This window comes from Clostridia bacterium (assembly GCA_024685775.1).
GTDB lineage: Bacteria > Bacillota > Clostridia > Christensenellales > CAG-1252 > CAG-1252.
On the sequence record JAIKVL010000038.1, the window covers coordinates 57672 to 103553 of the forward strand.

Below are 45882 nucleotides of genomic sequence, written 5' to 3' on the forward strand. Positions count from 1 at the left end.
GGATATTGACGGATCGGGATGGGAATGGTATACTGAAAATATCAACGAAGGGAGGTAGGATTATGCATTTTATTTTCTTCGGACCGAGCGGCTCGGATGCGGCGGAAAGAGTCAAAAACGCGTATACCGCGGTTCGCAGTACCGAGAATTTCAATTGGACGTTCATCTTTATTTTGGCGGTCGTGTTTTACGTCTATTGGACGGAGATCAAGAACAAGAATTACGACGCCGTCGTCGCGGGAATCGCGCTCTATTCCGTGCATTGGTTCTACGAGATTATGAACGCCGTGATCGGAAAGGCGTCGGGGTATCCTTTGTGGTGCGTGTCAGGCGCGAGCACGACCTTTATTCTGTTGATCGGTGTTTGCTGGGAACTCTCGATGATGTTCTCCATCGCGGGTATCATCTCTTATAAAATGCTCGGCGATAATCCCGATAAAGTCCTTTTCGAGCGCGGCAAATTCAAGATCACGATGCGTTTCGCAGGAGTCCTCGGAATGTCGCTCCTGTTCGCGTTGATCGAATCTTTCCTCGCGGGGACGGAAAACGGCTCCTTTATTTGGGTCTATAAGTGGTGGGGCGTCCTTCCCGTCTGGATCACGACCTACGTTCCGTTCTTTATCGCGGCGAATTACGTCCCGAAGATGAAGCCCAAGGCGAAAAAGATCTTCCTGTTCTCGCTCGTCGGGCTGAATATTCTGTTACTTGCGATTCTGATCCCGCTCGGCGTGATCTGATCGGAACGATCGTTTTTCATCGATCGAAACGGAAAATGCGAGCGGGGGTTTTGGCTTCCGCTCGTTTTCGTAAACCGCGTTTTGCGGAAAAAGTCGGATATTGACTTTTTTTCGCATAGGCTCTATAATTCATTTATGGAGCTGTATTACTTTGATTTGGCAATTTCTTGTATCGCCGCGGTGCTCGCGATCTTGGCATCGCTCAGCATAGCGTTTTTTTCTCGCGCCAAATCGGATGAAAAGGTTAATAAAATCATTATTCTTTTGATGTTTTTGGTAATCTCGATTTTCGGCGGGATTTCTCGGGTTTATATCGCGCAGCCGTATGCCGCCCGCGGACCGATCTTTGCCTTTCGCAGCATAACGATCGCGGCGAGCCTCGGGCTTCTTTGCGCAATCTTTTGGGCGGTCGGTCGTCTCGCTTCCGTCCCGCCCAAGAAATATTTGGTATGGTCGATCGTTATAACCGCTTTATCCGGCGTCGCGGCGATCTTGCTCGTCGTCAACGGGTTTACGCACTTTTTGTTTGACGTCGGCAAAGGAAACCAAATTTTTATCGGAAAGGCGTTTTGGATCCTTCCCGTCTTGGAAGGAGGGCTTTGGCTTGCCGGCGTGGTTTGGGCTGTTTTGAACCGACGCGCGCTGTCGAGGCAGGACGCGATGATGTTCGTGATGCTGTTCGGCTTTTTCGCGGCGGGTACTGCGCTCGATATCGTTTTCCCGCAGATCACCTTTTTCGCGATGCTCGGGATCCTCGGTTTTTTGGCGGCGCTTGCGGTGGAATGCTCGAAAAGCGAGGTTCGTTTAGAAAAGGAAAAAGAAGAAGCGGATCGCCTGCGGAAAGACGTTACCCGCGCGAACGAACAACTTTTGCACAGTCAAGTTTCGCCGCATTTTATTTATAACGCTTTGACGGCGATCCAAGCGCTTCCGAACAATCCGGACACGACGAAAAAAGCGATCGGCGATTTCGCGAGATTCCTGCGCCAAACGCTGACGACGATCAATGAAAACCAGCTGATCCCCTTCGATATGGAGCTCGAAAACGTGCAAACCTATTTTCGCCTGGAAAAGATTCGCTTCGGGGAAAAACTGAAAGTCGATTACGATATCGAAGAAGATAATTTTTACGTTCCCGCGATGAGCGTCCAAATCCTTGCGGAAAACGCGGTCAAGCACGGCGTTTCGGTCAAGCGCGAGGGCGGGACGGTCAAGATCACGACGAAGAAAAGGGGCGATTCGGTCTTTATAACGATCGAGGACGACGGCGTCGGGTTTGACGTCAATAAAGCGCTCGATTCGACGCATATCGGGATCCGAAACGTTAAAAACAGGCTTCATACGCTTTCGGCGGGAGCTTTGTATCTTTTCAGCGAGATCGGGAAAGGGACGACGGCGTCGATCGAGATCTACACTCAGAAAAAATAAAAATTTTCCCTCGTTCGGAGTTTTTCCCCGAAAAAGAGACACGTTTTTTTTGAATGTAAAACGGCGAATGATCTCGCCGTTTTTTTTCTTTCGGATCATCAAACGGAATTTCCGAAAAGGAAAGTTTTGAACGAAATACCCCATTGACGAAAGACGATTGAATGGAGTATAATACAAAAAATGTTATGTTTTGCATTCATTGTTTAGAATCGGAGGGAAAAGACAATGAGCGAAAAGTTGAAACGATTGATTTTGATCACCGCGATTTTTGTCCTCGCGCTGAGCCTTGCGCTCGTCACGGTTGCGTGCGATAAGCCGGGGGCAGACCCAAAACCCGAGCCCGAAAAACAGATCGTGCGGTTGGACGCCGCGCCTTCCGCAGACTCGGACAAGACGGTTTCGGAGGGAAAGTTCGTCCTGCCGGAAGGGCAGGCGGTTTCGTTTTCGGTGAGTGATTTTGCGGTAAAAGCCGTTTATTCGGATGGGAGCGAGGCTTCGATCACGGGCGGCTTTTCCATCGACGCAAGCTCGATCTCGGAAAACGTCACCGCGGGAACGTATTCCGTCACGATAACCTACGGGTCGCACAACGCTTACGTCTCGGTCGAAGTCGTAACTTCGCTGACGCCGCTGCCCGCTCTCGACGATAGCGTCGAAAAGCGTTTTTCGTATGAGGGAACCCCGTTTGACCTTATAACCGAGCTCGACGCGCAGCGCGAACAAGCGGATCGGATCGAGACGCTTCTTTCCGACGGCAAAATTTCGATCTCGACCGAAGAAAATCTCGGCACGCGCAGCGCGACGGACGCGGGGGATTATATGCTTTGCCTCGTCGCCGCGCCCGGGTACGCTTGGGTGGATCAATACGGAGGAAACGTCACGGAAAAAACCTTCCGTTGGTCGATCGCGAAAAAGATCGTTCCGATCCCGTCCGTAGACGGCCCTACGACGTTTGAATACACGGGGCAGGTAATCACGCTCCCCGTCAATTTGCACGGATTCGGCGATCATATCACGCTGTCGAACGGGGTTTCGGAGACGAATCAAGGGATCGACGCGAACGGGGAAGACGGCGGCTATTTCTGCTACGCCTTTATCAGGGACGAAGATCAAAACAATTACGTCTTCGAAGGCGGCATGGTCGGCGCGGACGTCTGCTCTTGGAAGATCACGCCGAAGAAAGTCGCATATCCGACTCTTTCCGGGTATCAGTGGAGCGAGACGCGGAACGGCGTCGAATACTATCACTATCCTTATACGGGAAGCGAGATCGCAGTCGCGACCAATTTGGATAACGATCCTGCTTTCACCGTTCGGAAGAATGCCGGCGGCTTGATCGTGGACGTCTATCCCTTTGAAAACGGATCGTACTTCGTGGAGATCGATCTCGCGGATCAGACGAAATCGGGCAACTATCGTTGGGCGGACGGAACGCGGATTTCCGCCGTTTCGCTTAACGTCGTCGTCGACCCGATCGATTACGTCCTTCCGAGCGCGGTCTCGTCCGCTACCCTGAAAGCGAGCGCCGACTATTCGTCCTCGGGCTCTTTCGAGACCATCGGCGCGAACGCGTTTACCGAGGCAACGCGCGATTTGCTCGCGGATCAAGAGGTCTGGATCGACGGCGTCTCGGACGTGACGTATAACGACGGCGCGACCTACGGCGCGGGCGTACAAACCCTTCAATTCCTGTTTAAGCGCAGCCAAAACTATAAACCGCTTCCGATCGAAATCGAAGTGACGATCAATCGCGCGGTCGTAATCGTTCAGTCGCCCGCGTGGTACGGACCGCAGAACACGACCGATTCGGAGAACGTCTACGACGTCGGAGAAGGGAATTTCCTCTATAACGGTTTGCCGCAGAGAAAAGAACTCGACTTGTACTATTACTCCTACGCTTTGCTTGACGAGTTGCTTTACGCGAAAGTTACCTACGACGTTTATTACGGAACGGAAGAGGGCGTCTACGGAGAAACTCCGATCGCGCACAACGTCGTAACGAGCAACGATTACGGCAGGTATCGCTTCGCGTACGACGGAGAAAACAGCGCTGCCGCCGGCTACTACAAGACGGTCGCGACCCTTTCGATCGACGGCGGGAATTACGTCTTTATAGATGAGAATCAAGCCGAAGTCACTTCGGTCGAGACGACTTGGAAGATCGAAAAGGCGAAATTGGTCCTGTATCCCGCCCTCGGCGGCACCCATTACAGCAATCAAGGCTTCATTTATCAAGCCGGGAGAAACGCGGAAGAACGCCCGTACGGCTACTACACGGGCATAGATAAGACCGTCGTCTTAAACGAAAGCGAAACGGGACTTGAACTTGCGGATCGGTACGGAAACGACGGGACTCCGAAAGCGGTAAGCGTTACGGTCGCCGATTACGTCGAGATCGGAGAGCTGAGTCATTTTGTCTACGACGTTGGCTCGGCGACGTGGATCGCGGCGTTGAATACGTCGGAGACGGGCAAATACAAAACGACCCTCGGCGCATCTTTGAAAGAAGGACTTTCCGCGAATTACGAGCTTACGGTCAAGGAGAGCGAGTGGAGGATTTATTCCGACACGATCGACGCGAGAAGTCTCGCTTGGGTGAACCTCGGGCAATACGCTTACGGCAAGGGCGAACCTTACGTCTTTAACGTCCCGGATGGGCTTTCCGTTTGGACTTCGTTGGACAGTGACGCGACCTATCAGGGCGGAAACGTCGGCTTGAATCGCAAGTATTGCAGGGTCTACGCTTCGGAGTTTGCGGACGGTTACGAAGGCGTTACGATCCTGAAACCCGATAGCTGGATCTATAACGAGCCGAATCACAATATTTCGAGCACGTCGGAGTACACGATCACGAAAAGGGTCTTGACGAAAGACGATTTCTATATGAACGTCGTGATCAACAGACCCGAATCGCCGCTTCCCGAGATCCGCAAAATGACGGATGATTACGAGGTCGGGTTTGAGGACGGCGCGGGGTATTACGGAGATCTCGGATACGACGATATGCGGGATTTCGGAATTATGATCGAGCGCGACGTTTGGGCGGATAATTTGCACGGTTGCATTTCAAACGAATTCGAGCGCGGAGAGTACACGTTCAGCGGATTCGTCTGGATCCAAAACGCGACGAACGGCAACTACGGGTTCGACGAGACGCAGGATTACGTCGAGCTTTTGACCGAGGACTATTACTGGGGAGAGGAGGAGATCGTCGATTACGACAGCTTGTCTTATAAATATATTTTGCGCTTCTCCTTTACTTGGAGTATCGTTTAAGAAGCGTAGCGAACGCTCGGAAAACGGGAGAACCTTCCTTCGATGGAAGGCTCTCCTTTTTTTCGGATGCAATTGACGGTTGACAAAATTTTCGAGGGTATTGACAATTTGGGATATATATACTAAAATATAATTAACTTAATAATCGGCAAAATCGGGGAAACCCGATGACGCAAAGCTATAGGGCCTTTAACCATGGCAGCCAGTTGCACACCTTTTACGATCGAATTCCGTGAATCGTTCAGTCGGATCCGATCGATCGAACCGTGTATGAAACCGTCGCTCTTGCTTTGCGTGTAGCGGCGTTTTTTATTGTAAGCGCCGAATCGACGTAGAAAAAAACGAGAGGATGAAACGTAACGACGGAAAACAAAACAGAAACGAAACGCGAATTCGGAGACCGATCAAAAGGACTTTGCTGATCCTTTCCGTTCTCGTTATCGTCGTCCTTTGCGGGCTGACGACTTTGCTGTCGTATTTATTCGTTTCTTCGATCATTGAAAAAGATAACAGTGAACGCCTTACCGATATCGTTTCTTATATTGAGACGCGGGTCGACGCCGATGATTTGAAGGCTTGCCGCGACACGGGGGTAAAATCCGCGAAATACGTCGAATTGCAAGCCTTTTTGAATGAATTTATCGACGAGTTCGATATTGTCTATCTTTATATCGTCGTTCCGACGAAGACGGAGATGGTCAACGTCATTTCCGCGACCAGCCGAGAAGAGCGCGACGCGGGCGAGGACGATCTCGAACTCGGCGAGATCAGCGACGCATACACCGAAGAGGAACTCAAACCCTATTGCGACCTGTACGGGAAAAAGGAGATCGGATTTTTTGAAGAGTCCTCGGATTGGGGAACGTATTTTACCGCCTGTAAAACCCTTTTCGACAGCAACGGAGAGAAAGTCGCGCTGATCTGCGCGGACAGAGATATCAATGCGATCCGCAGACGCACCGCGATGATGGTCGTTACCGTCGCGGGATCGGTCCTCGCCGCCATCACGATCTTCGCGCTCGTCGTCAGATTCCTGTTCCGAAAGAACGTGACGGGTCCGCTTTTCAATCTTGAAGAGAACGCGCGTTCCTTCGCGAGCGATGTTAAAAACGGTTCCGAGATAACGAAAACGGATTACGTTTCTCCCGAGATCAAGACCGGAAACGAGGTCGAGTCGCTTGCCGATGCGATCGAGTATATGGCGACCAGCTTGAAAGAAAGCGCGCAAAAATCCATCGACGCGGCGCGCGAGTACGCGAAAAATCTGTACGCCGCCCGCGAACAAGCGGACAGCGACGCTTTGACGGGCGTAAAGAACAAGCACGCGTATATCGATCTCGAAGGGCAGATCAATCAAACGATCGAAGAAGGGAATCCGAAACCGTTTGCGGTCGTGATCTTCGATATCAACGGATTGAAGCGCGTAAACGACACCGAAGGTCACGTCGCCGGCGACGACTTTATCCGCTCGGCGTGTAAACTTATCTGCGACGTGTTCAAGCACAGCCCCGTCTTCCGCGTAGGCGGCGACGAATTCGCCGTGATCGCCGAGGGCGAGGATTATGTCGATATCGAAGAACGGGTCGAAGAAGTCGAAAAGAGAAATCAAAAGAATCGCGAGAGCGGGCAGGCGACGGTCGCATGCGGGTTCGCGAGATACGACGGAGAAACCGACGTGATGTCCGTCTTTAAGAAAGCGGATGCGCGGATGTATGAAAACAAGCGAAAAGCCGAGCGATAAAAGCAAGGCTCAATAAGGAGGATCAAAATGGCAAAGGCAGAAAACAAGTATTCGGGAACGCAAACCGAAAAGAATCTCGAAGCGGCGTTCGCGGGCGAATCGCAAGCGCGCAATAAATATACCTATTTCGCGTCCGTCGCGAAAAAGGAAGGTTACGAGCAGATCTCGGCGCTTTTCCTGAAAACCGCGGAAAACGAAAAAGAACACGCGAAACTTTGGATCAAAGAGCTGAAAGGGCTCGGAAGCACGGCGGAGAATCTCGAAGCCGCGGCGGACGGGGAAAATTACGAATGGACGGATATGTACGAGTCCTTCGCCGTCACCGCCGAAAAGGAAGGCTTCCCCGAGCTCGCGAAGAAATTTCGCCTTGTCGGGGCGATCGAAAAGCATCACGAAGAGCGCTATCGCGCGCTTTTGAAAAACATCGAAACGGCGCAGGTCTTCGAAAAAAGCAGCGTCAAAGTCTGGGAATGCCGCAACTGCGGGCATATCGTCGTCGGCGAAAAAGCGCCCGACATCTGCCCGACCTGCGCGCATCCTCAATCGTATTTCGAGATCAATTGCGAGAACTATTGATCCGAAAAGGAGGAGAAAAAGCGATGTAATTTCGGTTTTATGGATCTTCGGGGCGTACTTACCTTTCTTTCTGTATAACGTTTTTTCGGTATGCCGCGGTAAATGCAAAGCGAAAAGGGACAGCGAAGGATTTCGGAGAAGATTCGACCGCTCGTCCTTATTCGGGGAAGCGTACGGAGGCTTTCCCCGGCGATGCGGGCGATTCGCCCTCAATCGGGATTCGACTTTGCGACCGCGTTCGACGTGCCGCTCCATACAACGTTGTTCGGGTGCGTTCCGTCGGTCTTTAAGATCTGATTTCGCCGAGTGCGGATCAGGGGAGAGAAAGATCGGCTGATTGCCGATCTTTTTCTGCCCTTTTTCAAAACTTTGATTATTTTTGTCACATTTTCGGGAAATGGAAGCAACTATAAAGCGGACGGCGCGGATCGCGGGCGTAACTTGACGACTTTTTCCCCGAGGTGATATGATAAAACCGACACGCGGAAGCTCCGCGGGAAGGAGAAAACCTTGAACGAGAGCGAATTCAACAGATTGCTTTTGTCCGTAAAGACGAGCGAACGGGCGCTGACGAAACTGCACGGGTATTATTTCGGCAGGATCGTTTTTCACGTCGCAAAGACCTACGGAAAACCTTTCGCCGAAGACGTCGCCGAGGATTTCTTTCTGTGGCTTCTGAAAGCGGAGCATCTGCCGCACGTCCTGTATCCGACTGCTTGGGTCTATCTCCAATGCGACAGTATCGCCAAGCGAAAGGTGCAAAAAGAAGCTCGTTACGTTCACGGCGAGATCGAATTCGAGCAGGAAGAAAAGCATAAGGAAGAGCTGTTCGGCGATCTGTACGAAGCGATCGGCGGACTCGGCGAGATCGAGAAAAAGATCGTCGAAATGCATTACTGGGAAGGCTATTCTTTAAAGGAGATCGCGCCGATCCTCGGGATCGAGTACGCCGCCGTTCGCCAGCGGCATAAAAGGCTTCTATCGAAACTGAAAGAGACGTTGAAGAAGATCGGGATCTGACGGAGGGAAATATGTCGAAAGAAAAGAAATTGAAACGATATGCCGAAAACAGGCTTTCCTCTTTCGCCGACGGCGAAGATTCGTTGGCGCGCCTCAAAAAAGAGCAGACGTTGAACGCGCCGCGCAAGGAAAAGAAAGAGCGGAGCCCCTTCCTTTTCAAAAAGGCGGCGGTTACTTTTTCCGCGGTCATCGTCATTGCTGCGGTGGCGGTTTGTTTTGCGCGATTCGCGCCTATTATGACTCCGAATAAAGCGATTCCCACCGCGTCGAACAGTTCGGCTTCCGAGTCGAAAGGTTCTTTTTGGCATTGGGGCGCGGACGATGCGTCCGGAAACCACGGATTCCTTCCGTCGCCGAAAGGCGGATCGCAGACGGAAAACGCGGGGGAATCCTCTTCTCCGAGCAATGCCGAGATCCTTGCGGAACTCAACGCTGCAACCGAGTTTTTGAAAGTCACGCTTCCGAGTGGGGCGTCGGCGCGAAAATCGGACTCGGTCGATGGCTACGAAATTACTCTCTATGACGGCGGGAAGTATTTGTTCGGCGCGCTTGTCTCGTTTGAAGAGGCAGATCCGGAGGATGCCGCTTTCGGCAATCATCGGGCGACTGTCGGAGAGCAACCGTTTGTCTACAAGGAAGATAGCGCAGGCGTTTGGCAAGGAATCATTACGACCGAAAAAGAAATCGTCTACGTTGTTTACTGCGTAAGTGAGGGCGAAGAAAACTTCCTCAGGACGGTAGGCTCGTATTTTTCAAAAAAATAATTTTTTCGATTTTTTGTCACATTTTTCCAAAGAAGCGGTAACTGATAAGTGAACGAAGGTTTCGCAAGGGAAACCGAAAGAAAGGAGAAAGAAGATGAAAAGAATTCTTGCGATAATTCTATTGGTCGTTACGGCGTTCGCGCTGGTCGCGTGCAGCGGTAAGTCCGTCAAACCGACGGCGCATCTCGTAAACGATGCGTTTCCCTCCTCGGGCGGATACTATAAGCCCGCTGCCGAGCCTGCGAAAGGCACGGGGGACGGCGGTTACGCTTATAGAGAAAGCGGCGAAGGTTTCGCGGCAGACTTCGGCGAGTACGGGGAAGGCGGACTCCCCGCTTCGGAGAATAAAAATCAGATCCGCGCGGGGCAACTGACCGCGAAGGCGCAAAACGATAACGATGCGTACGAGGATTGGAAAGACCTGTTCGCGCCTTTTACCCAAAACCAAAAGGAAGGACAATTCCATCGCTATTGGGGCGAGGGTGACGATATTTGGATCTGCAATACCGTGAAACGTGTAAAAGTAACCGTTAAAAACGGTGAGATTCCCGCAGTCGGCGCGACCGTTACCTATACCGATTCAAATCAAGTCGAATGGATCTCGAAGACGGATCTCGGCGGCGTGGCGTATCTTTTCCCGACGGCGGACGAAGGCGCGCTTGCGGTCGCTTCGGGCGAGACGAAAAAGAGCGTGAACTTCACTGCGGAGAATCGCGATCTTTCGGTCGATCTCTCGGCAAACGAAGAAAAAGCGAATCTCGTTAAACTGATGTTCGTGATCGACGCGACGGGGTCAATGGGCGACGAAATGGATTATCTCGCCGCCGAACTCTCGGACGTTATCCATCGCGTGGCGGCGCAGGCGAACGGGGTGAAGATCGATCTCGCGCTCCTCTTTTATCGCGACGACGGCGACCAAGAGAAATTCGCCTATTCGGATTTCGAGACGGTTTCCGAAGAAGAAGGACTCAAAAAACAGCTGAAAGTTCTGGATGCTCAATCCGCTACGGGCGGCGGCGACACGCCCGAAGCGGTGGACGAAGCGCTCGTCCTCGCCGCGGAAAAGAATTGGGGAGAGGAGAATTCCACGAAATTGATGTTCTTGGTCCTCGACGCGCCCTCTCACCGTTTGCTTGAAAATCGCAACCGCACGTCGAGCGCGGTGAAAACCGCCGCGGCGAAGGGGATCCGCATTTGCCCCGTGCTTTGCAGCGGCGCGGATCTCTTCTGCGAATACGTAACGAGGACGGCGGCGATCCTGACGGGCGGCACTTCGATTTTCATCACCGACGATTCGGGAATCGGCGGTTCCCATCTCGATCCCGAACTGCCGGACGTTACGGTGGAAAAACTGAACGATCTTCTCGTTCGCCTGATCGTAGGATATCACACGGGCGATTTCGGAGAGGCGAAGGCTTGGAACAAGGGCGAAGAACAAACGCAATTTCCGGAAGGCGAAGCCGATCCCGAGACCTCGGGCGATCCTGCGTCTCCCGTGCCGACGGAAGAGTGATCGAAACGCTCGGAGGGATAATAAATCGAAAAACGGAAAAGGTCGGCAGTCGCCGACCTTTTTTCGTAAAAACAAAAAGAGAGTGGGGCTTCTTTCCGCGTTGACAAATCGCGCCGAGGGGGAGTATACTTTTTTATGAAAAACCGCCGACCGCGCGGCTCAGGGGAGGAAGCTATGGAGTACAGAACCGAACGGGACAGTATGGGCGAAATTAAGGTGCCCGCCGATCGCTATTGGGGCGCGCAGACTCAGCGCAGCTACGAGAACTTCCGAATCGGAGAAGAAAAGATGCCGAAAGGAATCCTTCGCGCGTTCGCCGTCGTCAAAAAGGCTTGCGCGCTGACGAATTATTCGCTCGGACTTTTGGATGAAAAACGCGCGACCTTGATCTCTTCCGTTTGCGACGAGATCCTCGCGGGCAAGCTCGAAGGTCATTTTCCTCTCGCCGTTTGGCAGACGGGCAGCGGCACGCAAAGCAATATGAATTTTAACGAAGTCATCGCGAATCGCGGAAACGAGATCGCAGGGGAAAAGCTCCTTCATCCGAACGATCACGTCAACCGTTCGCAAAGCTCCAACGATACTTTCCCGACCGCGCTGCATATCGCCGCGGTCGTCGCGCTCAAAGAAAAGCTCTGCCCCGCCCTCGAAGAAATGATCGCCGATTTCAATCGTCTCGAAAAGGAGAACGAAGGCGTCGTCACCGTCGGGCGCACGCACTTGCAGGACGCCGTCCCCATCGCGTTTTCTCAGGAGATCAGCGGATGGCGGGCGATGGTCGAGCGTTCGCTTTTTATGATCCGAAACGCTTCGGACGGACTTCTCGATCTCGCGCTCGGCGGCACCGCCGTCGGAACGGGACTGAATTGCCCCGCGGGATTCGCGGAAAAGGTCGCGGAAGAAGTCGCAAAGGAAACGGGCGAACCCTTCCGTACGGCGCCGAATAAATTCCACGCGCTTTCCTCGAAAGATGATATCGCGTTCGCGCACGGCGCTCTGCGCGCTCTCGCCGCCGATTTGATGAAGATCGCGAACGATATTCGCTGGCTTTCTTCGGGCCCCCGCTGCGGACTCGGCGAGATCCGTATTCCCGAGAACGAGCCCGGCTCGTCCATTATGCCCGGGAAGGTGAATCCGACCCAATGCGAAGCGCTGACGATGGTCTCCGCCGAAGTCATGGGGAACGACGTTACGATCGGAATCGCGGCGTCGCAGGGAAATTTTCAGTTAAACGTCTATATGCCCGTGATCGCCTATAACTTTTTGCAATCGGTCGGGCTTCTCGCGGACGCGGTCCGCTCCTTTACGGCGCATTGCCTTTCGGGCTTGACCGCCGATCGGAAAAAAATGAAGGAAAACTTGGATCGGACGCTGATGTCCGTTACGGCGCTATCGCCGCATATCGGCTACGATAACGCCGCGAAGATCGCGAAAGCCGCGCATAAGAACGGGACGTCGCTTCGCGAAGAAGCGATCGCGCTGGGATTTATGACGGGCGAAGAATTCGACCGTCTCGTAAAGCCCGAAGAAATGATTTGATAAAATCGGAAAATCGAAAAAGAAAAGGAAAGGGCGCGGAAGCGCGCTCGCGGTGTGAAAAATGAACTATGCGGAAGAATCCTTAAAGAAGCATTACGAATGGAAGGGAAAGCTCGAAACGGTCCCGAAGATGAAGATCGAGAATCGCGACGACCTCTCTTTGGCATACACGCCCGGCGTCGCCCAAGCGTGTTTGGAGATCAAAGACGATCCCGAAAAATCCTATCTTTTGACCGGGCGCGGAAACCTCGTCGCCGTCGTGACGGACGGGACGGCGGTCCTCGGACTCGGAAATATCGGACCCGAAGCGGGTATGCCCGTTATGGAAGGGAAGTGCGTCCTGTTCAAGGCGTTCGGCGGCGTGGACGCGATCCCGCTTTGCATTCGCAGTAAGGACGTCGACGAAATCGTAAACACCGTGGCGCTCCTCGCGGGAAGTTTCGGCGGGATCAACCTCGAAGATATCGCCGCGCCGCGCTGCTTCGAGATCGAAAGAAAGCTCAAAGAGCGCTGCGACATCCCCGTCTTTCACGACGACCAACACGGCACCGCCGTCGTCGTCCTCGCCGCGGTTCTGAACGCGTTGAAGGCGGTCGGAAAGGAGATCGGGAAGATCAAAGCGGTCATAAACGGCGCGGGCTCCGCCGGGATCGCGATCGCGAAACTCCTCTTGTCCCGCGGTTTGAAAAATTTGACGATGTGCGATAAAAACGGCGTGATCGCGGAAGGACTCGATTGGCTGAATCCCGCGCAATCGGAAATGGCGAAGGTCACGAACCGCGAACGCGTTACGGGAAAACTCGCGGACGTTCTCGCGGGCGCGGATCTCTTTATCGGCGTTTCGGCGGGAAACCTCGTTTCGCCCGAAATGGTGAAGAGCATGGCGAAAGACGCGATCCTTTTCCCGATGGCGAATCCGACCCCCGAGATTATGCCCGACCTCGCGCTCGCTTCGGGCGCCGCCGTTGTCGGAACGGGCAGGAGCGATTTCCCGAATCAGATCAATAACGTTTTGGCGTTCCCCGGGATCTTCCGCGGCGCGCTCGACGTCCGCGCGAAAGAGATCAACGAAGCGATGAAACTCGCCGCGTCGGAAGCGCTCGCGAATCTCGTCTCGCCCGAAGAACTCAAAAAGGACTATATCCTGCCGCGCGCCTTCGATCCGCGCGTCGGTCCCGCCGTCGCGAAAGCCGTCGCGAAAGCCGCGAGAGAAAGCGGCGTCGCGCGCGTGAAAGAATAAATGTTTTACGGATCCGCGTTTCGCAATCGCGAAGCTCTGCGCGTTTTTTTTCGGGGAAGAGCGATTTTTCGCAAAGCTTCGCTGCGATTTATTATCTTGCGTTTCGGAGGTTTTACGGGAATGGCGATGAAATAAAAAAAACGGCGAATTCTTTCGCCGTTTCCCGTCAAGAGCGTTATTATCTTTATTCGCCGAAAACGCCCGTAATGAAATCGATCATTTTTTTTCGCGCGGCGCGCGCGACTTTGTTGTTCAAATTGATCGAAAACGCGTGATTATCCAAAAAATGCGTGCTGTGATATTCTTCGTAAGGAACGCTGTTCTTTTCGAGCTTTTCGATAAATTCTTCCGCTTGTCCCCAAGCGAAAAAGTCCATCTTCGAATAGATCAAAAGGGATTTCGGGAAGGCGGGGGAGACGTGATCGACGGGGCAGGCGAATGGCATATATTCCCAAGTCAGCGCCTCTTTGGGTTTCAGATTCGTGATATCCTTGCAGACGCCCCTCGTAAAGCCCAAAGGAACGGGGTGCTTGATCGAGCGGACGAGATCGAAGATCGCGCAGTTGAAAAGCCCTGCGGTAAAGGTGTGTCGCATTTCGCCGTAGATCTTCTGCAATTCGTCGCTTCCTTGGATCGCGGCGAGCATCGCGGCGTAATACGCGCCCGAGCTGTCGCCCATAACGATGGTTTTGGAGAGGTCGAGACCGAACGCTTCAGCGTTGTCTTCGAGCCAATTCGCCATTCTGACGAGGCATTTTAAGGGGATCGGACCGGGATTTTCGGGGCCGAGCGGGTGATTGACGTTCAGAATCGCGCAGTTCGTCGCGTTCGCGATCCGCGCGCAGTAATAATCGCGGAAACGCTTGTCGCCTGCGGAAAAGCCGCCGCCGTGAATGTAGAAAATGACGGGGACCTTTTCTCCGCTCGCGCGGGGCTTGATCAAAAGATCCATTTTGCAGTCCGAGAATTCTTCCGAAGGAGAAAGATCGCGCGTCACGTTGAGCGAAGAAAGGGCTTCCGCCGTCTTTTTCGGCGGATTCTGCGATTTATAAAAGATTTTGTCCACGAGTCGGAAGATTCGCTTCGTAAAAGTGCTTTTTACCATTTCTCTCCTGCGCTTTCCGTTTTGCTTTTCGGCGCGGTTTTTCGATTTTGTAAAAATATTATAACATATAAGATCGGAAATTCAAAATAAAAAACGCCAATCCGATTTTTCGTTTCGAAAACGTCTTGCGTTACTTTACAAAACGCGCGTTATGCTCTCGAAGCGGCGTCGATTCGCTCCGACAATTTTTCGAAAAGCTCCTGCGTCTTCGCTTTGGTTTTTTGATTGAAGACGATCGCGGAACCGTCCTTTTTTACGCAAACGATATAGTTTTTGTCGTTTTCGGTGTAGGTCAGCCGATAATGGGAACCGAGTTCGTCGTTTCGGTAGACGCCGAATTCCTTTGCCTGTCCGCCGTGTCCGCGCTTGGTTTTGGATTTATACTCTTCCGAAAGGGCGATGCTTCGGACGTCCGCATAAGCGATCGTCTCTTCGTGAAACAGACATTGGATCGAAAAATCGCTCTCGTCGAGAGATACCTTGATCGGCGCTGCGACGAGCGTGATTGCGTAGGCGAGACCCGCCGCCACGGCGATCGATAAAACGCCGAGAACCCAAGCGATAACGGTTTCTTTATGCGGCTTTTTCATTTCACCACCAATCTTTTTCTTTGAATTTGATGTCGTCGTAATACTCGCCGTACTTTTCTTTGAACGCTTTCGGATCTTTATCCCCGTATTCTTTCAGGAGATCGGAGAGTTCGTAATCCTCGTAACGGATTGCGTCCTCGTCCTGATATTCGGCAAGTTTCATAAGTTCTCTTTCGGTCATACGCACCTCTATTTGTGATAAGAAACGCCGTGAAGAATGGTTTCCGCGCGGTAAATCTGTTCGAGAAGGACGACGCGAAACAGGCGGTGGGGCAGCGTCACGTCGCCGAAAGAAACGATTTCTTTCGCCGCGGCTTTTACTCCTTCCGACACGCCGTTGCTTCCGCCGATCACAAAAGTGAGTTCTCCGTTACCCGCGAGGACGGCTCGGTCGATCAGTTCCGCGAACGATTCGCTCGAAACTTTTTTTCCCTTAACGTCCAAAAGAACGAGGAATCCTTTCACCCTTTTTAAGATCTCTTCCCCTTCCGCGATCCTCTTTTTTTCGGGATCGGTCAGATAGGAAGCCTCTTTGACTTCCTCGATCTCCGTTTTCGCCCATTTGCCGAGGCGTTTGACGTACTCCCCCGCGGCTTCGCGGTAATAGGTCTCTTTCATATCGCCCACGGCGACGACTTTGATTTTCAGCATATAAAAAGTATACCTTTTTTCTCGATCAAACGCAACCGATTCGCGCGAAAATCCGACGCGCTTCGAACGGCGTAAATCTCATTATAGTTTATACATAATTTTATAGAAATTATTCGCCGAATTGATTTTACAAACGCGTGGGCGCGGGTTTATAATTATTAAGTCGTTTCCGCCGCTCGGTTTCGGGGGGAAAACGCGGCAAATTCAGGTAAAACAGAGGAAAGAAAAATGTTTGGAATCGATATAGCCGTCATCGTGCTTTATCTCATCGGAATGATCGTGATCGCCGTCTATACGCGCAACAAAGCGAAGACGGTGAAAGACTACCTCCTCGCGGGCAATAAAGGGCTCAACGGATGGATGAGCGCCTTTGCTTACGGGACGACGTACTTCTCCGCGGTCATCTTTATCGGTTATGCGGGCAAGTTCGGCTTCGGTTTCGGTCTCGCCGCGGTTTGGATCGGCATCGGAAACGCTATCGTCGGCGCCTTCCTTGCTTGGAAAGTTCTCGCTCGCAAGACGAAGAATATGACCGTCCGTTTGGATGCGAAGACGATGCCCGACTTTTTCTACAAGAGATACGGCAGCGAAAAAATGAAGCTCGTGTCCGCGATTGTGATCTTTATCTTCCTGATCCCGTATGCGGCTTCCGTCTATAACGGTCTCGGAAATTTGTTCTCGATCGTTTTCGGCGTGAAAGGCTGGATCGTGATGCTCGTTCTCGCCGCCGTTACCGCTTTTTACCTCTTCCTCGGAGGATATATCGCGACTTCTTTGACGGATTTCATTCAGGGGATCATCATGTTCGTCGGCGTGACGGTCATGCTGTTCTTCTTCCTCGCCGCGCCGCAGGTCAATTGGGGCGAAGGGCTGAAAACCCTGACCGATAATCAAATGGGTCTGTTTATGGGCGGAACCTCGGCGGGCAAGTTCATTTACGGCAAAGAGATGAGTTTGATCTTCTTGATCCTCTTGACTTCTTTCGGCGTTTGGGCGCTCCCGCAGACGATCCATAAGTACTATACCGTCCGCGACAAAAAAGCCATTTCGCAGGGGACGATCGTCAGCACGGTCTTCGCTCTCGTCATCGGGTTCGGCGCGTACTTCATCGGCGGTCTCGCCAAACTCTTTTACGAAACCGCGCCCGGCGGAAACACCGACAACGTGATCCCGCATATGATCAAGGATACTCTCCCGAACGGGCTTTTGGGCTTGATCGCCGTCCTCGTCCTCGCGGCTTCGATGTCCACGCTGGCTTCCGTCTCGCTTGCGTCTTCGTCCGTCGTTACGATCGATATTTACAAGGGCAGCATTCAAAAGGACGCTTCGGATAAAAAAGTCACGATGATGATGCGCGTTTTGTCCCTCGTCTTCGTCGTCATCGCGACGGTGATCGCCTATTTGAACACCAAATTCAACATCACCGCCATCGCTTATATGATGGGTCTGAGCTGGGGAACGCTCGCGGGCTGCTTCATCGGACCGTACGTCCTCGGCGTCGTCTGGAAAAAGACGACGAAAACCGCCGCTTGGACTTCGATCGTCGGCTCTCTCGTCCTGACGGTCGCTTTGATTATCATCGTCGGCTACGATAAGCTGAATTGGAACGCGTCTTTCGGGAAAGCCGTGCAGGCGGGCGTCGGCGCGTCGCCGATGATCGGCGTCATTTGTATGGCGTATTCGATGCTCTCGACTTTCATCGTCAGTTTGTTTACCAAACCGCTTCCCGAAGAAAAGATCGCGGAAGCCTTCGAAAAGCCGATCGAAAACGAAATTCAATAAAACAGTATACAGGAAAGGAGAAAGAAAATGATTTGGTCTGAAATGGAAACGCTTCCGAGAAGCGAGATAGAAAAGATTCAGCTCGAACGCTTGCAGGAGACGGTCAAACGCGTCTACGAAAAGGTGCTTCCGTACCGTAAGAAGATGGACGAAGCGGGCGTAAAACCCGAGGACATCAAGTCCTTGAAGGATCTCGCGCGCCTTCCCTTTACGACGAAAGCCGACCTGCGCGACAATTATCCGTTCGGTCTGTTCGCCGTTCCGAAAAAGGATCTCGTCCGCGTCCACGCGTCTTCGGGGACGACGGGTAAACCCACCGTCGTCGGATACACGAAGAACGATCTCGCGACTTGGACGGAATGCGTGTCGCGTATCGCCGCGATGGGCGGAGCCACGGCGGACGATATGGCGCAGATTTGCTTCGGTTACGGAATGTTTACCGGCGCGCTCGGACTGCATTACGGCTTGGAGAATATCGGCGCGACGATCGTCCCGTCTTCGACCGGAAACAGCGAAAAGCAGATCATGTATATGAAAGACTTCGAAACGACCCTTTTGGTCGCGACTCCGTCCTACGCGCTTCGCCTCGCCGAAGTCGCCGCGGAAATGGGCGTGGATATCAAAAAGGATCTCAAAGTCCGTATTGCGCTCGTCGGCAGCGAACTTTTGACCGACGCGATGCGCGAAGAAATGCATAAGGTTTGGGGCGACGATTGCTTGGTCACCAGCAATTACGGAATGAGCGAACTGATGGGCCCCGGCGTTTCGGGCGAATGCGAAGAACTTGCCGGAATGCATATCAACGAGGATTTCTTTATCCCCGAGATCATCGACAGCGTGACGGGCGAAGTCCTGCCCGCGGGATCGAAGGGCGAACTCGTCGTCACCTGCATCAAGAAAGAAGCGCTTCCCTTGATCCGTTACCGCACGAAGGACGTGACCCGTTTGATCTACGAGCCCTGCAAGTGCGGCCGCACGACTTGCCGCATGGAAAACCTCGACGGCAGGACGGACGATATGCTCAAAATCCGCGGCGTGAACGTCTTCCCGTCGCAGATCGAAGAGGTCCTGCTCCACACCGAGAATATCGGACCGCACTATGAGATCGTCGTCACGAGGGAAGGGCATTCGGATAAACTCGAAATCCGCGTCGAACTCAAAAAGGCGACGGATAATTTCGCGGAGCTCAAAGAAATCGAAAACAAAATCAAATCGAAATTACGCGTCGTTTTGGGATTGGACGCAAAGATCAGTCTCGAATCGCCGAACACCCTTCGCCGTTTCGAAGGCAAGGCGGCGAGGGTCAAAGATCTGCGTAATTTAAGGGGGTAACGTATGAAGAAATTGATGTTAGGAAACGAAGCGATCGCGCGCGGCGCGTACGAAGCGGGCGTTAAAGTGTCCGCCGCGTATCCCGGAACGCCGAGCACGGAGATCAGCGAGAATTTCGCAAAGTACGGCGAAGTGTACGCCGAATGGGCGCCGAACGAAAAAGTCGCGGCGGAAGTCGCGATCGGCGCGTCGATCAGCGGCGTTCGCAGTATGTGCTGTATGAAGCACGTCGGCTTGAACGTCGCCGCCGATCCGCTCTTTACTTTTTCTTATACCGGCGTGGGCGGCGGAATGGTCGCGGTCGTCGCGGACGATCCCGGTTTGTACTCCTCGCAGAACGAGCAGGACACGAGGCTTATTGCGCGCGCCGCGATGATCCCGGTTATCGAGCCGTCGGACAGCGCGGAGGCGAAAGAGTTTATCAAACTTGCCTACGATCTCAGCGAAAAGTACGACACGCCGATCATTCTCAGGACGACGACCCGCCTTTCTCACTCGCAAGGCGTCGTCGAGCTCGAAGAGCGCAAAGAGGTCGCAGACAAGCCTTACGAGAAGAGAATCGATAAGTACGTTATGATGCCGGGTATGGCGAAAAAGCGTCACGTCCTCGTCGAAAAACGCCTGAACGAAATGGCGGAGAACGAGTGCGGCGCGCCGTTGAATCGCATTGAGTACGGTGACAAAAAGATCGGATTCATCACGAGCGGTATCGCGTATCAGTACGTCAAAGAGGCGATGCCCGAAGCGTCCGTCTTGAAGCTCGGTCTTTTGAATCCCCTTCCCGTAAAATTGATCAAAGAATTTGCGGCGAACGTCGACACCTTGTACGTCTTCGAGGAACTCGAACCCCTTGTCGAAGAAAAAGTAAAATCCCTCGGGATCAAATGCATCGGCAAAGAGATCTTTACCCGCCAAGGGGAGTACAGCGCGAATCTGCTCCGCAAAGCCGTCCTCGGCAAAGCGGATTACGAAGCGCCTCTCGCGGATCTTCCCGCGCGCCCGCCCGTCCTCTGCCCGGGTTGCCCGCATAGGAGCGTCTTCTCCGTTATGAAGAAGCTGAAACTGCACGTTATCGGCGATATCGGGTGCTACACGCTCGGCGCCGTTCCTCCCGTCTCCGTCATCGAAACGACGATCTGTATGGGCAGCAGTATTTCGACCCTTCACGGCGTCGAAAAGGCGAAGGGCAAAGACTATATCAAAAATTGGGTCTGCGTCATCGGCGACAGCACCTTCCTTCACACCGGCGTAAACAGCCTGATCAACTCGGCGTATAACGAAAGCACCGGCACGGTCGTCATCCTCGACAATTCGACGACGGGTATGACGGGTCACCAAGAGCACGCCGCGACGGGTAAGAACCTCAAAGGCGATATCGCGCCCGCGATCGGTCTCGAAAACCTGTGCCGCGCGATCGGCGTAAAGAACGTCCGCACGGTCGGCGCGTTCGACCGCGAAGCGCTCGCCGCCGCTTTGAAAGAGGAAACGCAGAGGGAAGAGCTTTCCGTCATCATCTGCAAAGCGCCCTGCGCGCTTCTCAAAGGCAACGTCTTTAAGGAGAAAGTCTTCGTGGACGCGGAAAAGTGCATCGGGTGCGGCGCTTGCATCACCTGCGGTTGCCCCGCGCTCAGCAAGGACGAATTCGGGAAAGCGAAGATCAACCCCGAAATGTGTAACGGTTGCGGGCTTTGCGCTTCGAACTGCCGTTTCGGCGCGATGGAGAAAAGGGAGGTCGTAAAGAAATGAACGTAAATATTATGATCGTCGGCGTGGGCGGACAAGGCACGCTTTTGACGAGCCGCATTCTCGGCGGCATCGCTATGGAAAAAGGCTACGACGTAAAACTTTCGGAAGTTCACGGTATGGCGCAGCGCGGCGGAAGCGTCGTGACGTTCGTGCGTTACGGCGACAAGGTCGCGGAGCCCATCGTCGAAGAAGGGCAGGCAGACGTCTTGATCGCGTTCGAAAGGCTCGAAGCCGCTCGTTATCATCAATTCTTGAAGAAGGGCGGCGTTATGATCGTGAACGACGTCGTGATCGAGCCGATCACCGTCATTTCCGGCGCGGCGAAATACCCGTATAACGTCCTCGACAGCTTGGAGGATAAGTATAAGATCGTCAAGATCAACGCAAACGAGATCGCAAGCGCGGTCGGTAATCAAAAGGTCTTCAATACCGTCGTGCTCGGCGTCGCGGCGAGGTTTATGGGGGTCGAAAAGGAAACTTGGCTCAAAGTCATTGAGAACACCGTTCCGCCGAAGACGGTCGAGATCAATAAAAAGGCGTTCCTGACCGGTTTGGAAAACGGTTGATCGCAAATGGGAGAACGTATGATTTGGAATAAAGAAATGGAGACGATGAGCCGCGAGGATATGCGCGCGCTGCAAAGCGAAAGGCTCGTCAAGACGGTCAAGCGGGTGTATGAAAAAGTCCCCGCCTATCGCGCGAAGATGGATGCGATCGGTTTGAAACCCGAAGACATCAAAGGGGTCGAGGATCTCTCGAAGCTTCCGTTTACGACGAAAGCCGACCTGCGCGATAATTATCCCTTCGGGCTGTTCGCCGTCCCGCAAGAGGAGATCACGAGAGTGCACGCTTCTTCGGGAACGACCGGAAAACCCACCGTCGTCGGGTACACGGAGAACGATATCAAGATGTGGAGCGAATGCGTCGCGCGTTGTATGACGATGGCGGGCGTCACGAAGAAAGATATCGTCCAGATCGCCTACGGTTACGGGCTTTTTACCGGCGGACTCGGCGCGCATTACGGCGCGGAATATATCGGAGCGACGACCGTCCCGATGAGCACGGGCAACACGCAAAAACTCATCACCTTGATGAAAGATTTTCAGGCGACGGCGATCGCCTGCACGCCTTCTTATCTTTTGCATATCGCGGAAGTTTTGAAAGAGGGCGGCGATCTCGACAAGATCAAACTTCGCGCGGCGATCTGCGGCGCGGAACCTTGGACGGAAGATATGCGCCTGAGAATCGAGAATATCCTCGGCGTCAGCGCGCACGATATTTACGGGCTTTCCGAAGTGATGGGTCCGGGCGTCGCTTGCGACTGCGAATATCATAACGGACTGCACGTCTGCGAAGATAACTTCATTCCCGAGATCATCTCCCCGACGACGTTGGAGCCTTTGAAAGAGGGCGAGACGGGCGAACTCGTCTTTACGACGATCACGAAAGAGGGGCTTCCCTTGATCCGTTACAGGACGCGCGATCTGACTTCGATCTCTTACGAGCCCTGCAAGTGCGGCAGGACGACTTGCCGCATCAGCCGCTTTAAGGGAAGATCGGACGATATGCTGATCATCCGCGGCGTAAACGTCTTCCCGTCGCAGGTCGAAGAAGCCCTGCTTCGCGTGGACGGCGTAAGCCCGCATTATCTGATCATCGTCGATCGCGTCAACAATCTCGACACGATGGAGATCATGGTCGAAGTGGATGAACGGTTTTTCAGCGACGAGATCAAAGGTCTCGAAGCGTTGGCGGTCAAGATCGGCAAAGCCGTTCAGCAGATGATCGGTCTGAACGCGAAGATCAAACTCGTCGAACCCAGAACGATCGAGCGCAGCATGGGCAAATCCGTGCGCGTTCAAGACAAACGCAAACTTGTGTAAAAGGAGGAGGAAACTATGCAAGCGAAACAAGTATCGGTTTTTATTGAAAACAGAGAAGGCAGGCTCGAAGAGGTCCTCGCCGCGATCAAAGCGGCGGGCGTCAACATTTTGTCTTTGTCTCTCGCGGACACGAGCGAGTACGGGCTTTTGCGCCTGATCGTTTCCGATCCCGACGCGGCGGATAAAGCCTTGAAAGAAGGGGGATTTTCTTCGATGCTGACGAGCGTCCTCGTCGTCCGTTTGAATAACGAAGTCGGCTCTCTGCAAGATCTTCTCGTCGCCGTCGCAAAAGAAAAGATCAATCTCGAATATATGTACGGCTTGACGATCGAGAAAGAAGGCAAAGCGTCGCTCGTCATCAAAGCGTCCGATCTCGACAAGGCGGCGGCTGTCCTGAAAAAGGCGGGCGCGGATCTTTTGTCTAACGAGGAGATTGTCACCCTGTAATATGATCATCGACTTTCACGCGCACGCATTCCCCGACGCTCTCGCGGAGCGTTCGGTCTCGTTTCTCGCCGCGCAGGCGAATCTTCCCGCTTTTTCGGACGGAACGACCGCGGGGCTTATTCGAAGCGCGAAGACGATCGGCGCGGACGGCGCCGTCGTCCTTCCCGTCGTGACCAAGCCTTCGCAATTCCGCTCGATCAACGCGTTCGCGAAGAAGATCGATAGCGGCGAATTCGATCGCGACGGAGTAAAACTCCGCTCGTTCGGCGGCGTTCATCCCGATTCGGAAAGCGTAAAAGAAGACGTGAAAGCGATCAAAGCGCTCGGCTTGAAGGGGATCAAACTGCACCCCGATTATCAGGGCGTTTTCGTGGACGACGACAAGGTCCTCCGCGTGATCGACGCGGCGATGGAAGAGGGACTTTTCGTCTCGATCCACGCAGGTTTGGATCTCGGATTTCCCGGTCAGGAAATTCGTTGCACGCCGAAGCGCGCGAAGAGAATGCTTTCTCTGACGGGGGCGACGAACGTCATCCTCGCCCATATGGGCGGGTTTATGCTTTGGGAAGAGGTCGCGGATCTGCTTGTCGGCAAAAACGTGATCTTCGACACGGGCGTCGTCGCGAAATATATGGACGTTTCTCTCGCGCGAAAGATCGTCCGCGCGCACGGTGCGGATAAGATCCTGTTTGCGACGGATTCCCCTTGGGCGAGCTACGAGGACAGTTTCGCGTTCGTTCGTGCGATGGGGCTTTCGAAAGAGGAAGAAGATTTGATTTTCGGCTTAAATGCCGCGAAAATTTTGGAGGAAAAATGATCTGTAACGAAAAAATGTACGCGCTCGGCGCGAAACGGTCGGTCATACGCGAACTCTTCGAGTACGGCAAAAAGAGAAAAGCCGAAGTCGGAGAGGAGAACGTCTTCGATTTCAGCCTCGGCAATCCGAGCGTCCCGCCACCCCAAGAAGTCAAAGAGACGCTGACCCGCCTTTTGCTCTCGGGGAACGAAACCGCGCTTCACGGTTATACCTCGGCGCAGGGCGATAAAGGCGTTCGCGAGACCATCGCGAAGAATTACGAAAAAGCGTTCGGCTTCGCGTTCGATCCCGAACTGATGTATATGACTTGCGGCGCGGCGGCGTCCTTGACGATCTCGCTGAACGCGATCGTAAAAGACGAAAAGGATGAGATCGTGACTTTCGCGCCGTTCTTCCCGGAGTATCGCGTCTTTACCGAAAAGGCGGGCGCGACTCTCGTTCCCGTCGCTCCCGCGGAAGGGCTGGATATATCCCTCGAAGGGCTCGAAGCCGCGCTGAACGAGCATACGCGCGCGGTCATTATCAATTCGCCGAATAACCCGAGCGGCGTCGTCTACTCGGAGGAGAAACTCAAAAAGGTCGCGGAGATCCTTGCCGCGGCGGGTAAAAAATTCGGTCGCCCGATCTATTTGATCTCGGACGAACCCTATCGCGCGCTCGTCTTCGACAAGAAGCCCTCGTGCTTGCCGAGCCTTTATAAGGACACGATCGTTTGCTATTCCTATTCGAAGGCGCTTTCCCTCCCGGGCGAGCGTATCGGATATATCGCGATCTCGCCGCTTGCGGAAGAAGCGCAGGAGCTTTATCTCGCCGTTTGCGGGGCGGGCCGCGCGCTCGGTTACGTTTGCGCGCCGAGCCTCTTCCAATATCTCGTCAAGGAATGCGACGAAAAGACCGCGGATATAAACGTCTACCGCGCGAATCGCGATCGCCTGTACTCCGCGCTGACCGAAATGGGCTTCGAGTGCGCGTATCCGTCGGGCGCGTTTTACCTCTTTATGAAATCCCCGACCGGAAGCGCGTCGGAGCTTTCGGAAGAAGCGAAAAAGCTGGATATCCTCGTCGTTCCGAGCGATAGTTTCGGGTGCGAAGGTTACGTCCGTATCGCGTACTGCGTAAGTCCGGAGATGATCGAAAAGAGCTTGCCCGCGTTTGAAAAGCTCGCGCGCAGGTTCTTTTAATTCCGCAAAATCGAAAGGGTTTTCTGCGTCATTCCGAACGGAGTGAAGAATCCCTAAACGCGAAGTAGGAAGCGGATGAGATCCTTCGACACGCTCGATTCTCTCGCGGCTCAGGATGACGATATTATAATTCCTCGTCATATTGAGCGGAGCGAAGCGGAGTCGAAATATCCCCTAAGGCGAAGCGGCGTGAAATAAGGATGAGATCCTTCGACACGCTCGATTCTCTCGCGGCTCAGGATGACGAATAGAGGAAGGAAGGCTTCGCGGGTTGCAGGACAAGGCGATCCCTCGGCAGGCTCGGGATGACAAATAAGAAGTGACAGCGCAGGAAAAGTCTCTATTGTCATTTCGACCGAAGCGGAGAAATCGCCGATTACCGTTCGTCATATTGAGCGAAGTGAAGCGGAGTCGAAATATCCCCTAAGGCGAAGCAGTGAGAAATAAGGTTGAGATTCTTCATTTCGTTCAGAATTACGATTTATAAAAAGCGGAGGAGATCCTTCGACACGCTCAGGATGACGAATGAAGAAAGCGGGGTTTCGCGGGTTGCAGGACAAGGCGATCCCTCGGCAGGCTCTGGATGACAAATAAGAAGTGACAGCGCAGTCGAATGCCCTATTGTCATTTCGACCGAAGCGGAGAAATCGCCGATTACCGGTTATTGAAAGCGGGGCTTTGCGGATAGAAATACAAGGCGATCCCTCGGCAGGCTCGGGATGACGATATTATAATTCCTCGTCATATTGAGCGGAGCGAAACGGAGTCGAAATACCTCCTAAGGCGAAGCAGTGAAGAATCCCCGAATGCGAAGCGGCAGAGGTCTTTCGGCTTCGCATAGGATAAGAATAAAAGAAAAAAGGAGAAAACTATGTCTTATATCGAAAGCAAAGAACAAACGGATACCGTCAAAATCGAAATGGAAAGCGGCAGCAGCCTTGTGATCGCGCTTGACCCGAAGAATGCGCCCATCACGGTCCAAAACTTCAAAAAGCTCGTCGGCGCGGGCTTTTATAACGGCTTGATCTTTCACCGCGTGATTTCCGGCTTTATGGTGCAGGGCGGCGACCCGACCGGGACGGGGATGAGCGGAAGCAAAGAGAAGATCAAGGGCGAATTCTTGATGAACGGCGTCCGCAACACCCTTTCGCATAAGCGCGGCGTGATCTCGATGGCGCGCACGAACGACCCGAATTCGGCTTCTTCGCAGTTCTTTATCTGCCACGCGGACGCGAACTTCCTCGACGGACAGTATGCGGCGTTCGGCGCGGTCGTTGAAGGGATCGAGACGGTGGATGAGATCGCCGCGGCGCCGACGAATTCGATGGACAAGCCCATTAAACCGCAGGTGATGAAACGGGTTTATTTCGTCGAGCGCGTATAATAAAACGGCTTTGCCTATTGCGCGATTGATTTGTTTCTGACTTCAAAATCGCACGGTTACGTACAAGTAGTACGCGCCCGTGCGATTTTTTGTCGTGCCTCGCACGCACTATCCGATGCAAAGCCGTTTATTGAAAGAGTGGCTTTGCGGGTCGCAGGACAAGGCGATCCCTCGGCAAGCTCGGGATGACAAGTAATAAGGAAGTGACGGTGCAGGAAAAGTCTCTATTGTCATTTCGACCGAAGCGGAGAAATCGCCGATTACCGTTCGTCGTATTGAGCGGAGCGAAGCGGAGTCGAAATATCCCCTAAGGCGAAGCAGTAGAAAAGCGGATGAGATCCTTCGACAGGCTCAGGATGACGAATAGAGAAAGAAAGGCTTCGCGGGTTGCAGGACAAGGCGATCCCTCGGCAAGCTCGGGATGACGAATAAAAAGAGACTGCGCAGGCAAATTGTCTCTTGTCATTTCGACCGAAGCGGAGAAATCGCCGATTACCGCTCGTCATATTGAGCGGAGCGAAGCGGAGTCGAAATATCCCCTAAGGCGAAGCGGCGTGAAATAAGGCTGAGATCCTTCGACAGACTCAGGATGACGAATAGAGGAAGCAGGGGTTCGCGGGTCGCAGGACAAGGCGATCCCTCGGCAAGCTCGGGATGACAAATAAGAAGTGACGGCGCAGGAAAAGTCTCTATTGTCATTTCGACCGAAGCGGAGAAATCGCCGATTACAAAAAGTACGGTTGCGATTTGCAACCGTGCTTTAAGTGAATGATAAGGAATAAAAAGGTATTTCCGCGCCTTGGTCTCGGTTCGAAGGGATCAAAGGAACATTTTCAGCTTTCCCTTTACGATCTTTGCAGAGATCTTACTTTCCGAGCGAACTTCGCCGTCGATTTGGAGCTTTCCTTCGCCCGCATCCAAAATCTCGACTTCGGCTTCGGTCGAGCGATACACTTTCGTGTAGGGTTGCAGGTGAATTTTCCCGCCGAGGAATTTCAAAAGAGCGGGAAGAATTTTTCCTTTCTTCAAGTTGTCGATGACGACGAGATCGAGCGCGCCGTCGCGCACGTCGGACGCGGGAGAGATCGGCATTCCGCCCCCGATAAAAGAGCCGTTCGCCACCGCGACCATAAAGACGTCTTGTTCGTTTTCGACGTCGCCGATCTTGAAGCGGACGTGATGGGGTTTGAAATGGCTGAGGACGTAAAACAGCGAAAGGTAGTACTTGATTTTCCCGTGAAAATGCTTCATCGAAGCGTATTTTACAAGGACGTCCACGTCCATTCCGAGTCCGCAAACGTTCAAACAGCGTCGATTCGCGAGCTGAATATAATCGAGGTTTTGGATTTTGCCCGCCAAAACGATGTTCAGCGCATTTTCGGCTTTCTTCGGAATTCCGAGCTTGCGCGCGAAATCGTTGCCCGTTCCGCAAGGGATCAAACCGAAGGTCACTTTGTCGAAATCTTCCACGCCGTTGATGGCTTCGCTGAAAGTCCCGTCCCCGCCGATGACGATAATATTCGTCTCTTCGCCGGAAGAAGTAATTTCGCGCACGATATCCGTGCAGTGTCCTTGGCTTTGCGTCGGATGCTCGATAAAAGCAATGCCGTTTTTATTGAGTTCGGATTTTACGTATTCCGCGGTTTTCAGCGTCTTTTTCTGACCCGCGGTCGGATTATAAACGATATGAAACATAGCGCCCTCGCTTAATGATGTTAACTTATTCTAACACGCGAAGACGGAAATGTCAATATGCGATAATAACGGGGAATCCCTCGGGTGCGCTCGCTTCGTTCGCTTCTCGGGATGACGAATTGATTTTTCCATGCGTCATTCTGAACGGAGTGAAGAATCCCCTAATGAAGCGGACGAGATCCTTCGACACGCTCGATTCTCTCGCGGCTCAGGATGACGATTTACAAAAAGCGGATGAGATCCTTCGACACGCCTTGCGGCGGCTCAGGATGACGAATAGAGGAAGAAAGGCTTCGCGGGTTGCAGGACAAGGCGATCCCTCGGCAGGCTCAGGATGACGAATAGAGAGTGAAGGCGCAGGCAAATTCTCTCTTGTCATTTCGACCGAAGCGGAGAAATCGCCGATTACCGTTCGTCATATTGAGCGGAGCGAAGCGGAGTCGAAATATCCCCTAAGGCGAAGCAGTAGAAAAGCGGATGAGATCCTTCGGCTTCGCTCAGGATGACGATATATTAAATAAGGATGAGATCCTTCGATTTCGCCTTGGAGGAAGGTATTCTTTTCCTCGAAAAAACAAGAGTCGGCGTCTCGTTTTCGCGCAACTTTGGTTTGACTTATTGCCTTTTTGATCGGCTTATGGTAATATAAAGCCATGAAGAAAGAGAACAAAGAAAAGCTTGTGATAGAGCAAGAAAAGAAACCGAGCCTTTTCAAATCGAAAGAAGGCAAGGATCTTAAAAAAGAAAAACTTCCGAAGACCGATAAGGATCTTAAAGATGCGGAAGGCATTCGCAAGGAGCTCGGCGAACTTAAAAGGCTCCTTACTCTTCCCGAAGTCGCGAGGGACGAGCGCCTTTCCCGCAGTTACGTTAAAAGGATCAACGCGATCTCTCCCGTCTCCGAAGCGTTCGACACCTATGCTTTGAGCGGGGACGACGAGGACGCGGAGAATCTCAGCAAAGAGCTTTTGAAGCTTTCGCTCGAATCCTTCGGTCCGGACGTTCACGCGGGCGCGGGCGTGTGCGTGCGTACATTAAATAATAAGGCGCCTCTCGACGAAGAAGAGATCGAAGCGATCCTCAAAAAGCAGTTGCCCATCTTCGGCGTCAAAGTTCGCGCCGCAGAACTCGGCTCGGACTTTGTGCGCTTCGAATGCGTCGGCGAAAAGGCGTATGCCGCCGTCTCGCAAATGGAAAAGGACGTTTTCGGAAAGGATATCGCGTTTTCCTTCTACCCGATCCTCGTGGCGCAGAATAGGATCTCGGAGGAAGACGTCCGCACGGATATTTTCAACAGCTCGGGGAAGGGCGGGCAGAACGTCAATAAAGTCGAGACCGCCGTCCGTATGACCCATATCCCCACGGGGATCACCGTTACCTGCCAAGACGAGCGTTCGCAGCTCCAAAATAAGAAGCGCGCCGCGATGATTCTGAAAGAGCGCGTCGCCGAATACTATGAAAACGAGCAGGAAGCCTTGATAAAAGAGGCAAAATCCAAGCTTTTTTAGAGAAAAAGGTATATTATATACCAAAATTACTCTCAAAATGAACTATGTAGCTTACGAAATTCATTTTGAGAGTTTTTTTTCGTCCGAAAAGGACCGATATGCGGCTCGAAAAGAAAAAGTGCGGAAATTTAGGAGAATTTTTATCGGCGGACCTGCATAAGATTTGTTAAGAAAACGGTGATTTTGTTTAAGAAAAGTTAACATTGTTGAAAAAATGTTAAAAATGGGTATTGAATTTTGGGTTTTTATATGGTAAAATGACGATAAGAAAGAAAGGGTAGGGGGATGGTCCCTCTACGACGAACAATTTGTTTAGTGCAAAATGTTTAATAAGGAGGTATTAAAATGAAAAAACGTTTATTGATTACTTCAATCGTAATGATGCTTGTCGTTGCCGTCGCTCTTTCGACCGCAACCTACGCATGGTTTACGAGCAACAGCTCCGTTACCGCGAGCACCATTAAAATAACCGCGCAAACCAGTAATGCCAGCGCGCTCGGTATCGGCTGGATCGGATCTTCTGCTTACGGAATTGCTTCCAACTCCATCACCGCGACCGGGCCTTCGACGTCTTTCGCGCCTATGGTTCCTGCAGAACTTACGGTCAACTCAACGACAAGTTCCCTTTCCTTTACCGGCGCTACGATCAAGAGCGTAGGCGGTAACTTTGTCTTCAACACGGATGCCGGTGCAAGAACGCCTTATACTTTCACCGACGGCACCGATGAAGAGTTCTACGTAAAGAACCTCTCTACGGCGAACGACGTCGCGAACCTTAGAATGACGATCACTTGGGCGCCGGGTGATACCTATACCCGTGCGACTGCTTTCAAGAGCGGTGAAACCTACTACACGGCGGGTGCGAATAACAGCTATACCGCGGCGGAGCCGCAACCCACTTCCGGAACTTTCGGCGACGGAACCTACTACGTCAAAGACACGAAAGATGACGATTTGGTCAGAATCGCGGTCTTTGCGAGAGCTGCCGCGAAACCCGAATCAGTTCAGAGCTCCAATTATGTACTTAAAGGCATCTTTGGTAAGAGTGCGAACCTCGATACCGAATTCGGTACGGTCGCGGCGAACGGAGACGTTGAAGGTCTCTGCACCACTCCGCGTAAGACCGTTACGGAAATCAACTTCGGTGCGCTCGCTGCGGAACAACAAATCGATATGGTCGTTATCGCTTGGCTCGACGGTGTGGCTTTGAACGATGCAACCGCCGGAAGAGTATCGTCTTTCAGCCTTGACTTCGCTGCTACCGCTGCGGTTGGCGCTTAATCGAAAGTAGAAAAAGAATTTGCGACTAAACACAAAATCGGCTACCCGAATTCGGGTAGCCTTTTTTGTTGATCGCGAGGGATCGGGGTGAAGAAGGAAAGGATCTCGCCCCTCGGAGCGCTTGGGGATCGAAGGAAGCCGATCACGCTCGGTGAATATATTTCGCATTTATGCATAATTTATTAAAAATACGAATAAATTCACGGATATGAATAAATATACGCATAAAATCGTGAATAATGAAAAAATATTGAGTTTTTTCGAAAATTATACATTTTTCATTTGACAAAACCTCGGGCGGGTGATAGTATAGCAATATCAAGTTTAAGGAGATTTGATTATGAAAAAAGTTATCGGAATTGTTTTGGTTCTCGCGATCATCGCGACCTGCGTCGCAGCGTTTGCGGCTTGCTCGAAGACCGCCGTCGCGGAAGTCGAAGTCAAAGACATCGAACTGACTGCGGAATCCTATGCGTTTATCGTTAAGAAGGGTAACACCGCGATGCAGACCGCGGCGAACGAGCTTCTTGCGGAGCTCAAAGCGAACGGCGAACTCGCCTCGATCATTAATTCTTTCTTCGACGGCACCGCTACCTTCGAGTACACGAATCCCGCGAGCCGCCAAGGCTGCCTGATCGTCGCGACGAACGCGTACTTCCCGCCTTTCGAGTACTACAACGGAAATAAGCTGACCGGCGTCGATATGAAGATCGCTTCTTTGCTTGCGGCGAAGCTCGGCAAGACCCTCTTCATCTTGGACGAAGATTTCGACGCGATCTTTACGAGCGTCAACTCCGGCGAAGCGGATATCGGTATGGCGGGCATTACGGTGAACGAAGAGCGCCAAAAGAGCTATGATTTTACCGAAGAATACTATGAGTCCGCGCAAGTCCTCGTCGTCAAGAAAGACGACACGCTCTTCGACGCTTGCACGACCGCGGCGGACGTCGAGAACGTCATCAAAGCGCAAAACAAGAAATACACGATCGGCGCGCAAAACGGAACGACCGGCTATATGTACACCGCGGGCGACGACGATTTCGGTTACGACGGTTTCGCCAACATCACGGTGAACGGCTACAAGACCGGCGCGCTTGCGATCAAGGATCTTCAAAACGGAAAGATCAACGGAGTCATCATCGATAAGCAACCCGCTTTGATGATCTCGAAAGCATTGAATAAATAATAGGAAATTCGGAAAATGTCCGTTTGGCAAATCTTTTACAGACAGTTTGTAACCCTCAGCGGTTACAAACTTGTCTTAGAAGGGCTTCTGAACACCCTTGTCATCGCCGTTTTCGGCTTATTGATCGGTCTTTTGATCGGAAGCGTCGTCGCCGTCGTCAAGGCGATCCCTTCTCAAAAAAATCCCGTCGCGAAAATCTTTCAGATCCTCGCCGACGCTTATATCACGATTTTCCGCGGGACGCCTATGGTCGTCCAGCTTCTTATTATACACTTCGTCTTGTTCCCGCTTATGGGGATCAATTTCAAAAACCTCGTGATCGGCTCGTTCGTCGTCCAAGGCGTCGTCATCGAGGCGGTCATCGCCTTTGCGCTGAACAGCGGCGCGTATATCAGCGAGATCATGCGCGGCGGCATCAATTCGGTCGATAAGGGTCAGCTCGAAGCGGGGCGCGCTTTGGGGCTTTCTTATTCGAGATCGATGGTCAGCGTCGTCATCCCCCAAGCGATCAAAAACGTCCTTCCGACCCTCGGAAACGAATTCATCGCCTTGATCAAAGAGACGTCCGTCGCGAGTTTTATCGCGGTCACCGATCTGACGAAGGCGTTTCAGAATATGGCGAACAGCACCTACGAGTATATCGTCCCGTACGTCGTGCTCGCGTTCTGCTATCTCGTCTTGGTTATCCTCATCACGCTCCTCGTTCGCTTGATGGAGAAGAAGATCAGGACGGCGTAAAAGGAGGAGCCAATGGAAGAAAAAGAGAAGAAACCTCTGATCGAGGTCAAATATCTTACGAAAAAATTCGACGATCTTTTGGTTCTGAACGAGATCTCGACGACGATCTACGAGGGCGAGCGCGTCGTCATCGTCGGTCCGTCCGGCGGGGGCAAAAGCACCTTTTTGCGCTGCTTGAACGTCCTCGAAGATCCGACTTCGGGCGAGATCATTTTCGACGGAGACGATCTGACCGACTTAAAGATCAATATCAACGTCTGCCGCCAAAAGATGGGAATGGTCTTTCAGCAGTTCAATTTGTTTAATAATCTGACCGTTTTGAAAAATATCACGCTCGCGCCGATCCTCGTCGATCGCAAGCGTTATTTCGCCGCGAAGAGAAACAACGCGATCCTGCCGAGATATAACGCCTATCTTGAAAAGCACAGCGACAAGATCAAAGCGAAGATCGATAAAAAGATCGCGAAACAAAAGGAGATCGTTCGAAAATGCGACGAGCTTTTGAAACCGATCGAAGAAGAATGGGCGAAGACGAAAAAGACCGTCGAACGCGCGGGCAAGACTTTCGTTACTTACGACAAGGCTTTGACGCGCAAAAAACTCCGCATCGTTACCAAGATCGAGAACGCCGAGCGCGCGATCGATCGGGCAAAATACCCGGAGCCGAAAAAGTATATCGACTTCCCGTATAAGGACGTCAAAGAAATAAAAAAAGCAGCGGAAGAAAACGCGATGCGTCTTTTGAAGCGCATCGGGCTCGAAGAAAAAGCAAACGTCTATCCTTCGACGCTTTCGGGCGGGCAAAAGCAAAGGATCGCGATCGTTCGCGCGCTTGCGATGAACCCGAAAGTTATGCTCTTTGACGAACCCACGAGCGCGCTCGACCCCGAAATGGTCGGCGAAGTCCTCGACCTCATCAAGACCATCGCCGAAACGGGAATGACGATGATCATCGTTACGCACGAAATGGGCTTCGCGAGAGAAGTCGCGTCCCGCGTCTGCTTTATAGACGGCGGCAAGATCAAAGAAGAAGCTCCCCCCGAGGAATTCTTCGCGAATCCCCAAGACCCGAGACTGAAAGAGTTTTTGTCGAAGGTGCTGTAAGTCGATAAACGCGATTCGCCGCAGGGGCGGATATTAAAAAAGCTCGTTGTGATCCAACGAGCTTTTTTAATAATTCATCGTTGCTTTGTCAAATTTTATCGTTATTCTTTATAAAAACTGCAGCACGCTTTTCCTGCGTTTTTGCTTTCGTAAAGAGCGACATCCGCGTTCTTCATCAGAGATCTGTCAAGTTTTTTCCCAAACGCGACTCCTGCGCTGAGCGTCACCTCCGGCGCGCCGTTTTGCGCTTCTGCGGTCAAAAAATCGTTGATGCGTTCGTATTTGCTTTGGATGATCGTTTTGCTGTTTTCGTCAATGCCGAACAGGGTTACGGCAAACTCGTCGCCTCCTATGCGGAAGATGCTGTCCGCCGTGCGGAAATTTTCACGCATGGCAGTCACCACGCTTGTCAAAACCTTGTCGTCCGCAAGATGCCCGTATCGATCATTGATCTGTTTGAAATTGTCGATATCCACGATCAAAAAAGCAAGTTGCCCTTCCTCTGCCGTGTTGAGGATGTTTTCAAAAGCATTGCGGTTGAGCGCACCGGTCAAACCGTCGTGTTCCGCTTTGAACTTCAAGCGTTTTTGACTGCGGCGGTTGGATTCGTACATCAAGTTGTAGGCATAGGCAAACATTTTGATTTCGTATCCGCCTTGTACCGGGAGGGGCGCGTCTTTTTCGATATAAGGGATCGCGCGGATGAGCGGCGTGAAGATGCGGCTTGAAGTTAAGATTACGATCAAAATGGAAAGAGCGATAAACGTGGCGATCAAAATCAGCTCGTAAATCATGGCGATGCGAAGACGGAACTCCGCGCCGTCCTGTGTCTTTTCAAGTTCCTGAACGAGACTTTTTACACAAAGATCGACTTCGCTTGAGATCGTCCCTTTGGAAGAAGTGTAGTTTCGGTCAAAAAGGATATTGGTTGCAAGTTCGGCTTTCCCCAAAGCGGAAAGAGCTTGTTCTTCCTCCGTTAAAACTACGGTGCGAACTCTTTCGTCGTACGTGGAAAGGTCGTCCCCCGCAGATTCCGCTTTGAGACGCATCGATTTGAACTCGGTATTCATCAAATTGCGGGATTCGATCATTGCTTTTTGCAAATGTTCCGCGGCGGGAGAGTTCGGAAAATTCTCTTCAATAAAATCGAGGGCGTCATCGCGGCGGCGGTTTTCGTCGGCTTCCGTGAAATAGGCGGTCATATGTTCCGCAGCGCCCGTTGCCGCAAAGGAGCGGGCCTGATCGGTAAGATAATCGGAAGAAACGATCATTTCTTTGGATTTTTCTTCCCAAGTGACGTAATTTTTTGCGACGTTGATCAGGTCGCGATAATTCATCCAGTTAAAAACGATAACGACGATAAGAAGAGCGGAAACCAGCGCCATAACAATGGCAAAAATAGTAACCGTGCGCTTCAATGGAATTCCATGCTTGCGCACTTGCGAAAAATCTCCCATAACCCCTTCCCATCTTTTGTTTTTGAAAACGTTTTCTCAAGATTATACTTACTACTACATAAATTATTAGGATATTTTCGCGCGAATGTCAAATAAAAATGGTGAAATAGCGATAATTTTGTAAAGAATTTCAGGAAAACTCTACCAAAAAAAAGATATTTGAAGAAAAAGGGTTTACACAAAATAATAAGTAAATATATAATATATATGTATAATTTTGTGCGCGCACGTAAAGAGGAGTTGGGATGAAATTGTTTGGCAAGCACGTTTCCGAAAAAGACAAGAAGGAGCTGTTGATGCAGCTTCTCGCCGTCGTGCTGTCCGGCATTTTTGTCATTACGCTTGGGGTGGTCAGTTTTGCCTGGTTTTCACAGAACGTCTCCGTGGAAAACTCCGGTATGCAGGTTGTTGTCTCTTATGAAACGGTGGAGCTTTTGATCGACAGAACGACGGAATACGACGACTCTTCCCGCTATGAAGGCATGGTAGGAGCGGGCGGCTTTAAGTCGGTGCTTGCCGCAAAAGAATTTGACTTTACCGAGACGTATACGGCCGAAGCGCCCTTGCTCGCTTATGAGCTTATTGTGGCGGAAAACACCTTCGAAAACAAAAAGTATTTGGTCCCCGGCGCGTACGGTATGTTGACATTTTACATTCGCCCGAAAACGGGACACGACGGCGACACGGTGTTTTTCAATCTTTTCTTCGAAGGGTACGCAAACTTTTATGAGGAAGGGCAGGCGGTTTCTACGATTCAACAGGTCACCAAGGAAAGCGTTTGCAATTTGTTAAAGGGGCATATTTTGTTTTTTAAGGAAAGAACGGGGGCGGCATATGCCGATTACGTTTATACCGAGCAGATCACGGGAGGCGCTTTTAATTATGATATGTCACAGCACGCCAAGTGTTCCGATCCCGGCAAAACGGACCTTTATAAGGTGACGTTGTACTGGGAGTGGCCGCTCACCTACTATGCCATCCGTGACGATCTGTCTACCGAGTCCCCCGCAACGACAAAAAAATATCCGACGGAGACGGGGGCGTATGTTGCAAACAACCCTCTTTACTTCTACCCCCCGAGTGCGGCGATCGCGACGGATGAAGAAAAAACCGACGCCTATAACGACGGCGATCAGTTGATCGGCGACAACGTGGAATACTTTGTCGTCCGCATCGGCATTGTTTGAGGAAAAAATGAAAGGGAAAGGATTGTTACAAGCCCAAAAGATTGCTTTCGTCCTGCGTTTGTTGGTCGTAACTCTTCTTATGCTCGGCGTCATAGGCGCCGCCACGTTTGCTTGGTATTCTTTCCGTGCCGGGACGGCGGCGTATGTCCCCGTTTTCTCCCCGGAAGCTTTGTACATCGGCGCGGGACACCGCGACGTGGACGAGGACGTTTACGAAGACATTCGATATTTGTACTTCAACGGGCTTGATGCCGAGGGCGGCGACTATGTGGACAAAGTTTTCAGCATTTACGGCAAGGGCGTCGGTGCTTACAAGATCCAAATCGCCTACACGACAAACAACTCGTTTTCTTACAGCATTTTTCATGCTACGGAATCAAAAACCGAGACAGAGGGCGCTGTGCAGTACGTCACGCACCAAGTTCCTGCGGAGGCGTATTTTTATACTGCAGACGGCGAAGCGATCGCGGGGACTTATTTGAACAGGACGGAAGAAGACGGAAAAGGAATCGCCACTTCCGACTACCATGCCGCCACGTACGACTCGTACTCTTCCGTTCACAAAAACGCGGAACCCATTTACTGGCAGACGACTTCTGCCGAGATGGGGAATAACAGAGGAGATTTTGTCAACTACTATCTGCTTCGTATCTATAAAAACGGCAAAGCCACCAATGATCGCGAAACCGACGTTCTCTGTATTGCGGCAAAAGCGGTCACGGTGCATGAATAAGAGGGAAAGATGAAGGAACGCAAGGGGAAAATCACATTCGTTTTGTTGATCGTGATCATCGCGGTTCTTCTTGTCGCGGGTACGGCGATGGGCAGTTATGCCGCCTATATCGGCAGCCGCAGCGCTCAACGTACCGTCGCCACGTACGACGCGCAGGGGGAAAGATTTTCGTCCAACACGTTGGTCAGAGGATACAGCAGGGATAACGTCAAAACTCTTTACGTAACCGATTCTTCCGTTGTGCCGGCGTCTGTCGTTACGATTTGTAATTATGAAAGGGGGAAACAGACGCTTCCCAACTCCGAGCCGATCACGTATTCTTTGCTTTTCCGATTTGTCAAACACGATCCTTTATCGGATGCGGGGTATGTTCCGGTGGACGCCGCTTATATGACGGCGAACGCTTTGACCGCTTATACAGCAACGCTTCGCTTGGGGTCGACGGTGGTCACCTTGAATTCTTCGCACCTCAGCGACAACAGCTTTTCGGGGGCGTTGAATGCCAACATCGCGGATTCCGATTCGTATACTTTGACCTTTGGCACGGAGTTCGTTTCCGGAGAACAAGCTCCAAACCTGTACGTCGAGATGGTGGCTACTCCGCAAAACGTGGGATTGCACGCGATCGGCGGAATTTTTAAAACCGGCGTACGCGCGCCGGGCGCGGCCAATTCTTGGACGGGGGATTTCAGCGACGATAAGGCAAACGCGCCCTCTGTTTACGACGGATACAATTATCTGATTACCGGCGTCGGCGAAGGGACGGTCACCTTGACGTGGGATAATACCCGCGTTGAATTGAGCGATTATTCTAAACAGATCCTTCTTTCCATTGAAGGGGCGACGCAAACGGGCAGCAGTGTAACCTTCCGCGTTGATTCCGACGTGGAAAGTCGTTACGACTTGCAGTTTTATAAGAGAAACGTCACTACCGAGACGTGGAGCGATATGCTTGCCACGGTGGTTACGTTCCGATTCGGAGCATAGGAGAGGGCTATGAGCAAACGGCTAAGATTTAAAACGAATTTGCTTTTTGCGGCGCTGGCGGTGTTCTTCTTTGCTATGCTTGTTTTTTCGACAACGTTTTCTTCGGGCGTGACTGCGTATGCGTCCGAGCCGGTGCAGATATACAATTTTTACAGCGTTTCGGAATTTACCGCCTACGCAAGAGCTTATGCGGCGGGCGACAAAAATCCGGAGGACGTTATTTATCTTACGTACAATGAAGGAAACGAGCTGACCGATGATCAATACGTCAGTTTGGGTACTTCAGACAGGCCCTTTGCCGGCACGATCTATATTCCGAGCGTCGGTATCGACACGTTTCGTTTGTTTAACTGTCCGCTTTTCGATTACGTATCGACCAAAGCCCGCATTATGTACAACGGGACGACGACAAACGCCTCTGTCAAAATCATTCGTGAGGCGGCAAACGAAATTCCTGCGGAAGGGGTGCTGACTTCGGGCGCGGCGTTTGCAAATCACGTAGTAAAAGGGGAGAGCGCGGCTTTTTGGAATGTGCAACTTCTTCCCTATGAAGGAGAGGGCTCGTCGGCAAGCAATTACGAGGGGTTGATCGGATCTATTGCAAACGAGGCATCGGTTACCGTCTCTTTGACAAATACCTCTTCTCTTCCCGTTGTAAGAGCGGGGGATGCAGGCTTGATTTGCGGCACGTTAGGAGAGGATGCCTCTCTTACGGTCGGGACAAGCGGTTCCGGCAATGCCGTCACCGTTACTTCGACAGGGAACAATGCCGGCGGGTTGGTCGGTACGATGCTTTCCGGCGCTGAGCTTACGCTTTCTTCCGCGAATAACACTCGGGTAAGTGAGGTCACGGGTAGCAAATATGCAGGCGGGTTGGTCGGCAGCGCGATCAATCCCGTCGTTACGCTTGGTACGGGTCTCGCTTCGTATGCGATCTCGTCTTCCGTTACGGGGGGAAGCGGCGCCGGCGGCGTTTTCGGATACTGCAAAACGCAAGCGGCGAGCGAGACTTTCGCGGCGAACAAATACGATTTGGCTAACGGCTTGGCGGTATCGTCGACAACTTGCGCCGGCGGCTTCTTCGGATTGTTGGACAGCGAATGCGAAGATCTTATCTTTGACGGATGCGCAACAAGCGGCAAGTCCTTTGCTTTTGCTCTTACTTCGACTTCGGCGCGCGGCGGCGTCGCGGGTAGGTATAAAACGAATGCGCTTACAAACAGCTTTGAGATTTCAAACGTTGATTTTTCGGTTACCGCCGCCGGATCCGGCGGACAGTCGGCAGGGATTATCGGACAGATTATAGACGGACCCGCATATCTTTCTCTTCATGATATCGAAGTAACGCAAAGAGGAAACGCTTTGTCGGGCGGGCTGATCGGCAATCTCGGTAACGGCGGATCTTTTGCCGACGTGAGGGACGTCGTCATAACCGGCGGATTTGATGCGGGACTTATCGGAAATATGCCGCAAGGCGTTTTGCGCATTCAAGGAGAAACGGATTTTTCTTCTTACAATCAGACTTCAGCCAATGCGGGATTGATCGTGAGAGATCGCGGGCGCGCTCTTATTTATGCGCTTGGAAACGGTTCGGACGCAGGTTGGACGGTTAAAAGAAACGTAAACAATGATATCGACGACGTTCGCGGGTGGGGCGAAGTCCTTCGCGCGGATGGAACGATTCTCCGAGAAAGTGATCTTGTCACCGTGGATGGCACGGCGCATACCGTTACTATAAACGCGGCGGCTCCCGCGATCGGGACGATTACGCAATTTGCTTTGACCGCTTTAAATATTCAATTGAATACGACGACGGCGTCCGGGGCATTGCGTTTTACTTCCGGTGACGCGAACAAGAGCGCCTCTCTTCTTTCGGGCACGATCGAGTTTATCGCGGATATTACGCTTGCGGGGACGGGCTTGACCGGTTTTACGAGAGATGACGGAGCAAATGACGTCTTTACGGGAACTCTTGACGGAAACTTGCATACCGTGACTCTTACCACGGGGGAAAAGTACGGACTGCAGGGCAACGGTTCCGCGCTTGCGTCAAATTCCACGCAGGGCGCCATCCATCGCCATTTTTACAACGGATTGTTTGCCAAAATCGGAGGCGGAGCGTCGATAAACGATCTCGCAATCGACGGTGATATCAAGATACAGCAAAGCGAAAGCGGAATGTTCGCGGGCGCTCTTGCGGCGTATGCAACGGGAGCGGTTTCGATCTCCGCGTTGACCGTTACGGTTGAGCTGGCTTATCGCACGACGACGGATTGTTTGATTACTTTCGGAGGCGCTATCGGTACGGCGGTAGGTTCAAACGTCGCCGTTTCCGCGTCGGATTCAAACGTTCATCCCATTGTTTCCGATTCGACGGAATCAAGGATCGGGGGCTCGAGTTTCGGCAGGATCGGGGGATTCCTCGGCAGTATGATGCTTGGCAGTACGGACTCTCCCTCGCAAAGCGTAATGATAGAGAATAGCCTTATCGGATTGACCTATACAGAATCCCCCAATACGTCGAGGGCGTCCGTTTTCGGCGGGGTGATCGCCGTGATCGGTAATTCCACTTACGTAAAGGATCGCAGGACGGTCGTTTTGGATACCGTTTCGCTTTCCGTTACGGCAACGGGTACTGCTTCAAACGGTATTTTCGGCGGGCTATTCGGGACAAATTGGCTTTCTTGCGACGTAACGGTGGATGGGGTGACGGTAAACGCTACGATCAGCGCAACGGGCGGCGTCACGCCTTTCGGCGGGCTTGTGCAGACGGCGACTGGCAGGTGGGATATTTCGGATATCACCTTAACAAGCGCATCTTACACGTTGCCGAATAACGGCTCGTCGTTCGGTTTTGTGGCAAACAAGACCCATACTGCGGAGCCGCTTACCTTAAACGGCAACACGATCTATCCCGAAAGCGCGCTCTACCTTGACGTGAACGACACCTCTTCGCATTACGATATCGGGGCGTTGACTTTTACGGGGAGTCCCACCTTTTCGGTCTATGACGAGTTGGTGGCAAGCAGCGTTGCTTTTGGAAGCAACGTGACGGCAAACGGGAATTCCGTTGTTTCCGTTACCACGAGCGGCAACGTGATCGATACGACGGGCACCGCTTACAACACCTATCTCAATAAAACCGCTTATGGCAGATCGTCGGGCGTTGTCAACGCCGGTACGCGGTATTACTACAATCTTGCCTATGCGCGGGCAAATCTTTCGATTGCCAAATACAAGTTTTTGGTTTGGTCGGTCAAGGAATACGCGCATGCTTCTCTTGCGGCTTGGTTTGCCGCCGAAGCTTCCTTTACGGGCAATTTGGATATGACGGGGGTTTCGTATTATCCGATCAACGTTTCGGGAACCGTTTCTTTTACGTCCGTCACAATAAAGTTGGATAATATTTTGACGGAATCATCCGTGCATTTTGCTTATCGTTACAACAACGGTTCGTTGCAGTCTTCCACTATGAGAAGCACGCGCGCAAATACCAATCAACACTATTTGATGCACACTTCCGTCTTTTTGAACGCCGTGGGGACAATCGTTGTAAACAACGGCACGTTGCAAGGAAACGTACCCGCCCTTTCCGATACTTCTTGCGGGTTCTTGGTCGCGGGGGTTTTGGGCGGTTCCGACGCGATCAAAGCTAAGTGCAACTTCTCGTCGTTGACTTTGGACGGCGTGTATATTTCAAACGGCAACGGACATTTTGTCGACACCGCCTACGCCCCTTTGATTATCAACAAAGTAGGGAAAAACACCACGATCGATTGGGCGGGCGCCGAGCAGACTTCCGCTTACGCTGCTTACGAGGCAAGCGGATATTTTGCCGCTTCGTCTTTGATCGGCGACGTGGGCGACGGCGCGGCGCGCGCAATTTATTTGACCTTCGGCGGATTGGCGCTTGACTCTCGTACTTCGCATATTTCCATCGACAACTTCGACACGGTGTACGGGACGGGAAGATCGGTTTTCAGTCGCGCAACGATTTTGAATTCCTTCCTTTATTTTGCGGAGAGTTCCGGCAGCTACAATTTTGAGATGGACGAGGATCGCACGGGGATAAGCACCGCGACGCACAGCGTTACTTACGGTAAAGAGATCACGTCTTCTTTGGAAAATGTGAATAAGCAAAAAAAATATTACGGCTCGGAATACTATGTCCACCCGACGCTGTATCAGTCGACGACGGAATATGATTTCTCTTTATCTTTCCATCCTTACGTTTATGTTCCGTACAACCTCGGGGAATATAAGCACGAGATTTCCGTCAACGTCACTTTCAGCAGTGTGATCGCGGGTTGCGGCAAATACGGCGATCCTTACGTGATCGACGACAACGACAAGCTTCCCATTCTGTCCGAGATCATCGCAGGCACCGACGTGGGCAATACGGTGCAACTGTATTTGCCGGATGATTTAACAAGTTACGATTATACGGGTACTTCTTACACCAAATATCTTTACAACTTCGGCATCACAAGTTTTGAGCCTTCCGACGGCGGTTCTCAGCAAGCCAACGCCAACGTACGCAGATATCTTGCGGGCGCTTATTACGTCATCACCAAGGACGTGACGTTGCCCGCTTCGTATACGGCGCTTGGGACGACGTCATCGGAGGAGTACGCCTTCCGCGGCGTGTTGATCGGTAGGGGAAACCCCATCGTAACCAATAAGTCGAGGAATCCTTTGATTTACTCTTCAAACGGATGCGTGGTCAAGGACCTTACGGTGGAAGTGGATGTGGACTACAACAGCAGCGACGTCATTGAACTTGCCGCACCGATGGGCAGTGACGTTTATTCTTACAGCGGCGGTATCCAGTCTTACGGCGCAGTCATTCAGCAAATCATGGGTGGCGACACGTTTATCGACAACGTACAAGTGACTTTTACAAACGTCACGTTTTCGGTTACGGCGTTGAATTCTTCGTATTATCCCACGTTGACCCCCGTCGGTGGATACGTGGGCGTTTTGGTCAACGGAGGATTGATCTTCCGCAATATGACAGGGTCCAACGTCGGGTTGACGGCGTCGGCGTACGACAAAGTCGCCCATAATGGATATCTTTACGTTAACGCCATCATCGGGCGCGTGATTGCCGGCTACGCTTTCAATGAAAATGAAGTTTATCATGCGACGGAGACGACCGTCACTCTTAAAAACGGTGAAAAGAATTATACGATTACGGATCTTGTTCTTCCATCCGCGGATTCCGATAAACTAAATGTAACGTACGCTTCCGGCAACACGTATGACATAGCAGTCCCCAACGGGCAAGCGTGGTACGTTTTGGGTGCGATCGTAAACAGCGGCGCGGCGTCGGCGTCGTATCACGTTTCCAACGTTAACGCATATCAAGCTCTTACGGATTATTGGTCCGCTTATCGCGCTCAAACGACGGCAAGGGCGGGCGCTACGTATGATGCCGTAGGCGTTGCCGGTTTTTCTTTCGATGAAGACTATACCGATTACGCCGTTTTCGACTCTTATACGGCGGACGGCGCCAAGATTCCCTATATCATCCGCGCATATACGGCAAAGTCCGGATCCGCGTATTTGGCTCGTTGCATTTCGGAAAACAGTGCCAAAACCAGAATTACGGTTACGAGTGATTGCGATGTCGCACAAGGGTTTCGAGGGGTAGGAAGTATTTATATTGATAGCCCATACGTTAGCCTTAATATGATGCGCCTTATCGGCGGAAACCGAACGATCACGCTGCATATGCGTTACGTTGAATACGATCACAAATCGGTTTCCGCGTATATCGCCACGCCGGCGACCGCAGGATTCGGGTTGTTTAATTATCTTAGGTTCAGCTCTCCGTCCGAAACGAATTCTCTTAACGGTTTGGTCCTTTCCGGTAGCGTTTATTACGATATGTACACCGTAGAAGGCTACCAAAGCAGGTATTTGTCCGCAAACTATTCGGGCGACAACTATGATGATGTCGCCAACATAAGGAATGAAACGATTGATAACGTCAACAGACCAACGATTCTGTCGGCAGGAGGATTGCTGGGATTTGTGAACGCGGCTTATTACATCAAGAACGTCACCTTTAACGGGTTGTCCGTGGAAGGGGCGAAATCCGCCGGCGGTTTAATCGGATTGGCTTACAGTAACAATAACAATGACGTTGCTCATTTGAAATTTGACGGAAATACGACAAATACGGGATATGTCAACGTTGTCGCGGGTTTGCACGCAGGCGGTTTGTTCGGTCAAATTTACAAAAGGAAAACCGAAATCATAGGTGCCGACGGCGGAACTGACGTTATCGTTAAAAACATTGAGATGAAAACCGACGTTCCCAATGAAAACAATATGGATTATTACGGCGACATCTACAACGGAGTCGGCGGGATCATAGGAAACTACTATAATCTTAACCAAGGAAACGATACAGAAACCATCCACGGGACGCGGACCAAGCAGACCAGGCGTCTTTATATAAGCAATATACGCGTAAAGAAAGGGACGGAGCCTGCGTTTGTAAAAGTGAGAAACGATTCTTCTACCGCTATGATGGCAAATTATGCAGGCGGGTTCATCGGGTCGTGCCATAACGTTATCCTGCATATTTACGATTGTTCTTTAGTCGGTGTAAACGTAAGGGCGAACACCGTCGGCGGATTGGTCGGCAGATTGACGCAAAACTATTTTATGACCGTGCGGAACGTCACGATAGACGGAAGCGACAAAACGGCATCATTGATCGGCACACGTTTTGCGGGAGGGGCCGTCGGATGGTTGACCGGACGTGACGGCTACTATTTCGGTTGCAACGGTTTGAAGGTAAAAGACTACGAAATCATCTCAACCTATACGGAAAACGATATATGTGCGTCCGGTGGCATTGTCGCGTTTGCGGAAGGAGACAATGTCGCCCTGAACAATCAGTACAGTTTCGTTTGCGATATCAACAATGCGACGGTTACGGGTTGTCTCATTAAAACAAATTACGCAAACGGAAGCAACTACTGCGGCACCGGCGGTTTTTTTGGCGCATCCAATTGCGGTCGCATTCCGGAAAACCAAAACAACGGCAACTACAAAAAAACAATGAACAACGAAAGTTTTAAATACAAGTTCAGCGGGTATGACTTGCTGCTTGAAAACACAACGCTTGTCCATTTGGATGGTGGCGTCGTCGATGATTCTACTTCTTCCACGAACCGTAAGATAGGATGTATCGTCGGCAATAACGCCGTAAGCAGCCCTTTAAAATTCGTCGGCGTAACG

General features: G+C 51.9%; 34 protein-coding genes and 1 riboswitch. Of the genes, 28 read left to right on the forward strand and 6 right to left on the reverse strand.

Translation table 11 applies throughout. The annotated features are described in order from the left end of the window. Window positions 1-62: 62 nt before the first annotated feature. The 10 genes from K5753_07190 to K5753_07235 all read left to right on the forward strand — a co-directional run bounded on the left by K5753_07190 (window position 63) and on the right by K5753_07235 (window position 13834). A complete protein-coding gene (locus K5753_07190) occupies window positions 63-737 on the forward strand; it encodes a hypothetical protein (GenBank protein MCR4726984.1) in 675 nt (224 codons plus the stop codon). Between the two features lie 135 nt (window positions 738-872). Continuing rightward, the gene (locus tag K5753_07195) at window positions 873-2165 is read left to right on the forward strand and encodes a histidine kinase (GenBank protein ID MCR4726985.1); all 1293 of its coding nucleotides are present in this window, start codon (window positions 873-875) and stop codon (window positions 2163-2165) included. Between the two features lie 225 nt (window positions 2166-2390). Further along, complete coding sequence (locus tag K5753_07200) at window positions 2391-5441, forward strand: hypothetical protein (GenBank protein MCR4726986.1); 3051 nt, start codon at window positions 2391-2393, stop codon at window positions 5439-5441. 137 nt (window positions 5442-5578) lie between these two features. Next, window positions 5579-5655, forward strand: a riboswitch (cyclic di-GMP riboswitch). Window positions 5656-5790: 135 nt separating this feature from the next. After that, complete coding sequence (locus K5753_07205) at window positions 5791-7182, forward strand: GGDEF domain-containing protein (protein ID MCR4726987.1); 1392 nt, start codon at window positions 5791-5793, stop codon at window positions 7180-7182. Between the two features lie 27 nt (window positions 7183-7209). Further along, complete coding sequence (locus tag K5753_07210) at window positions 7210-7758, forward strand: rubrerythrin family protein (GenBank protein ID MCR4726988.1); 549 nt, start codon at window positions 7210-7212, stop codon at window positions 7756-7758. 510 nt (window positions 7759-8268) lie between these two features. Next, window positions 8269-8778 carry a sigma-70 family RNA polymerase sigma factor gene (locus K5753_07215; protein ID MCR4726989.1) on the forward strand — a complete coding sequence of 170 codons (510 nt, stop codon included), beginning with the start codon at window positions 8269-8271 and terminating at the stop codon, window positions 8776-8778. 11 nt (window positions 8779-8789) lie between these two features. Further along, window positions 8790-9542, forward strand: coding sequence for a hypothetical protein (locus K5753_07220; protein MCR4726990.1), 753 nt, complete (start codon window positions 8790-8792; stop codon window positions 9540-9542). 94 nt (window positions 9543-9636) lie between these two features. Continuing rightward, window positions 9637-11055 carry a VWA domain-containing protein gene (locus K5753_07225; GenBank protein MCR4726991.1) on the forward strand — a complete coding sequence of 473 codons (1419 nt, stop codon included), beginning with the start codon at window positions 9637-9639 and terminating at the stop codon, window positions 11053-11055. A gap of 174 nt (window positions 11056-11229) precedes the next feature. Then, complete coding sequence (fumC, locus tag K5753_07230; GenBank protein MCR4726992.1) at window positions 11230-12594, forward strand: class II fumarate hydratase; 1365 nt, start codon at window positions 11230-11232, stop codon at window positions 12592-12594. 61 nt (window positions 12595-12655) lie between these two features. Then, window positions 12656-13834: an NADP-dependent malic enzyme gene (locus tag K5753_07235; GenBank protein ID MCR4726993.1), complete on the forward strand. Its 1179-nt coding sequence runs from the start codon at window positions 12656-12658 to the stop codon at window positions 13832-13834. 184 nt (window positions 13835-14018) lie between these two features. On the opposite strand, the gene K5753_07240 is transcribed toward K5753_07235, so the two are convergent. The 4 genes from K5753_07240 to K5753_07255 form a co-directional block, all read right to left on the reverse strand. Continuing rightward, window positions 14019-14939 carry an alpha/beta hydrolase gene (locus K5753_07240; GenBank protein MCR4726994.1) on the reverse strand — a complete coding sequence of 307 codons (921 nt, stop codon included), beginning with the start codon at window positions 14937-14939 and terminating at the stop codon, window positions 14019-14021. Between the two features lie 149 nt (window positions 14940-15088). Further along, window positions 15089-15529, reverse strand: a complete 441-nt coding sequence (locus K5753_07245) for a hypothetical protein (protein ID MCR4726995.1) — start codon at window positions 15527-15529, stop codon at window positions 15089-15091. 1 nt (window position 15530) lies between these two features. Then, window positions 15531-15710, reverse strand: coding sequence for a hypothetical protein (locus K5753_07250; protein MCR4726996.1), 180 nt, complete (start codon window positions 15708-15710; stop codon window positions 15531-15533). Window positions 15711-15718: 8 nt separating this feature from the next. Then, on the reverse strand, window positions 15719-16177 hold the full coding sequence (locus K5753_07255) for a 23S rRNA (pseudouridine(1915)-N(3))-methyltransferase RlmH (GenBank protein ID MCR4726997.1): 459 nt from the start codon (window positions 16175-16177) through the stop codon (window positions 15719-15721). A 231-nt stretch (window positions 16178-16408) separates the two neighbouring features. On the opposite strand from K5753_07255, the gene K5753_07260 reads away from it, so the two are divergent. From K5753_07260 to K5753_07300, 9 genes are all read left to right on the forward strand, one after another. Beyond that, on the forward strand, window positions 16409-17962 hold the full coding sequence (locus tag K5753_07260; protein ID MCR4726998.1) for a sodium:solute symporter: 1554 nt from the start codon (window positions 16409-16411) through the stop codon (window positions 17960-17962). 27 nt (window positions 17963-17989) lie between these two features. Beyond that, on the forward strand, window positions 17990-19294 hold the full coding sequence (locus K5753_07265; GenBank protein MCR4726999.1) for a phenylacetate--CoA ligase: 1305 nt from the start codon (window positions 17990-17992) through the stop codon (window positions 19292-19294). A 3-nt stretch (window positions 19295-19297) separates the two neighbouring features. After that, window positions 19298-21040 (forward strand): indolepyruvate ferredoxin oxidoreductase subunit alpha, encoded by a 1743-nt coding sequence (gene iorA, locus K5753_07270; protein ID MCR4727000.1) that lies wholly within the window; start codon window positions 19298-19300, stop codon window positions 21038-21040. Next, window positions 21037-21606 carry an indolepyruvate oxidoreductase subunit beta gene (locus K5753_07275; GenBank protein MCR4727001.1) on the forward strand — a complete coding sequence of 190 codons (570 nt, stop codon included), beginning with the start codon at window positions 21037-21039 and terminating at the stop codon, window positions 21604-21606. Before iorA ends, K5753_07275 begins: the two co-directional genes overlap by 4 nt. Before the next feature lie 18 nt (window positions 21607-21624). Next, on the forward strand, window positions 21625-22923 hold the full coding sequence (locus K5753_07280) for a phenylacetate--CoA ligase (GenBank protein ID MCR4727002.1): 1299 nt from the start codon (window positions 21625-21627) through the stop codon (window positions 22921-22923). 15 nt (window positions 22924-22938) lie between these two features. Continuing rightward, window positions 22939-23370, forward strand: a complete 432-nt coding sequence (locus K5753_07285; GenBank protein MCR4727003.1) for an amino acid-binding protein — start codon at window positions 22939-22941, stop codon at window positions 23368-23370. A 1-nt stretch (window position 23371) separates the two neighbouring features. Then, window positions 23372-24187: an amidohydrolase family protein gene (locus tag K5753_07290; GenBank protein MCR4727004.1), complete on the forward strand. Its 816-nt coding sequence runs from the start codon at window positions 23372-23374 to the stop codon at window positions 24185-24187. Next, window positions 24184-25368, forward strand: a complete 1185-nt coding sequence (locus tag K5753_07295; protein MCR4727005.1) for a pyridoxal phosphate-dependent aminotransferase — start codon at window positions 24184-24186, stop codon at window positions 25366-25368. The genes K5753_07290 and K5753_07295 overlap by 4 nt, the downstream gene beginning before the upstream one ends. Window positions 25369-26239: 871 nt before the next feature. Further along, window positions 26240-26752: a peptidylprolyl isomerase gene (locus K5753_07300; protein MCR4727006.1), complete on the forward strand. Its 513-nt coding sequence runs from the start codon at window positions 26240-26242 to the stop codon at window positions 26750-26752. 819 nt (window positions 26753-27571) lie between these two features. Here the strand turns inward: K5753_07300 and K5753_07305 are convergent. Beyond that, window positions 27572-28447 (reverse strand): diacylglycerol kinase family lipid kinase, encoded by an 876-nt coding sequence (locus tag K5753_07305; protein MCR4727007.1) that lies wholly within the window; start codon window positions 28445-28447, stop codon window positions 27572-27574. A 653-nt stretch (window positions 28448-29100) separates the two neighbouring features. Between K5753_07305 and K5753_07310 the strand changes: the two genes are divergently transcribed. The 5 genes from K5753_07310 (at window position 29101) to K5753_07330 (ending at window position 34264) form a co-directional block, all read left to right on the forward strand. After that, the gene (locus tag K5753_07310) at window positions 29101-29955 is read left to right on the forward strand and encodes a hypothetical protein (GenBank protein ID MCR4727008.1); all 855 of its coding nucleotides are present in this window, start codon (window positions 29101-29103) and stop codon (window positions 29953-29955) included. 345 nt (window positions 29956-30300) lie between these two features. Further along, window positions 30301-31236 (forward strand): hypothetical protein, encoded by a 936-nt coding sequence (locus K5753_07315; protein ID MCR4727009.1) that lies wholly within the window; start codon window positions 30301-30303, stop codon window positions 31234-31236. 340 nt (window positions 31237-31576) lie between these two features. Then, window positions 31577-32422: a transporter substrate-binding domain-containing protein gene (locus K5753_07320; protein MCR4727010.1), complete on the forward strand. Its 846-nt coding sequence runs from the start codon at window positions 31577-31579 to the stop codon at window positions 32420-32422. Window positions 32423-32437: 15 nt separating this feature from the next. After that, a complete protein-coding gene (locus K5753_07325; GenBank protein MCR4727011.1) occupies window positions 32438-33160 on the forward strand; it encodes an amino acid ABC transporter permease in 723 nt (240 codons plus the stop codon). A 12-nt stretch (window positions 33161-33172) separates the two neighbouring features. Then, on the forward strand, window positions 33173-34264 hold the full coding sequence (locus K5753_07330) for an amino acid ABC transporter ATP-binding protein (GenBank protein ID MCR4727012.1): 1092 nt from the start codon (window positions 33173-33175) through the stop codon (window positions 34262-34264). A 101-nt stretch (window positions 34265-34365) separates the two neighbouring features. On the opposite strand, the gene K5753_07335 is transcribed toward K5753_07330, so the two are convergent. Further along, window positions 34366-35649, reverse strand: coding sequence for a GGDEF domain-containing protein (locus tag K5753_07335; GenBank protein ID MCR4727013.1), 1284 nt, complete (start codon window positions 35647-35649; stop codon window positions 34366-34368). 317 nt (window positions 35650-35966) lie between these two features. On the opposite strand from K5753_07335, the gene K5753_07340 reads away from it, so the two are divergent. The 4 genes from K5753_07340 to K5753_07355 all read left to right on the forward strand — a co-directional run. Continuing rightward, on the forward strand, window positions 35967-36908 hold the full coding sequence (locus tag K5753_07340) for a hypothetical protein (GenBank protein ID MCR4727014.1): 942 nt from the start codon (window positions 35967-35969) through the stop codon (window positions 36906-36908). A 7-nt stretch (window positions 36909-36915) separates the two neighbouring features. Further along, complete coding sequence (locus K5753_07345) at window positions 36916-37641, forward strand: hypothetical protein (GenBank protein MCR4727015.1); 726 nt, start codon at window positions 36916-36918, stop codon at window positions 37639-37641. 9 nt (window positions 37642-37650) lie between these two features. Further along, entirely contained in the window at window positions 37651-38628 is a 978-nt protein-coding gene (locus K5753_07350; GenBank protein ID MCR4727016.1) for a hypothetical protein, read from the forward strand. A 75-nt stretch (window positions 38629-38703) separates the two neighbouring features. After that, window positions 38704-45882, forward strand: a 7179-nt coding sequence (locus K5753_07355) for a hypothetical protein (GenBank protein MCR4727017.1), incomplete at its 3' end; no start/stop codon positions are given.

Excerpts from the sequence above, each read along its gene's own strand:
- K5753_07285 (MCR4727003.1), top strand. The coding sequence starts at position 22,939 with ATGCAAGCGAAACAAGTATCGGTTTTTATTGAAAACAGAGAAGGCAGG.
- K5753_07280 (MCR4727002.1), top strand. The coding sequence starts at position 21,625 with ATGATTTGGAATAAAGAAATGGAGACGATGAGCCGCGAGGATATGCGC.
- K5753_07305 (MCR4727007.1), bottom strand. The coding sequence starts at position 28,447 with ATGTTTCATATCGTTTATAATCCGACCGCGGGTCAGAAAAAGACGCTG.
- K5753_07260 (MCR4726998.1), top strand. The coding sequence starts at position 16,409 with ATGTTTGGAATCGATATAGCCGTCATCGTGCTTTATCTCATCGGAATG.
- K5753_07295 (MCR4727005.1), top strand. The coding sequence starts at position 24,184 with ATGATCTGTAACGAAAAAATGTACGCGCTCGGCGCGAAACGGTCGGTC.
- K5753_07290 (MCR4727004.1), top strand. The coding sequence starts at position 23,372 with ATGATCATCGACTTTCACGCGCACGCATTCCCCGACGCTCTCGCGGAG.
- K5753_07330 (MCR4727012.1), top strand. The coding sequence starts at position 33,173 with ATGGAAGAAAAAGAGAAGAAACCTCTGATCGAGGTCAAATATCTTACG.
- K5753_07200 (MCR4726986.1), top strand. The coding sequence starts at position 2,391 with ATGAGCGAAAAGTTGAAACGATTGATTTTGATCACCGCGATTTTTGTC.
- K5753_07210 (MCR4726988.1), top strand. The coding sequence starts at position 7,210 with ATGGCAAAGGCAGAAAACAAGTATTCGGGAACGCAAACCGAAAAGAAT.
- K5753_07275 (MCR4727001.1), top strand. The coding sequence starts at position 21,037 with ATGAACGTAAATATTATGATCGTCGGCGTGGGCGGACAAGGCACGCTT.
- K5753_07350 (MCR4727016.1), top strand. The coding sequence starts at position 37,651 with ATGAAGGAACGCAAGGGGAAAATCACATTCGTTTTGTTGATCGTGATC.
- iorA (MCR4727000.1), top strand. The coding sequence starts at position 19,298 with ATGAAGAAATTGATGTTAGGAAACGAAGCGATCGCGCGCGGCGCGTAC.
- K5753_07310 (MCR4727008.1), top strand. The coding sequence starts at position 29,101 with ATGAAGAAAGAGAACAAAGAAAAGCTTGTGATAGAGCAAGAAAAGAAA.
- K5753_07320 (MCR4727010.1), top strand. The coding sequence starts at position 31,577 with ATGAAAAAAGTTATCGGAATTGTTTTGGTTCTCGCGATCATCGCGACC.
- K5753_07265 (MCR4726999.1), top strand. The coding sequence starts at position 17,990 with ATGATTTGGTCTGAAATGGAAACGCTTCCGAGAAGCGAGATAGAAAAG.
- fumC (MCR4726992.1), top strand. The coding sequence starts at position 11,230 with ATGGAGTACAGAACCGAACGGGACAGTATGGGCGAAATTAAGGTGCCC.
- K5753_07225 (MCR4726991.1), top strand. The coding sequence starts at position 9,637 with ATGAAAAGAATTCTTGCGATAATTCTATTGGTCGTTACGGCGTTCGCG.
- K5753_07340 (MCR4727014.1), top strand. The coding sequence starts at position 35,967 with ATGAAATTGTTTGGCAAGCACGTTTCCGAAAAAGACAAGAAGGAGCTG.
- K5753_07325 (MCR4727011.1), top strand. The coding sequence starts at position 32,438 with ATGTCCGTTTGGCAAATCTTTTACAGACAGTTTGTAACCCTCAGCGGT.
- K5753_07195 (MCR4726985.1), top strand. The coding sequence starts at position 873 with ATGGAGCTGTATTACTTTGATTTGGCAATTTCTTGTATCGCCGCGGTG.
- K5753_07240 (MCR4726994.1), bottom strand. The coding sequence starts at position 14,939 with ATGGTAAAAAGCACTTTTACGAAGCGAATCTTCCGACTCGTGGACAAA.
- K5753_07300 (MCR4727006.1), top strand. The coding sequence starts at position 26,240 with ATGTCTTATATCGAAAGCAAAGAACAAACGGATACCGTCAAAATCGAA.
- K5753_07245 (MCR4726995.1), bottom strand. The coding sequence starts at position 15,529 with ATGAAAAAGCCGCATAAAGAAACCGTTATCGCTTGGGTTCTCGGCGTT.
- K5753_07335 (MCR4727013.1), bottom strand. The coding sequence starts at position 35,649 with ATGGCGCTGGTTTCCGCTCTTCTTATCGTCGTTATCGTTTTTAACTGG.
- K5753_07315 (MCR4727009.1), top strand. The coding sequence starts at position 30,301 with ATGAAAAAACGTTTATTGATTACTTCAATCGTAATGATGCTTGTCGTT.
- K5753_07190 (MCR4726984.1), top strand. The coding sequence starts at position 63 with ATGCATTTTATTTTCTTCGGACCGAGCGGCTCGGATGCGGCGGAAAGA.
- K5753_07250 (MCR4726996.1), bottom strand. The coding sequence starts at position 15,710 with ATGACCGAAAGAGAACTTATGAAACTTGCCGAATATCAGGACGAGGAC.
- K5753_07205 (MCR4726987.1), top strand. The coding sequence starts at position 5,791 with ATGAAACGTAACGACGGAAAACAAAACAGAAACGAAACGCGAATTCGG.
- K5753_07235 (MCR4726993.1), top strand. The coding sequence starts at position 12,656 with ATGAACTATGCGGAAGAATCCTTAAAGAAGCATTACGAATGGAAGGGA.
- K5753_07345 (MCR4727015.1), top strand. The coding sequence starts at position 36,916 with ATGAAAGGGAAAGGATTGTTACAAGCCCAAAAGATTGCTTTCGTCCTG.
- K5753_07220 (MCR4726990.1), top strand. The coding sequence starts at position 8,790 with ATGTCGAAAGAAAAGAAATTGAAACGATATGCCGAAAACAGGCTTTCC.